Genomic DNA, 56,663 nt, shown 5'->3' with positions numbered 1-56,663 from the left:
TGCTGGTCATTACGGCCGCGGCCAAGCACGATCTCGCCGGTGCGGCAAGGCGACTCGAGCGGTTCACCGCGGACCTCGACGCGGGACGGATCCCCGACGAGGACCTCTGAGTGGTTCGAGACAACCGAATCCGTTGCGGCACAAGGGTGATAAGCCCGTTTCGTGTTTGATTTGCGGTATATATCTGCCTAACGTGCGAAAAAGCTTGAACACTTTCGTTCTGGCGATGTCTCCGAAGGGGAAGACGTGAACAAGGCGCAGCTCGTAGAAGCGATTGCCGACAAGGTGGGTGGCCGCCAGCAGGCCGCCGAGGCTGTCGATCATGTCCTGGACGCCATCGTCCGCGCGGTCGTCGCGGGCGAGCGGGTCTCGGTCACCGGTTTCGGGTCCTTCGAGAAGGTGGACCGTCCCGCCCGCTACGCCCGTAACCCCCAGACCGGCGAGCGTGTTCGGGTCAAGAAGACGTCCGTGCCGCGCTTCCGCGCCGGTCAGGGCTTCAAGGACCTGGTCAGCGGCTCGAAGAAGCTGCCGCGCGGTGGCGAGGTCTCGGTGAAGAAGGCGCCCAAGGGCAGCCTGTCCGGCCCGCCCCCCACCATCGCCAAGGCCGCCGGCAAGAAGGCCGCCGCCAAGAAGACCACGGCCGCCGCGGCGAAGAAGGCGACGGCGAAGAAGGCGACGGCCAAGAAGACGACGGCCACCGCGAAGAAGACCACGGCGAAGAAGGCGCCCGCCAAGAAGACCACGGCGACCGCCAAGACCACCGCGTCGAAGACCACCGCCAAGAAGACCGCGGCGAAGAAGGCTCCGGCGAAGAAGGTCACCGCGAAGAAGGCCCCGGCCAAGAAGTCGACGGCCCGCAAGACCACCGCGAAGAAGGCCTCCGCCCGCAAGGCGACGTCGTAAGGCCGACTGGGCATTCACGCGCCGGGCCGGGCTCCCCTCGGGAGCCCGGCCCGCGGCGTGTGCAAGGGCAGTTACAGGGTCTGCAGGGTCACGAGGGTGATCCGCAGGGCGTCCCCGGCGCCCTCGGTCTCGATCCGCACGCGCTGGCCGGGCCGCAACAGCCGCAGACCGCCCGCGTCGAACGCCGGGGCGTCGAAGGGTACGGGGGTCCCGTCGTCGAGCAGCACCTGTCCGCTGCGGGTCTCGGCGTCGTACGTGTACGCGGTGGCCTGCATGGCAGCAGCGTAGTGCCTCCGGCGGTTCGCCGCCCGGGCCGGTGTCCGTCGCCGGTTCGCCGCGAGTTGCCCGCCGGTGCCGGTGGTCTGTTCGTCCCGGCCGTGGGTGGTCGGGTGCGGGTGTGCGGTGGCCGGTCGCGCAGTTCCCCGCGCCCCTTTGGGGCGCTGTCAGGTGCCCGGGATGAGGAGTCCCGCCGAGATTGCCGCCGTGTGCGGGCCTACCCCGAGTGCCAGTGCCGCCCGCAGATCGTCCCCGGTGTCCACGTCCCGCCGTACCGAGTCGACGTCCGCGAGGTCGAGTTCCGCCGCTCCCGAGGCCCGGTGCCGGGCACGGGAATCCGTGCCGAACGCCGGCCGCAATTCGAGACCCGGTGCCGCGGTGAGCAAAGTCGTGCCGAGTGCCGCGGCATCCGCGAGAAAAGCGCGCGGGAATTCCCCCGCGGCCCGGAGGACCCGCGCCAGTTCCGGCGGCCGCAGCGCCGGCAGATCGGCGTTGAGGGTCGCGACCGGTGTGCGGGGGCGCATGTCCCGTACGACGGCCGCGCCGTGCGCCAGAGCGGCGTTCAGGCCGTCCGCGGGGGCATCCGGGACGATCCGCGCGCCCAGCGCCGCCAGCGCGCGTCCGGCCACCTCGTCGTCCGTGACGACCGCCACATCCGCCACGGCCCCGCAGGCCAGCGCGGCGGCCACGGTGTCCTGGGCGAACGCGAGGGCCAGTCCCGGGCGCACCCCGTCCGCCGCGGTGTCCGCGAGCCTGCTCTTGGCCCGCGTCAGGGGCTTCAGGGGGATGACCAAGGTCCACTGCACCGGCGTACCGTCCCTCTCTTGTCGCGCTCATTGTCACCCGGGGCAGCGGACGCCCAGCGTGTCGGGCGTACGGTGTTCTCGACAGACCGGCGCCCCGGGGCCACACTTGTGCGGCCCCCAGCCGGGGTGGCAGCCCTAGAGGAAGGTGTCCTTGTGCCCCGCCGCAGAATCGGCTTCTGGTACCGCTTCGCAGCGGTGCTCTGCAAACCGCCGCTGGTGGTTCTGATCAAGCGGGACTGGCGCGGAATGGAGCACATTCCGGCCGAGGGCGGATTTATCACCGTGGTGAACCACAATTCCCACGTGGACCCCTTCGCGTACGCGCACTATCAGTACAACACCGGACGGGTACCGCGATTCCTCGCGAAGAGCGGCCTTTTCAAGAAGGGATTCGTCGGTGCCGCCATGCGGGGCACCGGGCAGATCCCCGTCTACCGCGAGAGCACGGACGCGCTGAGCGCGTTCCGTGCCGCCATCGACGCCGTGGAGCGCGGCGAGTGCGTCGCCTTCTACCCCGAGGGCACCCTCACCCGCGACCCGAACGGCTGGCCCATGACGGGCAAGACCGGCGCGGCCCGGGTGGCGCTGCAGACCAAGTGCCCGGTCGTTCCCGTCGCCCAGTGGGGCGCCAACGAACTGCTGCCGCCGTACGCCAAGAAGCCGCACCTCTTCCCGCGCAAGACCCACCGCGTGCTGGCGGGCCCGCCGGTCGACCTGTCGCACTTCTACGACCGGGAGATGACCCCGGAGCTGCTGAAGGAGGCGACCGAGGTCCTCATGGCGGCCGTCACCCGCCTGCTGGAGGAGATCCGCGGCGAGCGGGCCCCCGAGACGCCCTACGACCCGCGCCGGGAACGGATCGAGCAGCGGCGCCGGACCCAGGCGCAGGCCGGCAGGGACAGGGAACGCTTCGAGGTGCAGAGCGGCGAGGAACAGGAGACCGGTTCGTGAGCAAGCCTGTCCGGGCGGCCGTCATGGGCACCGGCTCATGGGGCACCGCCTTCGGCATGGTCCTCGCCGACGCGGGCTGCGAGGTCACCCTGTGGGCCCGCCGCCCCGAGCTGGCCGAGGCGGTCAACTCCACGCGGACCAACCCCGACTACCTGCCCGGTGTCGAACTCCCGCGGAACCTGCGCGCCACCGCGGACGCCGCCGAGGCCCTCGGCGGCGCGGACTTCACCGTCCTCGCCGTGCCGTCCCAGACCCTGCGCGCCAACCTCGCCGAGTGGGTCCCGCTGCTCGCGCCCGGCACCGTCCTCGTCTCCCTGATGAAGGGCGTCGAACTCGGTTCCACCATGCGGATGAGCGAGGTGATCGACGACGTCGCCAAGGTCGGCGCCGACCGCATCGCGGTGGTCACCGGACCCAACCTGGCCCGGGAGATCGCCGCCCGCATGCCGGCCGCCGCCGTGGTCGCCTGCACCGACGAGACGGTCGCCCAGCGCCTCCAGGCCGCCTGCCACACGCCGTACTTCCGGCCCTACACCAACACCGACGTGGTGGGCTGCGAACTCGGCGGCGCGGTGAAGAACGTCATCGGCCTCGCGGTCGGCATCGCCGACGGCATGGGCCTCGGCGACAACGCCAAGGGCTCGCTCATCACCCGCGGGCTCGCCGAGACCACCCGGCTCGGCATGGCCCTCGGCGCCGACCCGCTGACCTTCTCCGGGCTCGCGGGCCTCGGCGACCTGGTGGCCACCTGCTCCTCGCCGCTGTCCCGCAACCACACCTTCGGCACCAACCTCGGCAAGGGCATGACGCTGCAGGAGACCATCGCGGTCACCAAGCAGACCGCCGAGGGCGTCAAGTCCTGCGAGTCGGTGGCGGATCTGGCCCGCCGGCACGGGGTGGAGATGCCCATCACGGAGACGGTCGTGGACATCGTGCACGAGGGCAAGCCTCCGGTGGTCGCCCTCAAGGAGCTGATGTCGCGCAGCGCGAAGCCCGAGCGACGCTGAGCGACCGCCCGAGCGACGCTGAGCGACCGCCCGGGCGACGCGGGGCCACGGGGGCACGGCGGGCGCTGACTCGGGGGATACCAACGGGTACTCTCAACGCGATATGAGCACCGAGAACCTCCCCCAGAGCCCTGAGCAGCCGTCGCGCAAGCCGCGCGTGGCCGTCGTGTTCGGCGGTCGCAGCTCCGAACACGGGATCTCCGCGGTCACCGCGGGCGCCGTCCTGAGCGCCATCGACCGGTCGAAGTACGACGTCCTGCCGATCGGCATCACCCGGGAGGGCCGCTGGGTGCTGACGGCCGACGAGCCGGAACGCATGGCCATCTCCGACCGCCGCACCCCCGAGGTCGCGGACCTGGCGGAGTCGCACGAGGGCGGCGTGGTGCTGCCCGTCGACCCCGGCAACCGCGAGGTCGTCTACAGCGAGCCCGGCTCCGTGCCCAAGGCGCTCGGCGAGGTCGACGTGGTCTTCCCGGTGCTGCACGGCCCCTACGGCGAGGACGGCACCCTGCAGGGCCTCCTGGAGCTGTCCGGGGTGCCCTACGTGGGCGCCGGTGTGCTCGCCTCGGCCGTCGGCCAGGACAAGGAGTACATGAAGCGGGTGTTCACCTCCTTCGGGCTCAAGGTCGGCCCGTACGTGGTGATCCGCCCCCGCGAGTGGGCCCAGGACCAGTCCGCCGCCCGCAAGAAGATCGTCGACTTCGCCGGGGAGCACGGCTGGCCGCTGTTCGTGAAGCCCGCCCGCGCGGGTTCCTCGATCGGCATCACCAAGGTCGACGACCTGTCCGGCCTGGACGAGGCGATCGCCGAGGCCCAGTCGCACGACCCGAAGATCCTGATCGAGGCGGCCGTCCGCGGCCGCGAGATCGAGTGCGGCGTCCTGGAGTTCGAGGACGGCCCCCGCGCCTCCGTGCCCGCCGAGATCCCGGCACCGGACACGCACGCGTACTACGACTTCGAGGCGAAGTACATCGACTCCACGCCCGGCATCGTCCCGGCGCCGCTCACCGACGAGGAGACCGCCGAGGTGCGCCGGCTCGCGGTCGAGGCGTTCGACGCGGCCTCCTGCGAGGGGCTGGTCCGCGCGGACTTCTTCCTCACCGAGGACGGCGAGTTCGTCATCAACGAGATCAACACCATGCCCGGCTTCACGCCGATCTCGATGTACCCGCAGATGTGGCAGGCCACCGGCGTGAGCTACCCCGAGCTGATCGACCGGCTGGTGCAGGCGGCGCTCAGCCGCCCGACCGGACTGCGCTGACCCGCGTCCTCACCGCATGGAGGCGATCCCCTCGGGGATCGCCTTCCTGACGGCGGCGGCGAGCTCCGTGAGGACCGACGTCCCCTCGTCCTGCGCGGACATCCCGTCGACCAGGCTCACCTGCACATACGCCGTCCGGCCTGCCGTGGTGAACCGCCAGGTGCCGTCGTTTTGCTTCTCCATCAGCCAGTCGACGCCGTTCACACCGCCGGCGACCGCGTCCGGGTCGCCCCCCTCGGCCACCTTGGGATCGATCATCTTCGGCGGCCGCACCACCCCGCAGCGCAGTATGATCGCCGGGTTTCCCCAGCCCGCCGTGTAGGCGGACCGGGGCTCGGGGTCGTTGCGGCTCCGTCCGTCGAGCTTCTGCGGCAGTACACGGTGCAGCTCCCGGCACACCCCGGCCGTCTTCGCGTCGGGACGGGGAACCGCCACCGCGGCGCTGTCGTCCGTTGTGGAGCAGCCCGCTGCCGCGATCAGCAGAGCCGGCGCGAGCAGGCCGAGGGGCCGGTGACGGAAGAAGTTCACCGGCCAAGGGTAGACGGGGGCTACAGGTGTACGACCGGACAGGTCAGGGTGCGGGTGATGCCGTCCACTTGCTGGACCTTCGCGACCACCATGCGACCCAGGTCGTCGACTGTGTCGGCCTGCGCGCGCACGATGACGTCGTAGGGCCCGGTGACGTCCTCGGCCTGGATCACTCCAGGGATCTTGCTGATGGTCTCGGCGACGGTCGACGCCTTGCCGACCTCCGTCTGGATCAGGATGTACGCCTGTACCACGGAACCTCCAGGGCGGCCACGAGGATCATGTGGGGAAAAGGAACGCCACGGTATCGCGTTGCCGCTCCCCGCGGGGAGACCTGCGGGAACCGGGCTTGCGCGCCAGGGTGCAGGCACGACGGAAGTTGACGGTCACCTCGACCGCGGCGACGGCCATTTCCGACCGCGCCGACGGTCACCTCGACCGTATCGGGGACACTGATGACGCGCGACCGGGCACGGCACGGCAGAGAAGGGGAGCCAAGGGAAATGAAGGGCACTGTTGGTGAGCTCGGGGAGTTCGGGCTCATCAGGGAGCTCACCTCCCGTCTCACCACCACCCCGGCGGTCCGGGTCGGCCCCGGCGACGACGCCGCGGTGGTCGCCGCGCCCGACCGCCGGGTCGTGGCGAGCACCGACATCCTGCTGGAGGGGCGGCACTTCCGCCGCGACTGGTCCACGGCCTACGACGTCGGCCGCAAGGCGGCCGCGCAGAACCTCGCGGACATCGCCGCGATGGGCGCCGTGCCGACCGCGCTGCTGCTCGGCCTGGTCGTCCCGGCCGAACTCCCGGTCACCTGGCCGAGCGAGCTGATGGACGGGCTGCGCGACGAGTGCCAGGTCGCGGGCGCCTCCGTGGTGGGCGGGGACGTCGTACGCGGCGACACGATCACGGTGTCGATCACCGCGCTCGGCGATCTGCGCAACCAGGAGCCGGTGACCCGCGCCGGTGCCCAGCCCGGCGACCTCGTGGCCGTCACGGGCTGGCTGGGCTGGTCCGCGGCCGGGTACGCGGTGCTCTCCCGCGGCTTCCGCTCGCCGCGCGCCTTCGTGGAGGCCCACCGGCGCCCCGAACCGCCGTACCACGCGGGCCCGGCCGCCGCCGCGCTCGGCGCGACCGCGATGTGCGACGTGAGCGACGGTCTCATCGCCGACCTCGGGCACATCGCCGAGGCCAGCAAGGTCCGTATCGACGTCCGGTCCGGCGCGATCGACATCCCGACGCAGATGAACGACATCGGGCAGGCCGTGGGCGTGGACCCGCTGCAGTGGGTGCTGACCGGGGGAGAGGACCACGCGATCGTGGCGACCTTCCCGTCGGACGCGAAGCTGCCCGCGCGCTGGAAGGTCATCGGCGAGGTCCTCAACCCCTCGGCGCTGCCCCAGGTGACGGTCGACGGGGCGCCCTGGACCAGCAAGGGCGGCTGGGACCACTTCGGAGACATGGAGTCATGAGCATCCCCAGGGTTCTCACGGTGGCCGGCTCGGACTCCGGCGGCGGCGCCGGGATCCAGGCCGACCTGAAGACCATGCTGGCGCTCGGCGTGCACGGGATGAGCGTGATCACCGCGGTGACCGCGCAGAACTCCGTCGGCGTGCAGGGCGCCTGGGAACTGCCCGTCGCCGCCGTACGGGCCCAGTACCACAGCGTCGTCGACGACATCGGCGTCCAGGCCGTGAAGACCGGCATGCTGGCCTCCGCGGAACTGGTCGAGGCGGTCGCCGAGTTGATCTCCGGCACGGACGCGCCGGCCGTGGTCGACCCGGTGGGCGTCTCCAAGCACGGCGATTCGCTGCTGGCCGCCTCCGCGCTGGACTCGGTGCGCACCAAGCTGCTGCCGGTGGCGACCGTGGCGACCCCGAACCTGGACGAGGTGATCCAACTCACCGGGGTGCGCGTCGAGTCGGAGGACGGTCTGCGCCGGGCCGCGGCGGCCGTCCTGGAGTACGGCCCGCGCTGGGTGCTGATCAAGGGCGGGCACCTGCCCGGGGACGCCGTGGATCTCCTGACGGACGGCTCGGCGGAGCACTGGCTGCGGTCCCCGCGCCACGACAACCGGCACACGCACGGCACGGGCTGCACGCTGGCCTCCGCGATCGCGTCCGGCCTGGCGAAGGGACTGCCGGTCCCGGAGGCCGCCCACGCGGCCAAGGAGTACGTCACCGGGGCGATCGCCGCCGGATTCGCCCTCGGGGCGGGCATCGGACCCGTGGACCACGGCTGGCGGTTCCGCGTGTGACGACGGTTCCCGGCCCCTACCGGGGGTCGGGACTCGGTTCGTGGAGGAGGAAGGGGCCCGGTGACATCACCGGGAACGGCAAAAAGCCGGCCCACCCGCAGGTGGACCGGCTCCGTGCAGCGAACCAAGCAGTGGCCGCGCGCTCAGCTGTAGCGTCAGCGCGAGACCTTGCCGGCCTTGATGCACGAGGTGCAAGCGTTCACGCGCTTCGGCGTCCCGCCGACCACGGTACGCACACGCTGGATGTTCGGGTTCCAGCGGCGGGGCGTACGGCGGTGCGAGTGCGAGATGTTGTTGCCGAAGCCCGGCCCCTTGCCGCAGACGTCGCAGTTGGCAGCCACGGGTCACTCCAAAGACTTCAGATGCACTTACGGTTGATCCCGGCATGCCGGGATCGAGATCATCAGACTTGAGACCTTGAATGGCGTTGCCAGGGGGAATGGCCCGATCGGATCGGGCAACCGGAGCAGCATACAACGACTGCGTCCGTACAACGAAACTACCATGGCAGCTCAGGGCCCCGCCCCCGGCCCTCTTCCGGTGAGGACCGGCCCGGGGTCTACGCTGCGTCCCACGTACGGCCGGCTCAGGGAGGCGCAGGTGCCGCAGGTGCCGCAGACATTCTTCGATGCTCTCGCGGTGCGCACCTGGTGCGGTCTGGCGCTCCGGGCACTCGGGCGGGCCCGTGAGGAGATCGACGCGATCAACGTCTATCCCGTGGCGGACGGCGACACCGGGACCAACCTCTATCTGACCCTGGAGTCCGCGACGACCGCCGTGGAGGCCGTCTTCGCCGGCCACGGGACGGGTGCCGAGGAGCCGTCCCTCGCGGACGCGGTGCGCGCGATGGCCCACGGGGCGCTCATCGGGGCCCGCGGCAACTCCGGGACGATCCTCGCGCAGCTGCTGCGGGGCATGGCCCAGGTGCTCGCCGACGACTCCCGGCCCGGATCCGCCGACCCCGACGGTACGGGGCTCAGGCTGGCCCTGCGGCGGGCCGCCGACTCCGCCCGGGAGGCCGTGGCCCATCCGGTCGAGGGCACCGTGCTGACGGTCGCCTCGGCCGCGGCCGACGCCGCCGAGGGCGCCGAGGGCGACTGCGGAACCGTCGCGCGGGCGGCGTACGAGGGTGCGCGGGCGGCCCTGGCCGCCACTCCCGGCCAGCTGGCCGTGCTGCGCAGGGCCGGGGTGGTCGACGCGGGCGGACGCGGACTGGTGACCGTGCTGGGGGCGCTCGTGGAGGCGTTCACCGGGGAGGCGGTGCGCGAGTCCCTGCACGCCGCCCAGGCCGCCTCGGACGCGCACGCGCGCGTGACGGGTGTGCCCGGGGGCGCCGCGGCCGGACCGTGGACCCGTGCGGAAGCGGCCGCCTCCGAAACCGCCGATGCCGCCTCCTGCGACGTCCCCGGGGAGGGCACGCGGGCCCGCGCGGCCGTCTCCGGACCCGCCGGCTGCGCCGACGGCGCCGAGCCGGGCGGTCCCGCCTTCGAGGTGATCTACCTGCTGGAGGCCGACGACGCGGCCGTGGCCCGGCTGCGCGCACGGCTCGACGCCCTCGGCGACTCCCTGGTCGTCGTCGGCGGCGACGGACTGTGGAACGTCCACGTGCACGTCGACGACGCGGGCGCCGCCGTGGAGGCGGGCGTCGAGGCCGGGCGGCCGTACCGGATCCGGATCACGCACTTCGGGCTCGGCGACGTCCACACCGGCGGGGAACGGCCGCCGCGCGAGCGCGTCCAGCGGGCCGTCGTCGCCGTCGTACCGGGCGAGGGCCTGGCCGGGCTGTACGCCGAGGCCGGCGCGACCACCGTCCTCGCCCGCCCCGGGGAACCGCCCGCCAGCGGGGAGCTGGTGCAGGCCCTGCGGCGCGCCCACGCGCGCGAGGTGGTCCTGCTCCCCAACGACGCCGAACTGCGCCACACGGCCGCCGCCGCGGCCGAGCAGGCCCGCACCGAGGGCATCCGGGTGGCCCTGATCCCCACCCGGTCCGCGGTCCAGGGCATCGCCGCGCTCGCCGTGCACGAGCCGGAGCGCCGGTTCGACGAGGACGTCGTCCAGATGACCTCGGCGGCGGGCGCCACCCGGTACGCCGAGGTCGTCGTCGCCGAACGCCAGTCCTGGACGACGGCCGGGATCTGCCAGGCCGGAGACGTCCTCGGCCTGATCGACGGCGACGTGGCGGTGATCGGACCGGACGTCACCGCCACCGCCGAGACCCTCCTGGACCGCATGCTCCAGGCCGGCGGCGAACTCGTCACCCTCGTCGTCGGCGACGAGGCCCCGCCAACCGTCGCGGGCCGCCTCCAGACCCGGGTGCGCGAGTCCTACCTCGCCGTGGACACCGTCGTGTACCCGGGCGGCCGGCAGGGCGCGCTGCTGCTCATCGGCGTGGAGTGAGCGGTCCGGCCCGCCCGCGCCCCGCTCACGCCCCGGCCCGCGCCGCCCGGAGTATCCGGTCCGCCTCCGCCCGCCGGGCCAGGACCGTCTCGTCCTCGTCAGCGGCGCCCTCGTAGGCCGCGAGCACACCACGCGCGCGTGCCGCCGCCCCGGCGGGCCGGCCCAGGTCGGCCTCCAGCCGCCCCGCGGCGAGCTCCGCCCCGGTACGGCCGTGCAGCCCGCCCGCGCCGAGCGTGCCGAACACCGCGACCGCTTCCTCCGTCCGTGCCAGCGCCGCCTCCAGCGCGGCCCGGACCACGTCGTCCGCCGCCTCCTCCTCGGCCTGCTCGGCCGCCCAGCGGGCCAGCAGGTCACCGAACTGGCGGTGGGTGTGGCCCAGTTCGTCCGTCAGCTGTTCCCGGGCCACCGGGTCGGCGGCGGCCGCCAGCGCCTCCTCGCACTCCCGTACCGCCTCCGCCATCAGCTCCCGCGCGCCCTCTGCCCCGGACGCACCGCGCAGCGCCAGCCAGCCGCGGGCGCGCAGCGACCGCACCAGGAAGTACGGGTTGTCCAGGGCGCGCCACAGCTCTCCCGCGCGCGTGTAGGCCTCGTCCGCCTCGTCCAGCAGACCGGCGCTGCCCAGGGACTCGGCGGCCAGATGCGCGAGGGTGGCGTGGTCCTGCTGCTCGGGCCAGTGCCGGGCGATGTCGGCGGCCCGCAGCCGGTGCTCGGCGGCCTCCCGGTGCTCGCCCAGCTCGCCCAGGCAGTCCCCGAGCCACCAGCGCGCCTGCACGACCACCCCGTCACCGTGCGTCCCCGGGTCCAGGTCGGCCAGCGCGGACTCCAGCACCTCGGCGGCCTCCGCGTACCGCCCCTGGCGCAGCAGGAAGCCGCCCAGCTGCTGCCGCGCCCAGGCGCCGAGCGTTCCGCTCTCGCCCGCCTCGTCGGCCCAGTGCGCGGCCTCCAGGGCGTGCTCCGCGGCCTCCACGGCCTCACCCCGGCCGCCGATCACCTCCGCGAGCTGCAGGTGCAGCTGCGCCCGCCCGACCGGCTCCACGTACGGCCCGCCGTGCTCCAGGGCCCCGCGCAGGGCCCGCTCGGCCCCGGCCAGGTCACCGGCCTGGTGGGCCAGGGCGGCGACCTGCACCTCGTACTCGACCGCGAACCAGGGCAGCCCCGCGGCCACGTACTCGTCGACCGCCCGCCGGAACAGCTCGGCCGCCCGGCCGGCGTCCCCGGCGTGTCCGGCCAGTTCGGCGAGCATCGCCCGGGCCTCGGCGGCCCGCGCCGCCAGCCGCACCTCGTCCCCGTCCCGCCCGTCGACGAGCGCCAGCACCTCGCGCACCGCCCGCTCGGCGGCCGTGAGCGCCGTCCCGGCGTCCGGTCCGGCGGGCTCCTCGTGCATCCGCCGCATCAGGATCCGGGCCCGGCTCATCACCACCGCGGCCGTCTGCCGCACCCCGGTGGCCCCGTCGGCGTAGAGCGCGAGCACCTCGTCGTACAGGCCCGCCACGACGGCCAGGGCCGCGTCGACCTCGCCGTGCAGCGCCCGGACGTAGGCCCCGCGCGCGCGTGCCGCCAGCGCCTCGCCGGGATCGCCCGCCTCCGCGTACAGCGAGGCCGCCCGCTCGAACGACTCGACGCCCTCGGGCCCGCCCGCCATCGCCTCGTGGTCGGCGATCTCCGCGCGGTCCCGCGGCTCCAGCTCCGCGTCCCGCGCCGCTTCCGCCACCGCCGCCCAGGCCCTCAGCGCGTGCGGCCGCAGGGTGTCCGACATCCGCCGCGCCTCGGCGAGCAGCACGGTCAGGTCGGCCGGCCCGTCGGCGTTCCCGGGAACCGGGGCTGCCGGCGCCGGCGCCGGGCGCACCGTACGCACACCCAGCGGAAGCCGCTCCACCAGCGGGCGCTGCGCCATGCGCGCGCGTGCCCGCTCGCCGACGTACGAGGTGCCGTTCCTGCGGTCGAACCGCTCGGCCAGCTCCGTCGCCTCCGCGCGCGCGTGCACGGCCAGCTCCCGCGCGGTCCAGGTCCGCCCGGCGGGGCCCGGCACCCGCTGCCCGCCCAGCCCCAGCTCGGCCAGCCGGTCCGCGAGCAGCGTCACCACGGCCATGAAGTCGAGCCGGCTGCGCGGATGACCGGTGTCCGTGAAGTACGCCGGCCGCTCGGCGAGCAGTTCGAGACCGCGTGCCTCGTTGCCGGTCAGCGCGCAGAACTCCACGTGGTCCGCGTAGGCGCCGCGCATGCTCTCCATGGGGCGCACCAGCCGGAAGCCCCGCAGATGGTTCGCCCGGGCCTCCTCCACCCGGCCGAGCCGCAGCAGCGGCTTCAGCGACGAGGCCAGGACCGTGTGCGGCTCGTGCGCGCAGCTGTACTCGCCCTCCAGCACCGGCCGCCACAGGCCGAGGGCCTCCGCGTCCCGGCCGGACTCCGCCTGCCAGACACCCTGCCCGTGCAGCTCGCACGCGTGGCAGTCGGCCATCGCGTCGCGGTCCGCGGCCAGCCACGCGGTGTACGCCCGCTCCGCCCGCGCCAGGTCGCCGACGTGCGCGGCCACGCTGAACTCGGCGCTGCGCACGGCCCGTTCGGAGTGCCCGGCGAGCCGGTAGCGGTGCTCCATCTCGCCGAGCCACTTCTCGACCGACACGAGCGGGACGTGCGGCTGGTCCAGCATGCCCGCCGACATCCACTTGAACACCCAGTGCAGCGAGTGCGCCTCGTACGCGTCGAAGTCCTCCGGCCGTTCGTCCCACATCCGCAGCAGCCGCGCGAACGGGACGAACATCTTGTCCTTCTCGGAGCTGTAGTTGTAGACCTTCAACTGGTGCCCGAGCGCCTCGATCACGGCGAGCGGCACCTCCAGCCGCTCCGCCTCGGCCAGCAGCAGCTCCGCGCGCGCGTTGCGGGCCGGACCCTCCGGCTGCTCGGAGTTCTCCGCCAGGGCCCGGCGCAGTGCGTCGAAGTCCGCGATCTCATCCATCAGCGGTCGCTCTCCCCGTGCGTGGCCCACTCCAGCAGGCCGATGAACGCCCGGTTGAGCAGCGCCGAGTCGGCCGGCCGCAGCGGACGCTGCGCCCTCAGCAGCGCCTGCCCGTACAGCGACTCGGTGGCGGTGCCGATCAGCTCCGGGTCCTTGATCGAACTGATCCGCCGGACCAGCGGGTTGAGATGGTTCAGCACCAGACGCGCGCGCGGGGCGCCGCCGCGCAGCGAGCCCAGGATGCCTGCCCACAGGTCGTCGGCCCGTTCCTCGGCCTCCGCCCGCGCCTGCTCGTGCCGCGCCGCCCGGTCGTCCAGGTGCAGGGCGGGCACGGACAGAGGGTGGAAGGCGCGCAGGACGACGTCGCAGCCCAGCGGATCGAGCTTCGCGCGCGCGGCCGCCAGGAAGCCCGACAGGGCCAGTTCCCCGGCCGGGTCCACGGCGTCCAGGTGCGCGGTCACGGTGTCCGCGTCCAGCTCGGCGACGACGGTCCCCGGCCGCACCCGCGGCAGCGCCTCGACCAGCTCGCTGTCGTAGGTGTAGCCGCCGTTGACGACCCCGACGCCCTGCGCGGAGGCGATCGGCGCGACCTGCCGGTACTCCTCGACGGTCCGCGTGAAGTGCACCACCGGGTGCCGTCGCGCGAACTCCTCCAGGGACAGCTGTCCGTCGGTCGTCTCGAACGGCAGCCACGGCAGCATCGTGCGCAGCATGTCGGCGTCGTGCCTGGCGAGGGACTTCACTCCCAGGTGGTGCACGGCGAGGAAGGCCGCGAGCCGCTCCGGGTCACCCGCGGCGAGCCCGGTCAGCCAGGACCGGATCCGCTCGCCGAGCGCGTCCCGCACGGCGGCGAGGGTCTCGTCCTCGTACAGCGACTCGCGCGAGGCGGTCGGCCGCAGGCTGTCGGTGTCCAGCACGCAGCGCACGAAGAACGCCCAGTCCGGCAGCAGCTGTTCGGCCCGCTCGGTGAGCAGCATGCCCTTCAGGTGCACCCGGTGCGTCGCCCGCTGGGCCGGGCTGACCGCCGACGGCAGCACGTACGCCACCCCGCGGACACCGGCCAGCGGCACGTCCAGGCCGATCGAGTCCAGCGGGGTGAACCCGAACAGCTCGTGGCAGTGCCGGGCCAGCGCCACCCGTCTCGTGGCGGGGCTCGGGTACGGGCGGTCCCAGGGCGCGGGCAGATCGGTGATCCGCTCCCCGTCCACCCGGACGTCGTACGGCAGCAGCGCGCCGAAGTCCCGGGCCAGGGTGAGGACCCGCTCGGGCGACAGCCACTCGGCGGCCCCCGCGCGCGGGGTCAGGTACACGGTCGTGCCGGGCTCGGGCCGTTCCGTGTGCGGCAGCGTGCGCACGGTGTACGACCCGTCGTCGCGGGCCGTCCACTCCACCGGCGGCGCCTCGGGCGCCCTGGCGCTGCGGCTGACCACGCGGATCCGCTCGGCGACCACGAAGCAGGCGAGCAGCCCGATGCCGAACTGGCCGAGGAAGTCGGACCGGGCCGCCTGCAGTCCCTCGGCCCGTTTGGAGCTGCGGCCGATGGTCGCCAGGAGGGCGTGCACGTCCGACTCGCTGAGCCCGACGCCGCTGTCCTCCACGCGCAGGCCGCCGTCCGCCGCGTGCAGCCGGACCAGCGCCGGGGCGTCCGGCTCCTCGGCCCGCCGGGCGGTGACGGCGTCCACGGCGTTCTGCAGCAGCTCCCGCAGGTAGACCTTGGGGCTGGAGTAGAGGTGGTGCGAGAGCAGGTCCACCAGGCCGCGCAGGTCGACCTGAAACGTATGAGGTTGGTGGGGTGACTGGGATGCCTGGGATGACTGTGAGGTCTGGGAGTCCATCGTCACTGCGCCGGAGGGGGGAGCGCGTTCGGCGCGGGGTCGGGCGGTCCCGGGTGGGCGGTGACCGCGAAGGATGGCCGGAGCGCGTCATCCTAGGCCCGGAACAGACCACCTGACCAGGGCTTTCCCGGATCTCTCCCGCGAAGCGGAGGCCCCGCGGGACGAAATCGCAGGGCAGCGTCTACGGCATTGTCAGTGCGGTGGTGTGCAATGGATCTCGTGCCCGCACTGGAAGAACCACTGAAACAACCCCTGAAGTCAGTGCTCGGCCCCGCCACCGCGAAGGTGATGGCCGAGCACCTCGGCCTGCACAGCGTCGGCGACCTCCTGCACCACTACCCGCGCAGATACGAGGAGCGGGGGCAGCTCACCCACCTCGCCGACCTCCCGATGGACGAGCACGTCACGGTGGTCGCCCAGGTCGCCGACGCCCGTCTGCACACCTTCGCCTCCGCCAAGGCCCCCCGGGGCAAGGGCCAGCGCCTGGAGGTCACGATCACCGACGGCAGCGGCCGGCTCCAGCTGGTGTTCTTCGGCCACGGCGTGCACAAGCCGCACAAGGAGCTGCTGCCGGGCACCCGCGCGATGTTCGCCGGCAAGGTCTCCGTCTTCAACCGCCGTCTCCAACTCGCCCATCCTGCTTACGAGTTGCTGCACGGCGACAGCGAGGAGACGGTCGAGACCTGGGCCGGCGCCCTCATCCCGATCTACCCGGCCACCGCCAAGCTGGAGTCCTGGAAGATCGGCAAGGCGGTCCAGACCGTGCTGCCCAGCGCCCAGGAGGCCCTGGACCCGCTCCCGGACACCCTCCGCGAGGGCCGCGGCCTGCTCCCGCTGCCCGAAGCCCTGCTCAAGATCCACCGGCCGCACACCAAGGCGGACATCGCCGGTGCCCGCGACCGCCTCAAGTGGGACGAGGCCTTCGTCCTCCAGGTCGCCCTGGCCCGCCGCCGCCACGCCGACACCCAGCTCCCCGCCGTACCCCGCACCCCCCGGCCGGACGGCATCCTCGCGGCCTTCGACGACCGCCTCCCCTTCACCCTCACCGAGGGCCAGCGGAAGGTCTCCAAGGAGATCTTCGACGACCTGGCCACCGACCACCCGATGCACCGGCTGCTCCAGGGGGAGGTGGGAAGCGGGAAGACCATGGTCGCCCTGCGGGCCATGCTCGCCGTGGTCGACGCCGGTGGCCAGGCGGCCATGCTCGCGCCCACCGAGGTGCTCGCCCAGCAGCACCACCGCTCGATCACCGAGATGATGGGCGAGCTGGCCGAGGGAGGCATGCTGGGCGGCGCCGAGCACGCCACCAAGGTGGTCCTGCTCACCGGCTCCATGGGCGCCGCCGCCCGCCGCCGCGCCCTGCTCGACCTGGCCACCGGCGAGGCCGGTCTGGTGGTCGGCACACACGCCCTCATCGAGGACAAGATCCAGTTCCACGACCTCGGCCTGGTCGTCGTCGACGAACAGCACCGCTTCGGCGTCGAACAGCGCGACGCCCTCCGGGGCAAGGGCAAGCAGCCCCCGCACCTGCTCGTCATGACGGCCACGCCCATCCCGCGCACGGTCGCCATGACGGTCTTCGGGGACCTGGAGACCTCCGTCCTCGACCAGCTCCCGGCCGGCCGGTCCCCGATCGCCAGCCACGTCGTGCCCGCCGCCGACAAGCCGCACTTCCTGGCCCGCGCCTGGGAGCGGGTCCGCGAGGAGGTCACGAACGGCCATCAGGCGTACGTCGTCTGCCCCCGTATCGGGGACGAGGAGGACGACCCCAAGAAGGCCGGGCGGAAGAAGTCCGCCGAGGACGAGGCGGAGAAGCGGCCCCCGCTCGCCGTCCTCGACGTCGCCGGCCGGCTGAACAGCGGTCCCCTCCAGGGCCTGCGGGTCGAGGTGCTGCACGGCCGAATGCACCCCGACGACAAGGACGCGGTGATGCGCCGCTTCGCCGCGGGCGAGACCGACGTCCTGGTCGCCACGACCGTCATCGAGGTGGGCGTCAACGTCCCCAACGCCACCGCCATGGTGATCATGGACGCCGACCGCTTCGGCGTCTCCCAGCTCCACCAGCTGCGCGGCCGGGTCGGCCGTGGCGCGGCGCCCGGCCTGTGCCTCCTGGTCAGCGAGATGCCCGAGGCGAGCGCGGCTCGCCAGCGCCTGAACGCCGTCGCCTCCACCCTCGACGGCTTCGAGCTCTCCCGCATCGACCTGGAACAGCGCCGCGAGGGCGACGTCCTCGGCCAGGCCCAGTCCGGCGCCCGCTCCAGCCTCCGGGTCCTCGCCGTCATCGAGGACGAGGAGGTCATCGCCGAGGCGCGGGAGGAGGCTGCGTCCCTCGTGGCGGCGGACCCCGAACTGGAGCGCCTTCCCGGCCTGCGCACGGCCCTGGCCGCCCTCCTGGACGAGGAGCGGGAGCAGTACCTGGAGAAGGGCTGACGCCGCAGTCGGCGGCGGCACCCGGGCAGCGGTACGCGAGCCGGACGACGAGGGTGCCGCCCTGGCGTACGGAGCCGGGGCGGGACGCGTGCGTTACGTCCGCCTGCCAGACTTACCCCGTACAGCCGCTGAAGCCGCCCATGACGAAGGACCCGAAATGACCCGCGTGATCGCCGGCGCAGCCGGTGGACGCCGGCTGGCCGTTCCGCCAGGCACCGGCACCCGGCCGACCTCGGACCGAGCGCGCGAGGGCCTCTTCTCCACCTGGCAGTCCCTGCTGGGCGGCCCCTTGGGCGGCGAGCGGGTCCTGGACCTCTACGCCGGTTCCGGAGCCGTGGGCCTGGAGGCCCTGTCCCGGGGCGCCGGCCACACCCTCCTGGTGGAGGCGGACGCACGCGCGGCCCGCATCGTCCGGGAGAACGTCCGAGCCCTCGGTCTGCCGGGCGCGGAGGTGCGGGCGGGCAAAGCGGAACAGATCATCAGAACCGCACCCCCGGCCGATCCGTACGACCTCGTCTTCCTCGATCCTCCGTACGCCGTCACCGACGACGATCTTCGGGAGATTCTGCTCACACTCCGCACGCAGGGCTGGCTCGCCGGGGAAGCCCTCGTCACCGTGGAGCGCAGCACCAGAGGCGGCGAATTCCACTGGCCGGACGGCTTCGAGGCGATCCGGTCCCGTCGCTACGGCGAGGGAACGTTTTGGTACGGTCGCGCCGCCTCTACGTGCGAAGACGCACGATGACCGGACCGGAGAGCGAGGGATCACAAGTGCGCCGCGCCGTCTGTCCCGGGTCGTTCGACCCGATCACCAACGGACACCTCGACATCATTGCCCGAGCCTCCCGTCTGTACGACGAGGTCTACGTGGCGGTGATGATCAACCAGTCCAAGAAGGGCCTGTTCGAGATCGAGGAGCGGATCGAGCTGATCCGCGAGGTCACCGCCGAGTACGGCAACGTCCGGGTCGAGGCCTTCCACGGCCTCCTCGTCGACTTCTGCAAGCAGCGCGACATCCCGGCCATCGTCAAGGGCCTGCGCGCGGTCAGCGACTTCGACTACGAGCTGCAGATGGCCCAGATGAACAACGGCCTCACGGGCGTCGAAACGCTGTTCGTGCCCACCAACCCCACCTACAGCTTCCTCTCCTCCTCCCTGGTCAAGGAGGTCGCGGCCTGGGGCGGGGACGTCTCCCACCTGGTGCCCGCCCAGATCCTGGACGCCCTGAACACGCGCCTGCGCAAGGACTGATGGGGCTACAGTCGTCCCGTCCGTCTCCAACCCGGCTGTAGAGAGTGGCGAGCACAGGTGGACGTGCAGAAGAAGCTCGACGAGATCGTCTCCGCGGTGGAAGGCGCCCGGGGCATGCCCATGTCGGCGTCCTGCGTGATCAACCGTGCCGAGCTGCTCGCGATGCTGGACGAGGTGCGCCAGGCCCTGCCCGGCTCCCTCGCCCAGGCACAGGAACTGATCGGCGGCCGTGAGCAGATGGTCGAGCAGGCCCGCGCCGAGGCCGACCGGATCATCTCCGACGCGCACGCCCACCGCGGCTCGCTGATCTCCGACACGGAGATCGCCCGCCGCTCCCAGACCGAGGCCGACCGGATCCTCGACGAGGCCCGCAAGGAGGCCGACGAGGTCCGCGCCGAGGCCGACGACTACGTCGACTCCAAGCTCGCCAACTTCGAGGTCGTCCTCACCAAGACGCTCGGCTCGGTCGGCCGCGGCCGCGAGAAGCTGCTCGGCACCGGCCCCGGCCTGGACGAGAACGGCTACGAGGACGAGGACGCCCCCGAGCGCAGCCAGGACCCGGAGACCCTGCGGCACAACGCCGACGCGTACGTCGACGTCAAGCTCGGCGCCTTCGAGGCGGTCCTCGCCAAGACCCTGGAGGCCGTCGGGCGGGGCCGGCAGAAGCTGCACGGCCGGATCGCCACGGACGACCTCGGCGCCCTCGCCGACGACACCACGACCTTCCAGCACTCCAGCGACGCCGACTACCTCGCCGACCTCGCGGCCCTCGCCGACACCCCGGCCGAGCGCCCCGCGCCGCGGCAGCCGGAGCCGTCGTACGAGCCGCAGCCGGCCTACGCCCCCACCCCCGGCTACGGTCCGGCGGGCGGCGACCCCGTCCCGCAGCAGCCGGACCCGTACGCCGGCTTCCCGCAGCAGCCGGACTACGCCCAGCAGCAGGACCCGTACGGCTACCAGCAGGCCGACCCCTACGCCTACCAGGGGTACGACGCCCAGCAGGCCGCCTACGACCCCCACCAGGGGCAGCAGCAGGCCCAGCAGCACTCCCAGCAGGGCTACGACCTCGACGAGGCCAGCCTCTTCGACACGAGCATGATCAGCGCGGAGCAGCTGAGGGCGTACGAGCAGGGCCGGGGCCTGCAGTAGCGGCCGGAGCGGTACCGGATTGGGCCCTGAGCGAAAGGTCCAGTATCCTGGCTCTTCGGTCGCGCGTATGTCCGCGATCACCGCTGCCCGGAACACCGTCGGGCGGCGTCCCCTCGAGTTCAGAAGATCGAAAGCAGGAATGGCCTCCAACGCCCGCCTCGACCACCGCAACCCCCTCGTGTTCGACACGCACGAGCTGGGCCGGCGTCCTGGCGCGCTGCAGCGCCTGACCCGCACGATCGACGCCCCGGCCGATCTCGGCATCCCGGGAGTCATCGGAGTGCCGCAGGGCGCCCCGGTGGAGCTCGAACTCCGACTCGAGTCGGTCATGGAAGGTGTGCTCGTCACAGGCACCGCCCGTGCACAGGCCGAGGGGGAGTGCGTAAGGTGTCTGGAGCCGGTCGGGCTGGAGCTCGAAACGGACTTCCAGGAGCTGTTCTCGTACCCTGACGCCGACGACCGGGGCCGCGTGATCGCGGAACCGGGCGACGACGCCGAGGACGACGAGGACAGGTTCTACCTCGAGGACGGCCTGTTCGACCTCGAACCTCTGCTGCGCGATGCGGTGGTGCTCGCACTGCCGATGCAGCCGGTGTGCCAGGAAGACTGCCCGGGCCTGTGCTCCGAGTGCGGAGTGCGGCTCGCGGACGACCCGGACCACCACCACGACGCCGTCGACATCCGTTGGGCGGCTTTGCAGGGACTCGCCGGTTCACCTGAAGACGGCGAGAAGGACGAGATGAGCGGCGCTGACGCGGAAGCGGGCGTCGACGAGAAGCAGGAGAAGTAGCCGTGGCTGTTCCGAAGCGGAAGATGTCGCGCAGCAACACGCGCCACCGCCGGTCGCAGTGGAAGGCTGCGGTCCCCACCCTGGTTGCGTGCGAGCGCTGCCACGAGCCCAAGCAGCAGCACATCGCGTGCCCGTCTTGCGGCACCTACAACAAGCGCCAGGTCCTCGAAGTCTGAGCGGGCTGGTGAGAGGCACTGTGTCCAGTCCCAAGAGGGCGGAAGACGCCAAGGCGGACGCACCCGCCAAGAAGAAGGTGGACAACCAGGCCTCGTCCCACACGCTTCTGGAAGGGCGGCTCGGCTATCAGCTCGAGTCCGCCCTTCTGGTGCGTGCGCTGACCCACCGTTCGTACGCGTACGAGAACGGCGGTCTGCCGACGAACGAGCGACTGGAGTTCCTCGGGGACTCCGTGCTCGGCCTCGTCGTCACGGACACGCTGTACCGCACCCACCCCGACCTGCCCGAAGGCCAGCTGGCCAAGCTGCGGGCCGCGGTGGTCAACTCGCGTGCGCTGGCGGAGGTCAGCCGTGGCCTCGACCTGGGCTCCTTCATCCGGCTCGGCCGTGGTGAAGAGGGCACGGGCGGCCGGGACAAGGCGTCCATTCTCGCCGACACCCTGGAAGCGGTGATCGGCGCGGTCTATCTCGACCAGGGCCTCGACGCGGCCTCGGAGCTGGTACACCGGCTCTTCGACCCGCTGATCGAGAAGTCCTCGAACCTCGGAGCCGGCCTGGACTGGAAGACCAGTCTCCAGGAGCTCACCGCGATCGAGGGGCTCGGCGTGCCCGAGTACCTGGTCTCGGAGACCGGTCCCGATCACGAGAAGACCTTTACTGCTGCTGCCCGCGTCGGAGGCGTCTCGTACGGCACCGGCACCGGCCGCAGCAAGAAGGAGGCGGAGCAGCAGGCCGCCGAGTCCGCCTGGCGGTCCATCCGGGCAGCCGCGGACGAGCGCGCCAAGGCGGCCGAAGAGGCCGCTGCGAAGGACGGCAACCCGTCGTCCGCCTCCGCCTGACGAAGAGAGCAGTATCCGGACGCCCGCCCCGCCGTTCCCGACGGGGCGGGCGTTCGGCTCATCCACCGCTGTGTACGGGGGTCCCGATGCCCGAGTTGCCCGAGGTCGAGGTGGTCCGGCGCGGTCTGGAGCGATGGGCCGCCCATCGCACCGTCGCCGAGGTCGAGGTGCTGCACCCGCGCGCCGTCCGCCGGCACGTGGCGGGCGCCGACGACTTCGCGCACCGGCTCAAGGGCAAGCACATCGGTACCCCCGGCCGTCGCGGCAAGTACCTGTGGCTGCCGCTGGAGGAGACGAACGAGTCCGTCCTCGCACACCTCGGCATGAGCGGCCAGCTGCTGGTGCAGCCGCACGAGGCGCCGGACGAGAAGCACCTGCGCATCCGGATCCGGTTCGCCGACTCCCTCGGCACGGAACTGCGCTTCGTCGACCAACGCACCTTCGGCGGACTGTCGTTGCACGAGAACACCCCCGACGGGCTGCCCGACGTCATCGCGCACATCGCCCGCGACCCCCTAGACGAGCTGTTCGACGAGGAAGCGTTCCGGCAGGCCCTGCGCCGCAAGCGCACGACCGTCAAACGGGCCCTGCTGGACCAGTCGTTGATCAGCGGGGTCGGCAACATCTACGCGGACGAGGCCCTCTGGCGCGCCCGCCTCCACTACGAGCGGCCGACGGCGAACCTCACCCGCCCGGTCGTCACCGAACTCCTGGGCCACGTACGGGACGTGATGAACGCGGCCCTCGCCGTCGGCGGCACCAGCTTCGACAGCCTGTACGTCAACGTCAACGGCGAGTCGGGCTACTTCGACCGCTCCCTGGACGCGTACGGCCGTGAGGGCCTGCCCTGCAAGCGGTGCGGCACCCCCATCCGCCGCCGGCCCTGGATGAACCGCTCCAGCTACTTCTGCCCGAAGTGTCAGAGGCCGCCGCGCGTCTCGTCGTAACGCGCACGGGACGCGAGCACGTCGTCCATCGCACCCTCCACGCAGTGGATGAGCGCCAGCAGGCGTTCGGCGACCTGGCGGCCCAGGGGGGTGAGTTCGTAGTCCACGCGGGGCGGGTTCGTCGGCTGCGCCTCGCGGTGCACCAGTCCGTCGCGCTCCAGCGCGTGCAGCGTCTGGGACAGCATCTTCTCGCTCACACCGTCGACGCGGCGGCGCAGCTCGTTGAAGCGCAGCGAGCCCTCGCACAGCGCGCCGAGCGTCAGTCCGCCCCAGCGGCCCGTGACGTGCTCCAGCGTGCCGCGTGACGGGCAGGCCTTGGCGAAGACGTTGTAGGCGAGGTCGTCGTGGTCCGGGGCGATGGCGGTCATATCGGCAAGGGTACGCGGGTACAGCGCCACCTGCCAGGTTGCACTAACTCCTGGATAGTGCTTTCCTTTGGTTATTGCTTTTGGCCTGCCCCTTCCAAGGAGTGTCATGTCCTACCCTGTCGTTTCCATCGCCTACCACTCCGGTTACGGCCACACCGCCGTCCTCGCCGAGGCCGTCCGTGCGGGCGCGGTGGACGCGGGTGCCGAGGTGCACCTGATCAAGGTCGACGACATCACCGACGAGCAGTGGGAGACGCTGGACCGCTCGGACGCGATCGTCTTCGGTTCGCCCACCTACATGGGCACCGCCTCCGGCGCCTTCCACGTCTTCGCCGAGGCGAGCTCGCGGCGCTGGTTCGGCCAGGACTGGAAGGACAAGCTGGCGGCCGGCTTCACGAACTCGGCCTCGAAGAGCGGCGACAAGCTGCACACCCTGCAGTTCTTCCAGACGCTCGCCGCCCAGCACGGCATGCACTGGGTCAACCTCGGCCTGCTGCCCGGCTGGAACAGCAGCACCGCCTCGGAGAACGACCTCAACCGCCTCGGCTTCTTCGCCGGCGCCGCCGCGCAGAGCAACAACGACCAGGGCCCCGAGGGCGTCCACAAGGCCGACATCGCCACGGCCGAGCACCTCGGCCGCCGCGTGGCGGAGACCGCGCTGCTGTTCGCGCGCGGGCGCGCCGCCGCATAGGACGGCTCCGGGCCCGGAATTCCGGGGTTCGGGATCGCCTGGGTGGTACGTTCCGTCGAACGGGTGTTACCTGGTGTGAGCGGAGATACCGGAGGGGTGTGGATATCTCGGGGTGAAGGAGGCCGACATATGCGCAGCAACCCGGTCATGCGAACCCTGGCAGCCGCCGTCCTCGCGGGCGGTGCCGTCGCCGGAACGGTCGCGGTCGCGAGCCCGGCGTCAGCCGCGGTGACCACGGACAGCGTCCGGTCGCTGTCACCAAGCGTCCAGACGCACGGCGGATGCCGCTTCGGCGCGGGCTTCAACCGCGGCTTCAACAACTGCGGCGGCTTCGGCACACTCGGAGCCACGGGGTTCTATCCGTTCGCCGGCTATCCCTACAGCAACGTCCCGGTGGTGATCATCATCCGCTGACGCGGCCCGCCAACGCCCACCGAGACGGAACCCCAAAGGGGCCGCCGCATCCCATGCGGCGGCCCCTTCTCGCTCTCCCGAGGGGCGTAGGCGCCGACTGCTCCCTCAGCGGGTCGTACGCTCATGGCCATGGTGATGACCTGGGCCGACTTCTGGGCGTGGATAGGCACTCTGGACGGCAGGGCCGACGAAGCCGGTTGTGGCCGTCTCGCCGCGGAACTGAGCAAGCGCCCGGTCTCCGACATCCAGGGCTTCGCCGAGCGCCTGGCGGAGGCTCTGTACCGTCTGGATCAAGAAAAGTTCGGCACTCTGCCGGTCGCCGACCTGACACTGCGGGACGGTGAACCCTTCCCGCAGTCCGCGGACAGCTTCCTGTACGCACGCTGCGCCGTGGTGGCCGCGGGTCGATCCGTCTGGGAGTCGGTGTTCTTCGACGTCGGCCGGTTCGCCCCGTACACCGCCTCCACGCACGACGGCGAGTTCCTGCTCTACGTGCCTGATCAGGCGTACGAGCTGGCGACGGGTCGGGAATGGGATCGGTCCACGCGCCACTGTGTCGAGACCTTCTCGAACCGGGACGGCTGGCCGCATCAACCGGCCTGAACGCCGGCAACACGGCACGGCCGGAGGCACTGTGGCACAGAGGTCTGGCGGTCTCGGACTAGAAGCCGAAGTCCTGCGTCCACCAGGGGCCGCCCTGGCCCATGTGGACGCCGACGCCGAGGGTCTTGTAGTCGCAGTTCAGGATGTTGGCGCGGTGGCCCGGGCTGTTCATCCAGGCCTCCATCACGGCCGCCGCCGACGCCTGGCCGCGAGCTATGTTCTCGCCGCCGAGGTCGGTGATGCCCGCCTTCGCGGCCCGGTCCCACGGGGTGGCGCCGTCCGGGTCGGTGTGGTCGAAGAAGTCCCGCGCGGCCATGTCGTCACTGAAGGCGCCGGCCAGTCGCGCCAACGAGGAGTTCGCCGCCAGGGCGCTGCACCCGACCTTCGCCCGCTCCTCGTTGACCAGTTTCAGCACCTCCGCCTCGGCGACGGCCTCCGTCGACACGGGGCCCGGTGCGGTGGAGGCACTGGGCGCCTTGGTCGCCGTACGCGACGGGGTGGTCTTCGGCCTCGACGGTGCGGGCCTTCCCGGATTCGTGCGCGACGGGGAGGTCTCTCGCGCCGGCTTCGAGGCGGAGGGCGACGAGGAAGAGGGAGAGGAAGGGGAAGAAGGGGAGGCAGAGGGGGACGACGAGGAAGCGGGGGCGGAGGGGGTGCGCGGCTGCGATCGCCCGTTCCCGCCCGCGGCCGAGCCGTCGCGGCTGTCGGCGCTGCCCGAGGTTCCCCCCTGCTCGCTGGCCGTGTTGCTGGGAGAGTCGGCCGCCTGTATTCGGTCACCGCCCGTGGTGTGCGTACCGCCACCGAGCCGGTAGTCCTGCAGACCCGGCACCACTCCGGTGGCCACGGCGACCGTGCCGAGGGCGACGGCCGCGGACACCCCGAGCAGCCCGGTGCGCACCGGCCGCGCGGCCTTCTTCCGGTGCCGGTGACCCGGCGCGCGGACACCGGCGGGGGTGAACCCGCCGCCCGCGGGGGCGGATCCGGCCGGGCCGTGGCCGTCGCCGTCGGCCGAGAACAGGTAGGCGTGAGCCCGGGCGTTCGTCTCGGCGTAGGCCTCCGGGTTGAGATAGGGAGCGATGCCCATCGGCGCCCGTCCGCCCGCGGACGAGCGCAGGGGATCGTCACCCCCCGGGGCGGAGTGCGTGTACGCGGTTCCCGGGGCGCGGCCCTCGGATGCGCGGCCGGCGGCGACGCGTCGGTGGCGTCCCATGTCCCTGCCCTCTTCCTCGTGCCCGCGGTCGACCGGTGCCGGCGTGCCGAGTGACCCCCTGGCCGACCAAACCCACTCGATCGAGTGAGTTTCATATGAGATGTATTGGGTGCGGACGCTACCGCATGCCCTTGGGGTGCGACGTGTGTCGAGCGACATCGGCCGGTTAGGTTGCACCCATGAGCGAGGATGTACGACTGGTCGCCTGGGTCCGCGGACGCGTGCAGGGTGTGGGTTTCCGCTGGTTCACGCGCGCCAAGGCGCTGGAGATCGGCGGCCTGAGTGGTTTTGCTCTCAATTTGGCCGACGGCCGGGTCCAGGTGGTCGCCGAGGGATCGAGGAACGGCTGCGAGGGTCTGCTCGACTGGCTCCAGGGTGACGACACGCCCGGACGCGTAGAAGGAGTCACCGAGATCTGGGACACACCCCGCGGCGGCTACGACGGCTTCGCCATCCGCTGAGCCGATTTCTGTACAGACCCGCAGGCCGGGGCGGGGTGAGCTGCCAACGGCACATGCGCGGAGCAGAAACGACCTGGTGGTTGCCAGATGCGACGTGGCGTGGCAGGCTCCGCTGGTACAGCTGATCGTCGGCTGGTCACCACGCCCTGAGGGCACCGGAAGAGTCGCAGCGCCGCCGTTTTCCCGGCCGCGCGCCCCGGTCCGCCCGCCAATACAGGGTGTGATCGTGTTGACCGTCAAACTTTTTGGTGAGACGCTGAAAGCCCCGCGCACCTTAGCTGTTTGGCATGAAGCAACAGCAGAGCAAGACCACGATGTGCCAAGCACCGCGGGTGCGATTCCCTCACGACCCACACCGCATCGGTCGGTCACTCAGTGTGGAGGACCATCCATCATGGCAAAGGCGCTTCTCGGTTACGTCGGCGGCTCCGACCCTCGACTCCTCGCCGAGATGCGACGGCTGCAGCAGCGCGTTCAGGACCTGGAGTCCGAGCTCGTACGGATCCAGGCGGAGAACGAAGAGCTGTCGGCTGCCGCCTCTCAGGACAGGATCATGGAGAGCATCGACGCACACCAGGCGGAGCCTGCGCTCACCTGATCACTGCATCGCTCCACGACAGCAGTCGCAGAAGATCGGGCTGCCCGTATCAACCGCTCAGTTGATCCGACGACCGCAACCCGGCCGTCAGAGTTGCAAGGGACGCTTCGGCGTCCCTTCTTTCTTTCCCCCGCGCATCCTTTCACCTTCTTTAACGTACGGTGTGCCCTGCATGTTCATGGGCGAAACCGCGCGGTTGCGAGGGTTCATGGAGTGAGATAGCGGCGCCCGGTAGAGTCCGGCGGCGTGCACCTCAAGGCCCTGACCCTCCGCGGGTTCAAGTCGTTCGCCTCGGCGACCACCCTCCGGTTCGAGCCGGGGATCACGTGCGTCGTCGGCCCGAACGGCTCGGGCAAGTCCAACGTCGTGGACGCGCTCAGCTGGGTCATGGGCGAACAGGGCGCCAAGTCCCTGCGCGGCGGCAAGATGGAGGACGTCATCTTCGCCGGCACCACCGGCCGCCCGCCGCTGGGCCGCGCCGAGGTGTCCCTGACCATCGACAACTCCGACGGGGCGCTGCCCATCGAGTACGCCGAGGTCACCATCACGCGGATCATGTTCCGCAACGGCGGCAGCGAGTACCAGATCAACGGTGACACCTGCCGGCTGCTCGACATCCAGGAACTCCTCTCCGACTCCGGCATCGGCCGCGAGATGCACGTCATCGTCGGCCAAGGCCAGCTCGACTCCGTGCTGCACGCCGACCCCATGGGCCGCCGCGCCTTCATCGAGGAGGCCGCCGGCGTCCTCAAGCACCGCAAGCGCAAGGAGAAGGCGCTCCGCAAGCTCGACGCGATGCAGGCCAACCTCGCGCGCGTGCAGGACCTCACCGACGAACTGCGCCGTCAGCTCAAACCCCTCGGACGCCAGGCGGCGGTGGCGAGAAGGGCCGCCGTCATCCAGGCGGATCTCCGCGACGCCCGGCTGCGCCTGCTCGCCGACGACCTCGTACGGCTGCGGCGAGCGCTCAAGGCCGAGATCGCCGACGAGGCCGCCCTGAAGGAGCGCAAGGAGAGCGCGGAACACGAGCTGAGGAAGGCTCTGCACCGCGAGTCCCTGCTGGAGGACGAGGTACGGCAGCTCACGCCCCGACTCCAGCGCGCCCAGCAGACCTGGTACGAGCTGTCCCAGCTGGCCGAACGGGTCCGCGGCACCGTCTCGCTGGCCGACGCCCGGGTGAAGAGCGCCACCTCCGCGCCCCCCGAGGAGCGGCGCGGCCGCGACCCCGAGGACCTGGAGCGCGAGGCCGCCCGCGTCCGCGAGCAGGAGGCGGAACTGGAAGCCGCCCTGGAGGCGGCCCAGCACGCCCTGGACGACACGGTCGCCCACCGCGCCGAACTGGAACGGGAGCTGGCCGTCGAGGAGCGCCGGCTCAAGGACGCGGCCCGCGCCATCGCCGACCGCCGTGAGGGACTGGCCCGGCTGTCCGGGCAGGTCAACGCGGCCCGCTCGCGCGCCGCCTCCGCCCAGGCCGAGATCGACCGGCTGGCCACGGCCCGGGACGAGGCCCAGGAGCGGGCCGTACGGGCGCAGGAGGAGTACGAGGCCCTGCAGACCGAGGTCGACGGCCTGGACGCCGGCGACGCGGACCTCGCCGAGCGGCACGAGGCGGCCAGGAGGCAGCTCGCCGAGGCCGAGGCGGCGCTCGGCGCGGCACGCGAGGCGGCCACCGCGGCGGAACGCGAACGCGCCGCGACCCGGGCCCGCCACGAGGCGCTGGCGCTCGGCCTGCGCCGCAAGGACGGCACCGGCATACTGCTCGGCGCCCGCGATCGCCTCACCGGCGTCCTCGGTCCGGCCGCCGAACTGCTGACCGTGACCCCCGGCCACGAGGTGGCCCTCGCCGCCGCCTTCGGCGCCGCGGCCGACGCCATCGCCGTGACGACCCCGGCCTCGGCGGCGGACGCGATCCGTCTGCTCCGCAAACAGGACGGCGGCCGGGCGGCCCTGCTGCTGGCGGGCGACCCGGAACCGCCCCACGGGGACGCGGGGAACGGCACGGCCGGCCATGACGACGGAGCGGCCGGCCGGCCGCCCGGCTCGGCGACCCCCGCCGCGCAGCTCGTGCGGGGCCCCGCCGAACTTCTGCCCGCCGTCCGCCGTCTGCTGCGCGGCATCGTCGTCGTCGCCACCCTGGAGGACGCCGAGGAGCTGGTCTACGCCCACCCGGAGCTGACCGCGGTGACCGCCGAAGGCGATCTGCTCGGCGCCCACTTCGCGCACGGCGGCTCGGCCGGCGCGCCCAGCCTGCTGGAGGTGCAGGCCTCCGTGGACGAGGCCGCCGCCGAGCTCGCCGAGCTGGCGGTGCGGTGCGAGGCGCTGGCCGAGGAGCAGGAGGCGGCGGCCGAGCGGCGGACGCGGGCGGCGGCCCTCGTCGACGAGGTGGGGGAGCGGCGCCGGGCCGCCGACCGGGAGAAGTCGGCCGTGGCCCAGCAGCTCGGCAGGCTCGCCGGACAGGCGCGTGGCGCGGCCGGTGAGGCCGAGCGGTCCGCGGCCGCGGCCGCGCGGGCGCAGGAGGCGCTGGACAAGGCCGTGCGGGACGCCGAGGAACTGGCCGAGCGGCTGGCCGTGGCCGAGGAGATGCCGGTCGACGACGAGCCGGACACCTCGGCGCGGGACCGGCTCGCCGCCGACGGCGCCAATGCCCGGCAGACCGAGATGGAGGCCCGGCTCCAGGTCCGTACCCACGAGGAGCGGGTCAAGGGGCTCTCGGGCCGGGCCGACTCGCTGGACCGGGCCGCCCGCGCCGAACGCGAGGCACGCGCGCGTGCCGAGCAGCGCCGGGCCCGGCTGCGGCACGAGGCGGCCGTGGCGGAGGCCGTCGCCTCCGGCGCCCGGCAGCTGCTGGCGCACGTCGAGGTGTCGCTGGCCCGTGCCGAGCGGGAACGCGCCGTGGCCGAGGCCGCCAAGGCGCGGCGGGAGCAGGAGCTGACCGTCGCCCGCACGACCGGCCGCGAACTGAAGTCCGAGCTCGACAAACTGACGGACTCGGTGCACCGCGGGGAGGTCCTCGGCGCCGAGAAGCGGCTGCGCATGGAGCAGCTGGAGACCAAGGCGCTGGAGGAACTGGGTGTCGAACCGGCCGGCCTGGTGTCGGAGTACGGGCCGGACCAGCCCGTGCCGCCCTCACCCCCCGCCGACGGCGAGCAGCTGCCCGACGACCCCGAGCACCCCCGCAACCAGCCCCGGCCCTTCGTGCGCGCCGAGCAGGAGAAGCGGCTGAAGGCCGCGGAGCGCGCGTACCAGCAGCTGGGCAAGGTCAATCCGCTGGCGCTGGAGGAGTTCGCGGCGCTGGAGGAGCGGCACAAGTTCCTCAGCGAGCAGCTGGAGGACCTGAAGAAGACCCGCGCCGACCTGCTCCAGGTGGTGAAGGAGGTCGACGAGCGCGTCGAGCAGGTGTTCACGGAGGCCTACCGGGACACGGCCCGCGAGTTCGAGGGCGTCTTCGGCCGGCTGTTCCCGGGCGGCGAGGGACGGCTCGTCCTGACCGACCCCGACAACATGCTCACCACGGGCGTGGACGTCGAGGCGCGCCCGCCGGGCAAGAAGGTCAAGCGGCTCTCCCTGCTTTCGGGTGGTGAACGCTCGCTGACGGCCGTGGCGCTGCTGGTGTCGATCTTCAAGGCCCGGCCCAGCCCCTTCTACGTCATGGACGAGGTCGAGGCCGCGCTCGACGACACCAACCTGCAGCGGCTGATCCGGATCATGCAGGAGCTGCAGGAGGCCTCGCAGCTCATCGTGATCACGCACCAGAAACGCACGATGGAGGTCGCCGACGCGCTCTACGGCGTCTCGATGCAGGGCGACGGCGTGTCCAAGGTGATCTCCCAGCGGCTGCGCTGAGCCGCCTTTTTCAAGATCGACTCACTCCATGTTCACTAATTGAACACGGAACCCTCAGGCGCGTCTCGGAACTCACAGCAACCCGACTATTGACTTCGAAACTTGAAGGCATAGTCTCTGCAACGTTGCTTTTACCTTCAGGTGTCAGTGGTGTGAAGTTGTGCCCCACTGGATACCAGGGAGGGATCACCCCACCCCGGCAGCGTTGCCGCGGCCCGAGGAGTCTTTCGTGACCAGCACTGCGCAGGCACCACAGCCAGGAGCCAACACGGCTCATCCCGAACATCTCGGGCACGTCATCTTCATCGCGGCGGCTGCCGCCATGGGCGGTTTCCTGTTCGGCTACGACAGCTCCGTCATCAACGGCGCCGTCGAGGCCATCAGGGACCGCTACGACATCGGCTCGGCGGCCCTCGCGCAGGTCATCGCGATCGCCCTGATCGGCTGTGCCATCGGCGCCGCCACGGCCGGCCGCATAGCCGACCGCATCGGCCGCATCCGCTGCATGCAGATCGCCGCGGTCCTCTTCACCATCAGCGCCGTCGGCTCCGCGCTGCCGTTCGCCCTGTGGGACCTCGCCTTCTGGCGCATCATCGGCGGCTTCGCCATCGGCATGGCCTCGGTCATCGGCCCCGCCTACATCGCCGAGGTCGCCCCGCCCGCGTACCGCGGCCGTCTCGGTTCCTTCCAGCAGGCCGCGATCGTGGTCGGCATCGCCGTCTCCCAGCTCGTCAACTGGGCCATCCTGAACGCGGCGGGCGGCAACCAGCGCGGCACGCTGATGGGCCTCGAGGCCTGGCAGGTCATGCTCGGCGTCATGGTGGTCCCGGCGGTCCTGTACGGTCTGCTCTCCTTCGCGATCCCCGAGTCGCCGCGCTTCCTGATCGAGGTCGGCCGCAAGGAGCGCGCCCGTGAGGTGCTCAAGGAGGTCGAGGGCGACAAGATCGACCTGGACGCCCGCGTAGCCGAGATCGAGCGCGCCATGAAGCGCGAGCACAAGTCGACCTTCAAGGACCTGCTCGGCGGCTCCGTCTTCTTCAAGCCGATCGTCTGGGTCGGTATCGGCCTGTCGGTCTTCCAGCAGTTCGTCGGCATCAACGTCGCGTTCTACTACTCCTCGACGCTGTGGCAGTCGGTCGGCGTCGACCCGACGGAGTCGTTCTTCTACTCCTTCACGACGTCGATCATCAACATCGTCGGTACCGTGATCGCGATGATCTTCGTCGACCGCATCGGCCGCAAGCCGCTCGCCCTCATCGGCTCGGTCGGCATGGTCATCGGTCTCGGCCTCGAGGCCTGGGCGTTCTCCTACAACCTGGTCGACGGCAAGCTCCCGGCCACGCAGGGCTGGGTCGCCCTGATCGCCGCCCACATCTTCGTCCTCTTCTTCGCCCTGTCCTGGGGCGTGGTGGTCTGGGTCTTCCTCGGCGAGATGTTCCCGAACCGGATCCGTGCCGCCGCCCTCGGCGTCGCCGCCTCCGCGCAGTGGATCGCCAACTGGGCCATCACCGCGAGCTTCCCGTCGCTGGCCGACTGGAACCTCTCCGGCACGTACGTGATCTACACGATCTTCGCCGCGCTCTCCATCCCGTTCGTCCTCAAGTTCGTCAAGGAGACGAAGGGCAAGGCGCTGGAGGAGATGGGCTGACCGGCCCCCCGTACTCGGGGAGAAGGGCCAAGTCCCCGCTGCCCCTCTCCTCGTACCGTCCGCCGCCCCCGATCCCGGCCACCGCCCGGATCGGGGGCGGCGGTGTCGCATCACTGGCGCGTGCCGGGTCCGCCCGGACCGCTTCTGGCGTGCCGACGCTCCCACCGGGGACGCGACCGTCCGGGCCCCTGCTCGCGAACGGAGGAGCGGTGCCGCCGCCCACGGGCCCGCAAGGGGCCGCGCCACCTGCCCTGCCCGCGCCCGGTCCGGTGGCGGCGCCTCCAACGCCACGGACACGGAGCCGCGACGCTCCGACTGGGTCTTCGTGGCGTGGTCGGGCGCCCAGCGCACCCAAGCCGTTCAGGACGCCGGCGAACGCCGCCCTCACGGTCGTCCGCCCGCACCGCCCGCCGGACTCGCCTTGTTCCGGACCGGCCGCAGCCTCTCCTCCACCGATCGCGGAGCTCCGCCGATCACGGAGCTTTGCCGATCACGGAGCGGAGCCGCGGCGCGCCGGTCGCGCCCCCGCCTTGCGACCCGGCCCGCAGCGCCCCCGGACCCCCCGAGCCCTCCGCGGCCCTATTCCGGCCGTACCTCTCGGCCCCGCTTCGGCCCGGTCCCCCAGCCGGGCAGCCGAGCCGGGACCCGGGACGCGGGGGCCGCCAGCGCCCCCGCACGCCTCACCCCTCCAGCGCCGGGATCACCCGCTCCGCGAACAGGCGCAGGCTTCGCCAGCCCTCCTCCAGGGGCATGCCGCCCGCCAGCGGGTGGAGGACCAGGCTGTCCAGGCGCTGGGCGACGCACTCCTGCGGGGTGAGGATCCGGTACACACCCTCCGCGCGCAGTTCCTTGACCGAGGTCGCCGCGGACCTCACCGCCGAGCGGATCTGGTCCGACTGCCAGGAGGCGTACGTCCGGGCCTCGTGCAGGAAGTGCTCGCCGTACTCGGCCCACGCCCGGTCCGGGTCCTCGGCGAGGTGGAGGAGAGGGGTCTCGGCGGCCGGCATCATCGTCCAGCCCTCGGTGCCGTACGCGGTGAGCTGCTCCTTGTAGTACGCCTCCAGCTCCGGCAGGTGCGCGCTCGGGAAGAACGGCAGGCCCAGCCGGGCGGCACGGCGGGCGGCGGCCCTGGAGGAGCCCCCGACCAGCAGCAGCGGATGCGGATCGGTGAACGGACGAGGAGTGACCCGCACCCGGCGGCCCCGGTACGCGAACTCCGCGCCCGACCACGCCTTCAGCAGCGTCTCCAGCAGCTCGTCCTGGAGCCGGCCGCGCCGTTTCCAGTCGACGCCGAACAGCTCGTACTCCTCGGGCCGGTAGCCGATCCCGGCCACGGTCACCAGGCGGCCGCCGCTGAGCAGGTCCAGTACGGCGATGTCCTCGGCCAGCCGCAGCGGGTCGTGCAGTGGGCCGATCACCGCCGACACCGTCACCGCGATCCGGCGGGTGGCCCCGAACACCGCGCCCGCGAAGGTGAACGGCGACGGCAGCCAGTTGTTGCCCGCGCCGTGGTGCTCCTCGGTCTGCACGGTGGTGATCCCGTGCTCGTCCGCGTACGCGGCCATCTCCAGGGCGGTCCGGTACCGGGCGGCGAGGGAGGCGGGCGTGGCGCCGGGCTCGACGAGATTGAAACGTACGACCGTGACGGGCATGCGAAGTCCCCCTCCGGTGCGAAGAGCGGTGGAGGGGGACGGTAGCTGACGAAGCGTCAGATTGCTATGACGAGGAAGGCGGACTCGTGGACGACCCGCGCGGGCACAGGGCGGCCGCTCCGGCCGGCGCCGGTCAGACGCCCGCGGTCACGGGCTCCTCGGCCGGCTCCCCGGTCCGTGCCGGGGTGGTCACGGCCGGCTTCGGCAGGGCGAGGTACAGCAGGCCCGAGATCACGATCGTGGCGACCCAGCCGAGGCCGTACTCGCCGATGACGTTGTTCTTCGCGAGCGGGCCGGTGAACCAGTCCGAGGTGGTGAACATCAGACCCGAGACCAGGCCGATCGCCCACGCGGCCACGGCCGCGGGGGAGAAGCCGCCCCGGTACCAGTAGGCGCTCGCGCGGGTGGTGTCGGCCATCGCGCGGGCGTCGTACTCCGTGCGGCGCAGCATGTCCGCGCCGAAGACGCCCACCCAGGCGGAGAAGGCGACCGCCAGCAGGGACAGGAAGGCGATGAACGAGCCCATGAAGCTCGTCGCCACCAGCATCAGCACCCCGCCGAAGATCAGCGAGATCACGGCGTTGACCGAGACCGCCCAGTGGCGCGGCACCTTGAAGCCGAGGGTCTGCGCGGTGAACCCGGCCGAGTACATCGACATCGAGTTGATCAGCAGCATGCCGATCAGCGCGATGCACAGGTACGGCACCGCGATCCACGTCGGCAGGATCTCGCCGAGGAAGGACACCGGGTCGCTCGCCGACGCCAGATCCGGCGTGGACACCGCCATGACCGCGCCCATCAGCACCATCGGCAGGACGACGACACCCGCGCCGCCCACCGCCGTGCCCACGATCGCCTTCGACGAGGCCGTGCGCGGCAGGTAGCGGGTGAAGTCCGGCGCGGACGGGATCCAGCTGACACCGCCGGCGGCGATCATGCCGATGCCGGTGATCACCGCGGCCGTCGAGCCGGCGCTGTGGTCCATGACCTTCGACCAGTCGGTGTTCGCCACCAGGTAGCCGAGGACGAGCACCGAGAACACGCCGAACAGATAGGTGGCGTACTTGTTGCACTTCTGCACGGCGTTGATGCCGAGTCCCGAGATCGCGAAGGTCGCGACGACGAACACCAGCAGCGTGACCATGTCCAGCACGCTGTTCGCCCGGATGCCGAACAGGATGTCCAGGATGGTGAGCATCGCGTAGGCGCCGGTCACCGCGTTGATCGTCTCCCAGCCCCAGCGGGCCACCCAGATCAGCGAACCCGGCAGCAGGTTGCCGCGCTGTCCGAAGACGGCGCGCGAGAGCGCCATGCCGGGCGCTCCGCCCCGCTTGCCCGCGATGCCGATCAGCCCGACCAGGCCGTACGACACGATCGGCGCGGACACCGCGACGACGAGGGCCTGCCAGATGTTCAGGTGGTACGCCACGACGAGGCTCGCGCCCATCGTCAGCAGCAGCACGCTGATGTTCGCACCGACCCAGGTGGGGAACAGCTCACGGGTCTTCGCGGTGCGCTCGTGGTCGGGGACCTGTTCGATGCCTCGGGTCTCGAGAGCGCCTTCGGTCTCGACTGTTTTGCTCATGAAAGACGGTGCCCAGACGTGGGGGGACAGGGACTAGGGGACTCTACGCGCGTCAACAGCGCCGTCACCATCGTACTTTGATCCCACTCCTCGCCATACGTGGCGTTTGTCTCTCGGAGGAAGCCACAAACGAGGGCCTGCGGTTACCCATGGCTGATACTGGACGGGTTATGGAAACCATCATCCTTGCTGTAGTCATCGCCGTGGTCGTGCTCGGCGCGCTCGGCGGGCTGATCGTGGGCAGCCGGCGCCGGAAGCCGCTGCCACCGCCGCCCCCGAAGACGCCCGACATCACCGCGCCCCCGGCCGAGCCGCACGTCGGCGACGAGGCCGAGACGCCGCGCGACGAACCGCGCCGGACGATCGAGGAGGTGGATCTCCCCGGCGGCCCCGCACCGGTCGTCGTAGAGGAGCCTCCCGCCGGCCCCGAACTCGAGGTCCCGCAGCTCGAGATCCCGGAGCCCACCGCCGGTCGGCTGGTCCGCCTGCGCGCCCGCCTGTCCCGTTCCCAGACCGCCCTCGGCAAGGGTCTGCTCACGCTGCTCTCGCGCGAGCACCTGGACGACGACACCTGGGAGGAGATCGAGGACACCCTGCTCACCGCCGACGTCGGTGTGCAGCCCACCCAGGAACTGGTCGACAGCCTGCGCGAGCGGGTGAAGGTGCTCGGCACCCGCACCCCGGTGGAGCTGCGCGGCCTGCTCCGCGAGGAGCTGCTCAAGCTGGTCGGCACCGACGTCGACCGCACGGTGAGGACCGAGCCCGAGGACCGCAAGCCGGGCATCGTGATGGTCGTCGGCGTCAACGGCACCGGCAAGACCACCACCACCGGCAAGCTCGCCCGCGTGCTCGTGGCCGACGGCCGCACGGTCGTGCTCGGCGCAGCCGACACCTTCCGCGCCGCCGCCGCCGACCAGCTCCAGACCTGGGGCGAGCGCGTCGGCGCCCACACCGTGCGCGGGCCGGAGGCGGGCGACCCCGCCTCCGTCGCCTTCGACGCGGTGAAGGAGGGCAAGGAGATGGGGGTCGACGTGGTCCTCATCGACACCGCCGGCCGGCTGCACACCAAGACCGGTCTCATGGACGAGCTGGGCAAGGTCAAGCGCGTCGTGGAGAAGCACGCGCCGCTGGACGAGGTGCTGCTGGTCCTCGACGCCACCACCGGCCAGAACGGCCTGGTGCAGGCGCGGGTCTTCGCCGAGGTCGTGGACATCACCGGCATCGTGCTGACCAAGCTGGACGGCACGGCCAAGGGCGGCATCGTCGTCGCCGTCCAGCGCGAGCTGGGCGTCCCGGTCAAGCTGATCGGGCTCGGCGAGGGCGCGGACGACCTCGCGCCGTTCGAGCCGGAGGCGTTCGTGGACGCCCTGATCGGCGACTGACACCGGCTGCCGATCGCCCGCGGAGCACTCCGGGTAGCTCCGGGCCACCTCCGGATCGCCGGAGACGACCGGCCGGACACGGCCGCAACGCGGGTTCCGGATGCGGTCCCGGACACTGCAAGAAGCGCCCGCCCCCGAGGTGCAGTCGGGGACGGGCGCTTCGCTCTGTCCGGGGCGCTACGCCCGTGCGCGCGACCGGTGCGCCACGTACGCCAGGGTGCCCAGCAGCAGCCGGGCCGCCGGCGGCCGGGTCGCCGAGTCCAGCGCGGGCGGCCGCAGCCAGCGCACCGGACCCAGGCCCCCGCGGTCGGAGGGCGGCGCGGTGATGTGGGAGCCCGGGCCGAGGCCGCGCAGGTCCAGCGCTGAAGGATCGTCCCAGCCCATGCGGTACAGCAGCCGGGGGAGCCCGGCGGCGGCGCCGGGGGCGACGAAGAAGTGGGCGCGGCCGTCGGGGGTGGCGGTCACCGGGCCGAGGGGGAGGCCCATGCGTTCCAGGCGGACCAGGGCGCGGCGCCCGGCGGCCTCGGAGACCTCGATGACGTCGAACGCCTGGCCGACCGGCAGCATCACCGCGGCGCCCGGGAACTCGGACCAGGTCTTGGTCACCTCGTCCAGCGTGGCCCCGGCCGGTACCTGCGGGGCGAAGTCCAGCGGATGCGCGCCGGGCGCCGGGCAGCCGGTGCGCCCGCACGAGCAGACGCCCGCCGCGGCACGTGCGCCGGGGACCGCGTCCCAGCCCCACAGCCCGGTGAACTCGGCGACGGCGGTGCACTCCGACGAACGGCCGCGCCGACGTGTGCCGGAACGGATCTCGCGAATGCCGCCGATCGTGAAGCCCATGCCCCCTCCAACGGGTCCTGCGCGCCGGTGGTTACGACACGGAACGAGACGGAAGCGGAACGTAACGCTACGGCTCCGCCTGCCCTCGGTCCCGTGAGGCCAAGGCGGCGCATCGGAGCGCTTCGGGTGGCGCGCCGGTGACCATGCGCCCCCGGGTGCATCACTCCGCCGACTTCCAGTCGTCCTATGTCAAGTGAATCGCGCCTGGGCGACCGTGAGTTCATTCGAAGGGGTGGCGAATGGTGGCGTTTCAGGGATCCACGTGGCTGAGCCGGTGATCGTAGGATTACGGTGAGTGTGCGAGTCCAGGAGGCATATGCATCAGTGGGTATGCCGGAGGCGAGTCGTCATCTCGTTCGAAGGGTGAGAACCGGCGGACGGGAAGCCGTATTTACCGGCATTCTGATAGGGCTTGGCGCACTCGGCGACAAGTGGTCTCAGGGATGGGGGCGTTCCAGTGGGCGGCAACGGCGGTAGCGGTGCGAACGCTGACAAGCGCCCCAACGAGCTGCTCGGCTCGTGGTTCGTGCGCAGCGGCTGGTCCAAGGGCGAGCTGGCCCGCCAAGTGAACCGCCGGGCACGCCAGTTGGGTGCCAACCACATCTCCACCGACACCTCGCGCGTACGGCGCTGGCTGGACGGGGAGAATCCGCGCGAGCCGATCCCGCGGATCCTCTCGGAGCTGTTCTCCGAGCGCTTCGGCTGCGTGGTCTCCATCGAGGACCTCGGCCTGCGTGCCGCCCGCCAGTCACCCTCCGCGTCCGGCGTCGACCTGCCGTGGACCGGCCCGCAGACCGTCGCCCTGCTCAGCGAGTTCTCGCGCAGCGACCTGATGCTGGCCCGCCGGGGCTTCCTCGGCACCTCGCTGGCGCTGTCCGCGGGCCCCTCGCTCATCGAGCCCATGCAGCGCTGGCTCGTGCCCACCCCGGGCTCCGCGACCCCGCCCGAGCCGGAGAGCGGCCTCGACGCCCGCAGGCCGGGCCGGCTGTCCAAGCCCGAGCTGGACCTGCTGGAGTCCACGACGCGGATGTTCCGCCAGTGGGACGCCCAGTGCGGTGGCGGCCTGCGCCGCAAGGCGGTCGTCGGCCAGCTGCACGAGGTCACCGACCTCCTCCAGGAACCCCAGCCCGAGGCCACCACCCGCAAGCTCTTCAAGGTCGCCGCCGAACTCGCCGAACTCGCCGGCTGGATGTCGTACGACGTGGGTCTCCAGCCCACCGCGCAGAAGTACTTCGTCCTCGCCCTGCACGCGGCCAAGGAGGCCGGCGACAAGCCGCTCGGCTCGTACGTCCTGTCCAGCATGAGCCGCCAGATGATCCACCTCGGCCGGCCCGACGACGCCCTGGAGCTCATCCACCTCGCCCAGTACGGCAGTCGCGACTGCGCCAGTCCGCGCACCCAGTCGATGCTGTATGCGATGGAGGCCCGCGCCTACGCCAACATGGGCCAGCCCGGCAAGACCAAGCGTGCCGTCCGCATGGCCGAGGACACCTTCGCCGAGGCCGACGAGTGGGACGAGCCGGACCCCGACTGGATCCGCTTCTTCTCCGAGGCCGAGCTGTACGGCGAGAACTCCCACTCCTTCCGCGACCTCGCCTATGTCGCCGGCCGCAGCCCCACCTACGCGTCCCTCGCCGAGCCGCTCATGCAGCGTGCGGTGGACCTGTTCGCCAAGGACAGCGAGCACCAGCGGTCGTACGCGCTCAACCTGATCGGCATGGCGACCGTGCACCTGCTCCAGCGGGAGCCCGAGCGCAGCACGGACTATGCCTCGCGGGCCATGGCGATCGCCAAGAAGGTCCGCTCGGAGCGGGTGAACACACGCATCCGCAAGACGGTCGACACGGCCGTGCGCGACCACGGCGACCTCACCGCCGTCGTCGACCTCGGCGACCAGCTCGCCGTCGATCTGCCCGAGACCGCCGAGGCGGTCTGACCCACCCCGGATCCCCCGAGCCCCGGCCGCGGCCGGTCCTCCCGAACTGCCCGACTCGGCTCCCCCATGCCAGGTCATCGAGAGGCCGCCCGCGGCCGGCCTGTCTCCTCCCGCATGCCTGCCGGAGAAGGTTGCGTCACGATAACGATGGCGCGGCCGGGTCTCCCGCACTTCACCGACGCGTAACACGCACGGCGTCTTCGTCACCCCGGCGAAACAACGAGGGGCCTCCACCGAAACCGCGCTGCGCCAGTCTCATGGCGCATAACCGGCCCACCCCTCACCCCGACCGGACCGCTCAGGCACCGCCCGCACGGGGCCGTACCAACCGACGAGGAGACGCCGATGGCACCGGCCATCACGCTTGCCGCGGAGGCACCCAAGCTTTCCTCCGCGAACACAGGCTTCATGCTCATCTGTTCCGCCCTAGTGCTGCTCATGACACCGGGCCTGGCCTTCTTCTACGGAGGCATGGTCCGCGTCAAGAGCACTCTCAACATGCTGATGATGAGCTTCATCAGCATGGGCATCGTCACCATTCTCTGGGTGCTCTACGGCTTCTCCCTCGCCTTCGGCACGAGCAACAGCCTCATCGGCTGGAACTCCGACTGGCTCGGTCTGAGCAACATCGGGCTGACGGAACTGTGGGACGGCTACACCATCCCGATCTTCGTCTTCATGGTCTTCCAGCTGATGTTCGCCATCATCACGCCGGCCCTGATAAGCGGTGCCCTCGCGGACCGCGTGAAGTTCTCGGCGTGGGCACTGTTCGTCGCCCTGTGGGTCACGATCGTCTACGTCCCGGTCGCCCACTGGGTCTGGGGCGCCGACGGCTGGGCCTACAAGCTCGGTGTGATCGACTTCGCCGGTGGTACGGCGGTCCACATCAACGCGGGTGCCGCGGCGCTCGGCGTGATCCTGGTGATCGGCAAGCGCGTCGGCTTCAAGAAGGACCCGATGCGCCCGCACAGCCTTCCACTGGTCATGCTCGGCGCGGGCCTGCTGTGGTTCGGCTGGTTCGGTTTCAACGCGGGCTCCTGGCTCGGCAACGACGACGGCGTGGGCGCGCTGATGTTCGTGAACACGCAGGTCGCGACGGCCGCGGCGATGCTGGCCTGGCTCGCCTACGAGAAGATCCGGCACGGCGCGTTCACCACGCTGGGCGCCGCCTCCGGCGCGGTCGCCGGCCTGGTCGCGATCACCCCGTCCGGCGGCGCGGTCTCCCCGCTCGGCGCGATCGCCGTCGGCGCCGTCGCCGGTGTCGCCTGCGCCGCCGCCGTGGGCCTGAAGTTCCGGTTCGGCTACGACGACTCCCTCGACGTCGTCGGCGTCCACATGGTCGGCGGCATCATCGGCTCTCTGCTCATCGGCTTCTTCGCCACCGGCAAGGGTCAGTCCGCCGCCACCGGTGTCTTCTACGGCGACCACTCCTTCACCCAGCTGTGGAAGCAGTGCGCCGGTGTCTTCGCGGTCCTCGCCTACTCCCTGATCGTCTCCGCCGTCCTCGCCTTCCTGCTCGACCGGACCATCGGGATGCGGGTCTCCGAGGACGAGGAGGTCTCCGGCATCGACCAGGCCGAGCACGCCGAGACCGCGTACGACTTCAGCGGCGCCGGCGGCGGTGTCCTCGGCTCCGCCGCAGCCGCTTCGGCCCTCGCCGCCACGCAGAACAAGAAGGTGGACGCATGAAGCTCATCACCGCCGTGGTCAAGCCCCACCGGCTGGACGAGATCAAGGAGGCCCTCCAGGCGTTCGGCGTCCAGGGGCTGACGGTCACCGAGGCCAGCGGCTACGGTCGGCAGCGGGGCCACACCGAGGTCTACCGCGGTGCCGAGTACACCGTCGACCTGGTCCCCAAGATCCGCATCGAGGTCCTGGCCGAGGACGACGACGCCGACCAGCTGATCGAGGTCGTCGTCAAGGCCGCCCGCACCGGCAAGATCGGTGACGGCAAGGTCTGGTCCGTGCCGGTCGACGCGGCCGTACGGGTCCGCACGGGCGAGCGCGGCCCGGACGCGCTCTGACACGGCGGTAGGGCTCTGACACAGCACAAGGACGGGAGTCGCCGGGTGACGGGTACGGATGTGCGGACAGAAGCGGAAGACTCGGGACCCGGCGGCTACGCGGCGGCCCGGCTGCGCCTCCTCACCGAGGGGGCGCGGTCCGGGCCGCCGCGCCGTGCCGCCCTCGCGGAACTGACCGACGACTGGCTCAGCGGCCTGTTCACGGCGGCGATCGGCGGCTTCCGGGGCGCCTCCCTCGTCGCCGTGGGCGGCTACGGGCGCGGTGAGCTGTCCCCGCGCAGCGACCTCGACCTGCTGCTGCTCCACGACGGCTCCGACCCGGGCGCGGTCGCCGCCCTCGCCGACCGCCTCTGGTACCCCGTCTGGGACCTCGGCCTCGCCCTGGACCACTCCGTGCGCACCCCGGCGGAGGCCCGGAAGACGGCCGCGGACGACCTGAAGGTCCAGCTGGGCCTGCTGGACGCCCGCCATCTCGTGGGCGACCTCGGGCTCACCGCGGGTCTGCGCACCGCCGTCCTCGCCGACTGGCGGAACCAGGCCCCCAAGCGCCTCCCCGAGCTCCAGGCGCTCTGCGCCGAGCGGGCCGAGCGCCAGGGCGAGCTGCAGTACCTGCTGGAGCCCGACCTCAAGGAGGCCCGCGGCGGACTCCGCGACGCCACCGCACTGCGCGCCGTGGCCGCCTCCTGGCTCGCCGACGCGCCCCGCGAAGGGCTCGCGGACGCCCGTCGGCGGCTGCTCGACGTGCGCGACGCCCTCCACCTGGCCACCGGCCGCGCCACCGACCGGCTCGCCCTCCAGGAGCAGGACCAGGTCGCGGCCGAGCTGGGCCTGCTGGACGCCGACACGCTGCTGCGGCAGGTCTACGAGGCGGCGCGGATCGTGTCGTACGCCAGCGACGTCACCTGGCGCGAAGTGGGGCGCGTCCTGCGCTCGCGTGCCGTCCGGCCGCGCCTGCGCGCCATGCTCGGCGGCGGCAAGCCGGTCGCCGAGCGCTCCCCGCTCGCCGAGGGCGTCGTCGAGCAGGACGGCGAGGTGGTGCTCGCCCGCGCCGCCCGGCCCGAACGCGACCCCGTGCTGCCCCTGCGCGCCGCGGCCGCGGCCGCCCAGGCCGGTCTCCCGCTGTCCCTGCACGCCGTACGGCGCATGGCCACCACCGCACGCCCCCTGCCCACGCCCTGGCCCGCCGAGGCCCGCGAGCAGCTGGTGACCCTCCTGGGATCCGGCCGTCCGACGGTCGAGGTCTGGGAGGCGCTGGAGGCCGAAGGGCTGATCACGCGCATCCTGCCGGACTGGGAGCGGGTCCGCTGCCGCCCGCAGCGCAACGCCGTCCACGTCTGGACGGTCGACCGGCACCTGATCGAGACGGCGGTCCGCGCCTCCGAGCTGACCCGCCGGGTCAGCCGCCCCGACCTGCTCCTGGTCGCCGCCCTGCTGCACGACATCGGCAAGGGCTGGCCCGGCGACCACTCGCTGGCGGGCGAGATCATCGCCAGGGACGTGGCCGCCCGGATCGGCTTCGACCGCGCCGACGTGGGTGTCCTCGCCGCCCTCGTACGCCACCACCTCCTGCTGATCGAGACCGCCACCCGGCGCGATCTGGACGACCCGGCCACCCTCCGCTCGGTCGCCGACGCGGTCGGTACCCAGAGCACCCTGGAACTGCTGCACGCCCTGACGGAGGCCGACGCGCTCGCGACCGGACCGGCCGCCTGGACGTCCTGGCGCGGCTCGCTCGTCGCCGACCTGGTCGGACGCGTCGCGGCCGTCCTCGCCGGGGACGCCGCGGAGGAACCCGAGCCCGCCGCGCCCACGGCCGAGCAGGAACGCCTCGCCGTCGAGGCCCACCGCACCGGCGGCCCGGTCCTCGCCCTGCGCGCGCAGCCCGAACCGGTCACCGGCGAGGAGCCCTCCGGTGAGCCGGAACCCCTCGGCGTCGAACTGCTCATCGCCGTGCCCGACCAGCCCGGGGTGCTGCCCGCGGTCGCCGGCGTCCTCGCCGTGCACCGCCTCACCGTCCGCACGGCGGAGCTGCGCACCCTGAGCCTGCCGGACGGCGTCGACGACGGCTCGGTGCTGCTGCTCAACTGGCGGGTGGCGGCCGAGTACGGCTCGCTGCCCCAAGCGGCCCGGCTGCGCGCCGACCTGGTCCGCGCCCTGGACGGCTCCCTGGACATCGCCGGGCGCCTCGCCGAACGGGACGCCGCCTACCCGCGCCGGCGCGGCTGGAGCGCCCCGCCACCGAGGGTGACGGTGGCCCCGGCGGCCTCCCACCTCGCCACCGTGATCGAGGTCCGCGCCCAGGACGCCCCCGGACTGCTGCACCGGATCGGCTCCGCCCTGGAGAAGGCCGGGGTGCGGGTGCGCAGCATGCACGTCAGCACGCTCGGCTCGAACGCCGTCGACGCCTTCTACGTCACGTCCGGCACGGGTGCTCCGCTGCCCGCGCAGGACGCCGCGGCCACGGCCGGAGTGCTGGAGGAGACCCTGCGCGGGTGACCCTGCTCCGGTGGCTCCGGCTCCGGGATACCCTGGAGGGCGATTCCCTGAAGACCGTCACCGACCCCGAGGACCGCGAGCGCCGTGTTCGACACTCTCTCCGACCGCCTGTCAGCGACTTTCAAGAACCTGCGCGGCAAGGGACGGCTTTCCGAGGCGGACATCGACGCCACGGCACGCGAGATCCGCATCGCGCTCCTCGAGGCGGACGTGGCCCTGCCGGTCGTCCGCACGTTCATCAAGAACGTCAAGGAGCGCGCGCTCGGCGCCGAGGTCTCCCGGGCCCTGAACCCGGCCCAGCAGGTCCTCAAGATCGTCAACGACGAGCTCGTCACGATCCTAGGCGGGGAGACCCGCCGGCTGCGGTTCGCCAAGCAGCCGCCGACCGTGATCATGCTCGCGGGTCTGCAGGGTGCCGGTAAGACCACCCTCGCGGGCAAGCTCGGCCGCTGGCTGAAGGAGCAGGGCCACTCGCCCCTGCTGGTCGCCGCCGACCTCCAGCGCCCGAACGCCGTCAACCAGCTGAGTGTCGTCGCCGAGCGCGCCGGCGTCTCCGTCTACGCCCCCGAGCCGGGCAACGGCGTGGGCGACCCGGTCAAGGTCGCCAAGGACTCCATCGACCACGCGCGGTCCAAGGTCCACGACATCGTGATCGTGGACACCGCCGGCCGGCTCGGCATCGACCAGGAGATGATGCAGCAGGCCGCGGACATCCGCGACGCCGTCTCCCCGGACGAGATCCTCTTCGTCGTCGACGCGATGATCGGCCAGGACGCGGTCAACACCGCCGAGGCCTTCCGCGACGGCGTCGGCTTCGACGGCGTGGTCCTCTCCAAGCTCGACGGTGACGCCCGCGGTGGCGCGGCCCTGTCCATCCGGCAGATCACCGGCAAGCCGATCATGTTCGCCTCCAACGGCGAGAAGCTCGACGAGTTCGACGCGTTCCACCCGGACCGGATGGCCTCCCGCATCCTCGACATGGGTGACCTGCTCACCCTGATCGAGCAGGCGGAGAAGACCTTCAGCCAGGAAGAGGCCCAGAAGATGGCCTCCAAGCTGGCGTCCAAGAAGGGCCAGGACTTCACCCTCGACGACTTCCTGTCCCAGATGGAGCAGGTCCGCAAGATGGGCAGCATCAGCAAGCTGCTCGGCATGCTTCCCGGCATGGGTCAGATCAAGGACCAGATCAACAACCTGGACGAGCGGGAAGTCGACCGCGTGGGCGCGATCATCAAGTCGATGACCCCGGGCGAGCGCCAGGACCCGACGATCATCAACGGTTCGCGCCGCGCCCGTATCGCCAAGGGTTCCGGCGTCGACGTCAGCGCCGTCAAGGGCCTCGTCGAGCGGTTCTTCGAGGCCCGCAAGATGATGTCCCGCATGGCCCAGGGCGGCGGCATGCCGGGCATGCCCGGGATGCCGGGCATGGGCGGCGGGCCCGGCCGCAGCAAGAAGCAGCCGAAGAAGGCCAAGGGCAAGCAGCGCTCCGGCAACCCGATGAAGCGCAAGCAGCAGGAGCTGGAGGAGGCCCAGCGCCGCGAGGCCGCCGCGCAGGGCGGTGCCCTCGGCCTGCCGCAGCAGGGCGCCCAGGACTTCGAGCTGCCGGACGAGTTCAAGAAGTTCATGGGCTGAGTCCCGTGCGTACGTCCGCCGAGGGCGCTCCCTTCCGGAAGGGAGCGCCCTCAGCGCATGCCGAGGCCCGCCGCGTGTCGTAACGTCCAGATATGAGCAATGCGGCGCCACCCCGCAAAGCCCCTGACCAGCCGTGGCGAGCCGAGGGCACACCGGACGAGCCGCCCCGGCGCGGCGGATGGCGGGGCGGCCGATGGTGGGGACTCTTCGCCACCGCGGTGATGGTGTTCGTACTGGCCTACGTCGGACTGAACTACCTGGGCCAGGGCAATGAGCCGACGATCTCCTACACGGAGTTCAGCAAGGAGGTCGGCGCCGGAAACGTCGCCGAGATCTACTCCAAGGGCGACGCGATCCAGGGCCGGCTCAGGAGCCCCCGCGCCAACCCCGAGGGTGGCGGCGACTACAAGGAGTTCCGGACCCAGCGGCCCGCCTTCGCGGACGACAAGCTGTGGCAGAGCCTGAGCAGCCACGGCGTCACGGTGACCGCGCGACCGGTCGTGCAGGAGCGCAGCTACCTGTCCAACCTGCTGCTGTCGCTCATCCCCATCGTGATCCTGGCCGCGGTGTGGATCTTCTTCGCCCGGCGGCTCCGCGCGGGCATGGGCGGGGCGGGCGGCATGTTCGGCCGCAAGCCACCGCCGAAGCCGGTCGAGCTGCGGCCCGGCACCGGGCGTACGACGTTCGCGGACGTGGCGGGCATCGACGAGGTCAAGGGCGAACTGGACGACGTCGTCGACTTCCTCAAGTACCCGGACACCTACCGCCGGATGGGCGCGAAGCTGCCGCGCGGCGTCCTGCTCGCGGGTTCGCCCGGAACCGGCAAGACCCTGCTGGCCCGGGCGGTCGCGGGGGAGGCGGGAGTGCCGTTCTTCTCCGCCTCGGCGTCCGAGTTCATCGAGATGATCGTCGGCGTCGGCGCCTCCCGGGTCCGCGAACTGTTCGGCGAGGCGCGCAAGGTGGCACCCTCCATCATCTTCATCGACGAGATCGACACCATCGGACGGGTGCGCGGCGGCGGTGCCTCGGTGAGCGGCCACGACGAGCGCGAGCAGACGCTGAACCAGATCCTCACCGAGATGGACGGCTTCTCGGGGTGGGAGGGCGTCATCGTCATCGCAGCGACCAACCGGGCCGACATCCTGGACCCGGCGCTGACCCGGCCCGGCCGCTTCGACCGGGTGGTCAGCGTGGCCCCGCCGGACCGCGGGGGGCGCGAGGCGATCCTCGCGATCCACACCCGGGAGATGCCGCTCGACCCCGATGTGGACCTCACCCAGCTGGCGCGCGTGACCCCCGGCATGACGGGTGCGGATCTGGCCAATCTCGCCAACGAGGCCGCACTGCTCGCGGTCAAGCGCAAGCAGGAGCGGGTGACCCGGGCGGACCTGTCCGAGGCCCTGGAGAAGGTCCAGCTCGGCGCCGAGCGGACCCTCGTCATGCCCGAGGAGGACCGCCGGCGCACCGCCTACCACGAGAGCGGCCACGCCCTCCTCGGCATGCTCCAGCCCGGCGCGGACCCCGTCCGCAAGATCACCATCGTGCCGCGCGGGCGGGCGCTCGGCGTGACCATGTCCACGCCCGAGGTCGAGCGGTACGCGCACTCGGAGGAGTACCTGCGCGGCCGCATCATCGGCGCCCTGGGCGGCATGGCGGCCGAGGAGGTCGTCTACGGAGTCGTCACCACCGGCGCGGAGAACGACCTCGAACAGGTCACCAACATCGCGCGCGGAATGGTGGCCCGCTGGGGCATGAGCGAACGCGTCGGCCGGCTCTCCGCCCTCCCCAGCGACGCCCAACAGGCGTACGGACTGTCGGCCGCGCCGCAGACCCTGGACGTGATCGACGCGGAGATGCGGCGCATCACGGACGCCTGCTACGAGGAGGCGCTGCACAAACTCCGCGACCACCGCGGCCAGTTGGACGCCCTCGCCCAGGCACTCCTGGAGAACGAGACGCTGGAGGAGGCGGACGCGTACCGGATCGCCGGAATCACCCGCCTGCCCAAGAACGGCGAGACGTAGTCCATGGATGTCAGCACCTTCTACGCCCTGTTCTCCGCCACCTGCTTCACCCTGGTCGGCCTCTGGTGGAACGTCGTCCAGAGCCACACCGAGTGGATGCGTGAACCGGCCCTGCGCCGTGTCGTCGGCGGGATCTACCTGTCGTTCCTGCTGCCCGCCCTGATGGGCCTGTTCGCCCAGGTCGGCGGCGCCCAGCAGCCGCAGATCTGGCGGGTGGCGTTCATCGCCCTCGCCGTGGTCGGCTGCGGCTGCACCCTGCGGCTGCTGGCCCGCGCCCGCGGCGACCGCTTCGTCACCTGGCAGCAGGCCGGTGCCGCCCTGATGTACGCCCTGATCGCCGTCGTCGGCGCCTTCCCGGAACTGGCCCGGCCGCTGGGGCTGACCCCCATCCAGGCCGAGGCCCTCATGCTGATCGTCCTCGTCGTCCTGGGACACGCCCTGGTCTGGCGGTTCATGGCGGGGGCGGGCCGCCCGGCCGAGGACGCGCCCGCGGCCTAGGGCACCCGGGCCACGAGGTAGCGGAAGACGTTCGGCATCCACACGGTCCCGTCCTGCCGCCGGTACGGATGCAGCGCTTCCGTCAGCTCCTTGTCGACCTGCTTGGCGTCCGTCGCCGCGATCGCCGCGTCGAACAGGCCGGTCGACAGCAGCCCGCGTACGGCGCTGTCCAGGCCGGCGTACCCGAACGGGCAGGAGACCCGCCCCGAGCCGTCCGGCTTCAGCCCCGCCCGCTGGGCGACCTCCTCCAGGTCGTCCCGGCGGGCCTGCCGCCAGCTGTGCGCGCCGCGCAGCGGATCCGCCGGCTTCGTCGCCACCCGCAGCACGGAGGAGGTGGCGCAGCGCTCCGGCGGACCCCAGCCCACCAGCACCACCGCGGCACCCCGGCGGGCCGTCGGCAGCGCGTCCGCCAGCTGCTCGCCGAGCCCCTCGGAGTCACCCGCCAGACAGCCGATCGGCTCGAAGACGGTCACCACGTCGAAACCGGCCGTCTCCGTGCCGGCCACGTCCGCGCCCACGGCGGCGAGCAGTCTCGGAGCCGTACGCGCGCGCGTGCCGCCGTTCTCGCCGCGCCCCGCGTCCCCGCCGCGCGCCGCCTCCGGCAGCAGACGTTCGCGGGCGAGGGCGAGCCGCTCCGGCGAGGTGTCCACGCCGGTCACCGCCGCCCCTCGGGAGGCCGCCATCAGCAGCGCGAGCCCGGAGCCGCAGCGCAGGCCCAGCAGCCGGGTCGCCGGGCCCACTTCGAGCCGCTCGTGGACCGCCTCGTAGAGCGGGACCAGCATCCGTTCCTGGATCTCCGACCAGTCACGCGCGCGTGCCCACGGGTCCACGCGGGATGTGGAATCCGCGTGCGACCGGTGCTGCCGCACGAGCGTAGGTGTCATAGGTAAGCGCCCCAATCCGCCGACAAGTCGCCGCTGTGCCCGGTTGCGTGGCCCCCGTGCCGTGCGCGCGCACTTCCCACGTATGCCAGGTAACTCCCGGCTCGCGGCCCCGTCCAGGGGTCGTAGGGCCCGGCTTGCCGTCCGGGGGCGAGTGTGGCGAGATTTCACATCCCGGCAACCCGGGTGACCGTACGGTGTCCGCCCCGAGGTACGGGCCGGTGCCGGGGGGTTCGGACGCGCGCGGTAACGTCACGGCCGTCACAGACGCTGAACAGGACGAGGCACCGCCGGCAGAGCGGCCGAAACACGTCTTGCGCAGCCGCCGGCCGGTGTCGCACTCGCGTACTACACGCCGGTCGTATCACTCACTACGCACCAGCTTGTTACGAGCTGTGAGGCTTCTCCGCAGATCAGCGCACCCGCCCTCGTCAGCACGCATCAGCGGCAACTGACGGGTACGTGCAAATTATTTGGGATGGCCCGGAATCGGAACACAGCGGCACCCCCGCTCGTTGTCATTACGTGAGCACGACACAGACACCACCTGTTCTCGCCGCAGAGCTGGCGCAGGCGTGGGCCGACATTCAGCGGTACCACCCCGAGCTGCCGGACCTTGCCGCGCCAGAGTCCCTGATCGGGGAGTCGTCGTCCGCGTGCGGTCACGAGCTCTCCTTCGAGCGACTGCTCCACGAGGCAGTCCACGGCATCGCCGCAGCCCGCGGGATCCGCGACACCTCCCGGGCCGGCCGCTACCACAACCGCCGTTTCCTCGCGATCGCCGAGGAGCTGGGCCTCGACCACCCCGAGGAGCCGCACCCGAGCAGCGGCTTCTCCCTGGTCACGCTCAACCCCGAGGCGAAGCGGCGCTACCGCCCGACGATGGAGCGGCTCCAGCGCGCGCTGAGGCTCCATACGGCGGCCACCTCCTCCGACACCTCCCGCACGTTCCGCGGTCCGGCCGCCCGGCACGGCTCCTCCGGGGGCGGCGTCCGCGTCAAGGCGGTCTGCGACTGCGGGCGCAACGTCCGGGTGGTCCCGTCGGTCCTGGCCCAGGCCCCGATCGTCTGCGGCGGCTGCGGCAAGCCGTTCCGGATCCCGGAGGTCGTGGGAGCGGCGTAACCGCCGGCCACGCGTACCGGCATCTCGTGGGTGCCGGTGGGGCCGAGCGATCGGGGTGCTGCTGCGCAGACAGCCGCACCTCGTGGCGCCGAGCGGCGCACCCGACGTACCTCACCTCCGCGCCGGGTGCCCCTCCGGCATGCCCGGGCGCCCGGAACCACCTCGGCCGAGAGCGGTCCGCCGGGTGTGGCACAATGGCTAGCTGTACTCGACAGTCGCACAGGACCCCTCTCTCCTCCGGCTGACGCGTCCATCGGGCATTCGGGTACCGCAACCCCACGCGGCAACCTGCCGTGCCCAACCACGTCAAAATCAGGAGAGTCCACTCCCGTGGCAGTCAAGATCAAGCTGAAGCGTCTGGGCAAGATCCGTTCGCCTCACTACCGCATCGTCGTCGCCGACTCCCGCACCCGCCGTGACGGCCGTGCGATCGAGGAGATCGGCAAGTACCACCCGACCTACAACCCGTCGGTCATCGAGGTGGACGCCGACCGTGTGGCGTACTGGCTGGGTGTCGGCGCGCAGCCGACCGAGCCCGTCCTCGCCATCCTGAAGAAGACCGGCGACTGGCAGAAGTTCAAGGGCGAGCCCGCTCCGGCGCCGCTGCTCGTCGCTGAGCCGAAGGCCACGCGTCCGTCGTTCGAGGCTCTCGGCGGTGACGACGAGGGCAAGGGTGAGGCGATCACCCAGAAGAAGAAGGCTGAGAAGAAGGACGAGGCCGCTGCCGAGTCCGAGTCGACCGAGGCCTGAGCAGCATGCTCGAAGAGGCGCTTGAGCACCTCGTGAAGGGCATCGTCGACAACCCTGACGATGTGCAGGTCGCCTCGCGCAACCTGCGCCGCGGGCGCGTGCTGGAGGTCCGGGTGCACCCCGACGACCTCGGCAAGGTGATCGGCCGCAACGGCCGCACCGCGCGTGCTCTGCGTACCGTCGTGGGCGCCATCGGCGGTCGCGGTGTCCGCGTCGACCTCGTCGACGTGGACCACGTCCGCTGACGCTTCATCGCAACCGGCTCGGGCCGGGGAGGGCCACTGGGCCGTCCCCGGCCCGCAGTCGTATGACAGGAGAGCAAGCACAGTGCAGCTGGTAGTCGCACGGATCGGCCGTGCCCATGGCATCAAGGGCGAGGTCACCGTCGAGGTGCGTACCGACGAGCCCGAACTCAGGCTCGCGCCCGGCGCCGTACTCGCCACCGACCCCGCGTCCACGGGGCCGCTCACCATCGAGACGGGCCGGGTGCACAGCGGCCGGCTGCTCCTGCGCTTCGAGGGCGTACGCGACCGCACCGGCGCCGAGGCCCTGCGCAACACCCTCCTGATCGCCGAGATCGACCCCGAGGAACTCCCCGAGGGCGAGGACGAGTACTACGACCACCAGCTGATGGACCTCGACGTGGTCACCGAGGACGGCACCGCGATCGGCCGGATCACCGAGATCTCGCACCTGCCGTCCCAGGACCTGTTCATCGTGGAGCGCCCGGACGGCACCGAGGTGATGATCCCGTTCGTGGAGGAGATCGTCGCCGAGATCGACCTGGAGGCGCAGAGGGCCGTCATCACGCCTCCGCCGGGCCTGATCGACGACCGCGCCGAGATCGACTCCTCCCGGGACGAGGACGAGTCCTGATGCGCCTCGACGTCGTCACGATCTTCCCCGAGTACCTGGAGCCCCTGAACGTCTCCCTCGTCGGCAAGGCACGCGCGCGCGGCCGGCTCGACGTGCACGTGCACGACCTGCGGTCCTGGACGTACGACCGGCACAACACCGTCGACGACACGCCCTACGGCGGCGGCCCCGGCATGGTCATGAAGACCGAGCCCTGGGGCGACGCCCTGGACGCGGTCCTCGCCGACGGCTACGAGGCCGGCGGCCGGGCCCCCGCGCTGATCGTGCCCACCCCGAGCGGCCGTCCCTTCACCCAGGAACTGGCCGTGGAACTCTCCGAGCGCCCCTGGCTGATCTTCACCCCGGCCCGCTACGAGGGCATCGACCGGCGTGTGATGGACGAGTACGCGACCCGCATGCCCGTGTACGAGGTCTCCATCGGCGACTACGTCCTCGCCGGCGGTGAGGCGGCCGTCCTGGTCGTCACCGAGGCCGTCGCCCGGCTGCTGCCCGGCGTCCTCGGTAACGCCGAGTCCCACCGGGACGACTCCTTCGCGCCCGGCGCGATGGCGAACCTCCTGGAGGGCCCCGTCCACACCAAGCCGCCCGTCTGGCGCGGTCGCGGCATCCCCGACGTGCTGCTCAGCGGCCACCACGGGAAGATCGCCCGCTGGCGCAGGGACGAGGCGCTGCGGCGCACCACGGCCAACCGGCCCGACCTGATCGAGCACTGCGAGCCCAAGGCCTTCGACAAGAAGGACCGCGAGATGCTCTCCATCCTCGGCTGGGAACCGGACCCCGAGGGCGAGCGGTACGGCCGATTTTGGCGCCGGGCCGGGGGCGTGGAAGAATAGACCGCTGTTGTGCGTCCGTCCGGTGTGCGCCCCTGCCACAGGGGGACACGACGCCCGCCCCGACCCGCACGGCAGTCTCCTGTACATCTATCTCCCGTTGATGACCTGTGGCATCAGCGAAGAAAGCAGACGAAATGTCTCACCTGCTCGACTCCGTCGACGCGTCGTCGCTGCGCAGCGACATCCCGGGCTTCCGTCCGGGTGACACCGTCAACGTCCACGTGCGCGTCATCGAGGGCAACCGCTCCCGTGTGCAGCAGTTCAAGGGCGTTGTCATCCGCCGCCAGGGCGCCGGTGTCCGCGAGACCTTCACGGTCCGCAAGGTCTCGTTCTCCGTCGGCGTCGAGCGCACCTTCCCGGTGCACACCCCGATCGTCGAGAAGATCGAGCTCGTCACCCGTGGTGACGTGCGCCGCGCCAAGCTGTACTACCTCCGTGACCTGCGCGGCAAGGCCGCGAAGATCAAGGAGAAGCGCGAGAACTGAGCGCTTCCCCGGCGTCACAGCGGGGCCGGATAACATCTGGCTCCGATGGACACCGAAGCTCAGCAGACGGAACGCGACCGCCCCTCCCACCCCGGTACTCCGGGGCCGGAGGGCCGGTCGCGTTTCGCGTTGCCGTCGCGGATCACCGCGTGGCTGCCGGGGGGACGTATCACCGTCACCGTCTTCGCCTGCCTGGCGTTCGTCCTGCTGCTGAACACCTTCGTGGCGCAGCCGTTCGAGATTCCCAGCGGATCCATGGAGCGGGGTTTGAGGATCGGGGACCGCGTTCTCGTAAACAAGTTGGCGTACCGTTTCGGTGCCCAGCCGCGCCGCGGCGACGTGATTGTGTTCGACGGCACCGGGTATTTCGGTGACGCGGACTACGTCAAACGCGTTGTCGGGGTGGGGGGAGACCACGTGGTCTGCTGCGACAAGGAGGGCAGGATCGAGGTGAACGGCCGGTCGGTCGACGAGTCGTCGTTCCTCTATCCAGGGAACAGCGCCTCCAGCGTTCCCTTCGACATCGCCGTGCCCGCGGGCCGCCTCTTCGTCCTCGGCGACCACCGCAGCCGCTCCAGCGACTCCCGCGACCACCTGGGCTCGCCCGGCGGCGGCATGATCCCCGTGGACGACGTCATCGGCCGCGCCGACTGGATCGTCTGGCCGTACGGCCACTGGGCGCACCTGAGGCGTCCGCCGGCCTACGCGCGCGTGCCCGCGGCCCCGGCGGAGGGCGCCCATGGGTAACCGCGGCAAACCGCGCGGGGTGCCCGCGACGCCCGCCGAGAACCTGCTGCCCACCGGGATCCGCCGCACCGGCTCGTCCGGGGGCGGTGGCCGCACGCGCGCGGAGCGCCGCAAACTGCAGCGCAAGGTCAAACGCAAGCGCCGTCGTTCGGCCGTTCGGGAGATCCCCCTTCTGGTCGGTGTCGCGGTCCTCATCGCGCTCGTCCTGAAGACCTTCCTCGTCCAGGCGTTCGTGATCCCGTCCGGCTCCATGGAACAGACGATCCGGATCGGCGACCGCGTGCTGGTCGACAAGTTCACCCCCTGGTTCGGCTCCAAGCCGCAGCGCGGGGACGTCGTCGTCTTCCACGACCCGGGCGGCTGGCTCGCGGACGAACAGACCACCAAGAAGAACGACCCCATCGTCGTCAAGCAGTTCAAGGAAGGCCTCACCTTCATCGGCCTGCTGCCCTCCGACAACGAGAAGGACCTGATCAAGCGGGTCATCGGGGTCGGTGGCGACCACGTCAAGTGCTGCGACGCCCAGGGCCGCCTCACCGTCAACGGCGTACCGCTGACCGAGGGCGACTACATCTATCCGGGGGACGCCCCCTCCGCCACCCCCTTCGACATCACCGTGCCCAAGGGCCGGCTGTGGGTGATGGGCGACCACCGGGGCAACTCCGCCGACTCCCGCTTCCACCAGGACACGCCGTACGGCGGCACGGTCTCCGAGGACTCGGTGGTCGGCCGGGCCATGGCCATCGGCTGGCCGATCGGCCACTGGACGCGCCTTCAGGAACCTAAAACCTTCGCAAGCGTCGCCGACTCCGTGTCGGGGGCGACCGCCGGTACCCGGCAGTCGCATAGGGTTGCCTCAGAGAACCAGAACGGATCGACCCGGCTCCCGAGCCCTGCGGAACTCCCGCTCGTTATGGGAGTGGTGGGCCTGCACCGTATCCGGCGCGGGCGGCGGCACAGAGTGAGGAGTTGGCGTGGGGGATGTGGCGGTTGGCGCACGTTCGGGACACGACGGCGAAGAGCACCGCGGGCACCCCGTGGAGGCGAACGGTCCCGTGCCGAACGGCGCCATGACCCCCAGGAATGACCCGGCCGCCGGTGACGACGGCGCGCCGGCGGACGAGCCCCGCACCGAGGACGCGGGGACGGGCGAGACCACGCACCGCCCGGCGAAGCAGCGCTCCTTCTGGAAGGAGCTGCCGATCCTGGTGGTCATCGCGCTGGTGCTGGCACTGCTGATCAAGACGTTCCTGGTGCAGGCGTTCTCGATCCCGTCCGACTCGATGCAGAACACCCTCCAGCAGGGTGACCGCGTCCTGGTCGACAAGCTCACCCCCTGGTTCGGCTCCGAGCCCGAGCGCGGCGAGGTCGTCGTCTTCCACGACCCGGACAACTGGCTGGCCGGCGAGCCGGCGCCCAACCCGAACGCCGTGCAGAAGGTGCTCAGCTGGATCGGCCTGATGCCGTCCGCCGAGGAGAAGGACCTGATCAAGCGCGTGATCGGCGTCGGCGGCGACACGGTCCAGTGCAAGGGCACCGGCCCGCTGGTGGTCAACGGCAAGGCACTGAACGAGCCGTACGTCTACCCCGGCAACACGCCGTGCACCGACGACGACCTGGGCGGCCAGTTCAAGGTGAAGGTGCCCAAGGGCTACCTCTGGGTGATGGGCGACCACCGCCAGAACTCCCGCGACTCCCGCTACAACCAGTCCGACAAGCACCACGGCATGGTCCCCGTCGACGAGGTCGTCGGCCGTGCCATCGTCAAGGCCTGGCCGATCAACCGCTGGGGCACCCTGCCGATCCCGGACACCTTCGACCAGCCCGGGCTCGACGAGCAGTCCTCCGCCTCCGCCTCCCTGACGGTGGCCCCTCAGGGCGTGGCCCTCGTCGCGGTGCTGCCGGTGGCGGTGTGGCGGCGCCGGCGCTCGGACCGGCCGGAGTCCAAGGCCCTCCCGACGAGGTCCGCCGGGCGGCACTGACCCCGCCCCGGCCGGGCGGACCCGCCCGGCCGGCCCTCCCTCCGGCCTCACGCGCCGCCTGCCCGGCGGTGGAAACAGGGGGCTGACCTCGCCCGGTACCGCCGGGTAGGGTGCGGGTCCATGGGTGGCGAGAGCACGACGCGTACGGCCCCGCACGGCGGCGGCACAACCACGGCACGGGCCGGCGGCGGCAGAATCGGGCAGAGACTGTCCGGACTGGCCGTGGCGCTCGGCCTGGTGCTGTTCCTCGGCGGATTCGCCTGGGCGGCGGTCACCTACCGCCCGTACACCGTGCCGACCAGCTCCATGACCCCGACCATCGACGC

The 56,663-nt window shown here is 71.8% G+C and carries 54 protein-coding genes (2 of these 54 cut by a window edge); 41 read left to right on the top strand and 13 right to left on the bottom strand.

What is annotated here, in order from left to right; all coding sequences use genetic code 11:
• Positions 1-110: the 3' portion of a hypothetical protein gene (locus ACF08B_RS27930; protein ID WP_392319919.1), read on the top strand. 121 nt of this gene lie to the left of the window's left edge; only the last 110 of its 231 coding nucleotides appear in the window; its start codon lies beyond the left edge, outside the window; the stop codon is at positions 108-110.
• A gap of 136 nt (positions 111-246) precedes the next feature.
• Complete coding sequence (locus ACF08B_RS27925; protein WP_392319918.1) at positions 247-903, top strand: HU family DNA-binding protein; 657 nt, start codon at positions 247-249, stop codon at positions 901-903.
• Between the two features lie 71 nt (positions 904-974).
• On the opposite strand, the gene ACF08B_RS27920 is transcribed toward ACF08B_RS27925, so the two are convergent.
• Both ACF08B_RS27920 and cofC read right to left on the bottom strand, forming a co-directional pair.
• On the bottom strand, positions 975-1,178 hold the full coding sequence (locus ACF08B_RS27920) for a hypothetical protein (protein WP_392319917.1): 204 nt from the start codon (positions 1,176-1,178) through the stop codon (positions 975-977).
• Positions 1,179-1,346: 168 nt separating this feature from the next.
• Positions 1,347-1,985, bottom strand: coding sequence for a 2-phospho-L-lactate guanylyltransferase (gene cofC / locus ACF08B_RS27915; RefSeq protein ID WP_392319916.1), 639 nt, complete (start codon positions 1,983-1,985; stop codon positions 1,347-1,349).
• 153 nt (positions 1,986-2,138) lie between these two features.
• Here cofC and ACF08B_RS27910 point away from each other — a divergent pair, with 153 nt between their 5' ends.
• The 3 genes from ACF08B_RS27910 (at position 2,139) to ACF08B_RS27900 (ending at position 5,204) form a co-directional block, all read left to right on the top strand.
• Positions 2,139-2,936: a lysophospholipid acyltransferase family protein gene (locus tag ACF08B_RS27910; protein ID WP_392319915.1), complete on the top strand. Its 798-nt coding sequence runs from the start codon at positions 2,139-2,141 to the stop codon at positions 2,934-2,936.
• Positions 2,933-3,943: an NAD(P)H-dependent glycerol-3-phosphate dehydrogenase gene (locus tag ACF08B_RS27905; RefSeq protein WP_392319914.1), complete on the top strand. Its 1,011-nt coding sequence runs from the start codon at positions 2,933-2,935 to the stop codon at positions 3,941-3,943. Before ACF08B_RS27910 ends, ACF08B_RS27905 begins: the two co-directional genes overlap by 4 nt.
• A 103-nt stretch (positions 3,944-4,046) precedes the next feature.
• Positions 4,047-5,204, top strand: coding sequence for a D-alanine--D-alanine ligase family protein (locus ACF08B_RS27900; protein ID WP_392319913.1), 1,158 nt, complete (start codon positions 4,047-4,049; stop codon positions 5,202-5,204).
• Between the two features lie 9 nt (positions 5,205-5,213).
• Here ACF08B_RS27900 and ACF08B_RS27895 read toward each other — a convergent pair whose 3' ends face one another.
• Positions 5,214-5,732, bottom strand: coding sequence for a DUF3515 domain-containing protein (locus ACF08B_RS27895; protein WP_392319912.1), 519 nt, complete (start codon positions 5,730-5,732; stop codon positions 5,214-5,216).
• A 20-nt stretch (positions 5,733-5,752) separates the two neighbouring features.
• Positions 5,753-5,986 (bottom strand): Lrp/AsnC family transcriptional regulator, encoded by a 234-nt coding sequence (locus tag ACF08B_RS27890; protein ID WP_003997603.1) that lies wholly within the window; start codon positions 5,984-5,986, stop codon positions 5,753-5,755.
• A 249-nt stretch (positions 5,987-6,235) separates the two neighbouring features.
• Between ACF08B_RS27890 and ACF08B_RS27885 the strand changes: the two genes are divergently transcribed.
• Entirely contained in the window at positions 6,236-7,201 is a 966-nt protein-coding gene (locus ACF08B_RS27885; RefSeq protein WP_073889890.1) for a thiamine-phosphate kinase, read from the top strand.
• Complete coding sequence (thiD, locus tag ACF08B_RS27880) at positions 7,198-7,986, top strand: bifunctional hydroxymethylpyrimidine kinase/phosphomethylpyrimidine kinase (protein ID WP_392319911.1); 789 nt, start codon at positions 7,198-7,200, stop codon at positions 7,984-7,986. The genes ACF08B_RS27885 and thiD overlap by 4 nt, the downstream gene beginning before the upstream one ends.
• Before the next feature lie 155 nt (positions 7,987-8,141).
• Here thiD and rpmB read toward each other — a convergent pair whose 3' ends face one another.
• Entirely contained in the window at positions 8,142-8,327 is a 186-nt protein-coding gene (gene rpmB / locus ACF08B_RS27875) for a 50S ribosomal protein L28 (protein WP_004924906.1), read from the bottom strand.
• 259 nt (positions 8,328-8,586) lie between these two features.
• Between rpmB and ACF08B_RS27870 the strand changes: the two genes are divergently transcribed.
• Positions 8,587-10,383 carry a DAK2 domain-containing protein gene (locus ACF08B_RS27870; protein WP_392319910.1) on the top strand — a complete coding sequence of 599 codons (1,797 nt, stop codon included), beginning with the start codon at positions 8,587-8,589 and terminating at the stop codon, positions 10,381-10,383.
• Positions 10,384-10,408: 25 nt separating this feature from the next.
• On the opposite strand, the gene ACF08B_RS27865 is transcribed toward ACF08B_RS27870, so the two are convergent.
• On the bottom strand, positions 10,409-13,339 hold the full coding sequence (locus ACF08B_RS27865; RefSeq protein ID WP_392319909.1) for a tetratricopeptide repeat protein: 2,931 nt from the start codon (positions 13,337-13,339) through the stop codon (positions 10,409-10,411).
• Positions 13,339-15,174, bottom strand: coding sequence for an HSP90 family protein (locus ACF08B_RS27860; RefSeq protein WP_392319908.1), 1,836 nt, complete (start codon positions 15,172-15,174; stop codon positions 13,339-13,341). The genes ACF08B_RS27865 and ACF08B_RS27860 overlap by 1 nt, the downstream gene beginning before the upstream one ends.
• 210 nt (positions 15,175-15,384) lie before the next feature.
• Between ACF08B_RS27860 and recG the strand changes: the two genes are divergently transcribed.
• From recG to mutM, 8 genes are all read left to right on the top strand, one after another.
• Positions 15,385-17,604 carry an ATP-dependent DNA helicase RecG gene (recG, locus tag ACF08B_RS27855; protein ID WP_392319907.1) on the top strand — a complete coding sequence of 740 codons (2,220 nt, stop codon included), beginning with the start codon at positions 15,385-15,387 and terminating at the stop codon, positions 17,602-17,604.
• A 157-nt stretch (positions 17,605-17,761) separates the two neighbouring features.
• Positions 17,762-18,349 (top strand): 16S rRNA (guanine(966)-N(2))-methyltransferase RsmD, encoded by a 588-nt coding sequence (gene rsmD, locus ACF08B_RS27850; protein ID WP_392319906.1) that lies wholly within the window; start codon positions 17,762-17,764, stop codon positions 18,347-18,349.
• 26 nt (positions 18,350-18,375) lie between these two features.
• Positions 18,376-18,855: a pantetheine-phosphate adenylyltransferase gene (coaD, locus tag ACF08B_RS27845; RefSeq protein ID WP_073889907.1), complete on the top strand. Its 480-nt coding sequence runs from the start codon at positions 18,376-18,378 to the stop codon at positions 18,853-18,855.
• A gap of 57 nt (positions 18,856-18,912) precedes the next feature.
• Positions 18,913-20,004: a cell division initiation protein gene (locus ACF08B_RS27840; protein WP_392319905.1), complete on the top strand. Its 1,092-nt coding sequence runs from the start codon at positions 18,913-18,915 to the stop codon at positions 20,002-20,004.
• A 139-nt stretch (positions 20,005-20,143) separates the two neighbouring features.
• Positions 20,144-20,794: a YceD family protein gene (locus tag ACF08B_RS27835; RefSeq protein WP_392320038.1), complete on the top strand. Its 651-nt coding sequence runs from the start codon at positions 20,144-20,146 to the stop codon at positions 20,792-20,794.
• 2 nt (positions 20,795-20,796) lie between these two features.
• On the top strand, positions 20,797-20,970 hold the full coding sequence (gene rpmF / locus ACF08B_RS27830) for a 50S ribosomal protein L32 (protein WP_003951102.1): 174 nt from the start codon (positions 20,797-20,799) through the stop codon (positions 20,968-20,970).
• 8 nt (positions 20,971-20,978) lie between these two features.
• Positions 20,979-21,809, top strand: a complete 831-nt coding sequence (rnc, locus tag ACF08B_RS27825; protein WP_392319904.1) for a ribonuclease III — start codon at positions 20,979-20,981, stop codon at positions 21,807-21,809.
• An 86-nt stretch (positions 21,810-21,895) separates the two neighbouring features.
• Positions 21,896-22,756: a bifunctional DNA-formamidopyrimidine glycosylase/DNA-(apurinic or apyrimidinic site) lyase gene (mutM, locus tag ACF08B_RS27820; protein WP_392319903.1), complete on the top strand. Its 861-nt coding sequence runs from the start codon at positions 21,896-21,898 to the stop codon at positions 22,754-22,756.
• Here the strand turns inward: mutM and ACF08B_RS27815 are convergent.
• A complete protein-coding gene (locus tag ACF08B_RS27815) occupies positions 22,729-23,124 on the bottom strand; it encodes a winged helix-turn-helix transcriptional regulator (protein WP_392319902.1) in 396 nt (131 codons plus the stop codon). The genes mutM and ACF08B_RS27815 overlap by 28 nt on opposite strands.
• Positions 23,125-23,230: 106 nt before the next feature.
• Between ACF08B_RS27815 and ACF08B_RS27810 the strand changes: the two genes are divergently transcribed.
• The 3 genes from ACF08B_RS27810 (at position 23,231) to ACF08B_RS27800 (ending at position 24,832) form a co-directional block, all read left to right on the top strand.
• Complete coding sequence (locus ACF08B_RS27810) at positions 23,231-23,815, top strand: flavodoxin family protein (RefSeq protein ID WP_392319901.1); 585 nt, start codon at positions 23,231-23,233, stop codon at positions 23,813-23,815.
• Between the two features lie 129 nt (positions 23,816-23,944).
• Positions 23,945-24,229, top strand: a complete 285-nt coding sequence (locus tag ACF08B_RS27805; RefSeq protein ID WP_392319900.1) for a hypothetical protein — start codon at positions 23,945-23,947, stop codon at positions 24,227-24,229.
• A gap of 129 nt (positions 24,230-24,358) precedes the next feature.
• On the top strand, positions 24,359-24,832 hold the full coding sequence (locus tag ACF08B_RS27800; RefSeq protein WP_392319899.1) for a DUF4240 domain-containing protein: 474 nt from the start codon (positions 24,359-24,361) through the stop codon (positions 24,830-24,832).
• Positions 24,833-24,890: 58 nt separating this feature from the next.
• Here the strand turns inward: ACF08B_RS27800 and ACF08B_RS27795 are convergent, their stop codons facing one another.
• Positions 24,891-26,042, bottom strand: a complete 1,152-nt coding sequence (locus ACF08B_RS27795) for a CAP domain-containing protein (RefSeq protein ID WP_392319898.1) — start codon at positions 26,040-26,042, stop codon at positions 24,891-24,893.
• Positions 26,043-26,221: 179 nt separating this feature from the next.
• Here ACF08B_RS27795 and ACF08B_RS27790 point away from each other — a divergent pair, with 179 nt between their 5' ends.
• From ACF08B_RS27790 to ACF08B_RS27775, 4 genes are all read left to right on the top strand, one after another.
• Positions 26,222-26,503 (top strand): acylphosphatase, encoded by a 282-nt coding sequence (locus tag ACF08B_RS27790; protein ID WP_093697654.1) that lies wholly within the window; start codon positions 26,222-26,224, stop codon positions 26,501-26,503.
• A gap of 394 nt (positions 26,504-26,897) precedes the next feature.
• Positions 26,898-27,101 carry a hypothetical protein gene (locus ACF08B_RS27785; protein ID WP_392319897.1) on the top strand — a complete coding sequence of 68 codons (204 nt, stop codon included), beginning with the start codon at positions 26,898-26,900 and terminating at the stop codon, positions 27,099-27,101.
• A gap of 246 nt (positions 27,102-27,347) precedes the next feature.
• Entirely contained in the window at positions 27,348-30,944 is a 3,597-nt protein-coding gene (gene smc / locus ACF08B_RS27780) for a chromosome segregation protein SMC (protein WP_392319896.1), read from the top strand.
• A gap of 229 nt (positions 30,945-31,173) precedes the next feature.
• On the top strand, positions 31,174-32,592 hold the full coding sequence (locus ACF08B_RS27775; RefSeq protein ID WP_392319895.1) for a sugar porter family MFS transporter: 1,419 nt from the start codon (positions 31,174-31,176) through the stop codon (positions 32,590-32,592).
• A 680-nt stretch (positions 32,593-33,272) separates the two neighbouring features.
• On the opposite strand, the gene ACF08B_RS27770 is transcribed toward ACF08B_RS27775, so the two are convergent.
• Positions 33,273-34,244: an LLM class flavin-dependent oxidoreductase gene (locus ACF08B_RS27770; protein ID WP_392319894.1), complete on the bottom strand. Its 972-nt coding sequence runs from the start codon at positions 34,242-34,244 to the stop codon at positions 33,273-33,275.
• A 133-nt stretch (positions 34,245-34,377) separates the two neighbouring features.
• A complete protein-coding gene (locus ACF08B_RS27765) occupies positions 34,378-35,829 on the bottom strand; it encodes a cytosine permease (protein ID WP_392319893.1) in 1,452 nt (483 codons plus the stop codon).
• A 170-nt stretch (positions 35,830-35,999) separates the two neighbouring features.
• Between ACF08B_RS27765 and ftsY the strand changes: the two genes are divergently transcribed.
• A complete protein-coding gene (gene ftsY, locus ACF08B_RS27760; protein WP_093474364.1) occupies positions 36,000-37,211 on the top strand; it encodes a signal recognition particle-docking protein FtsY in 1,212 nt (403 codons plus the stop codon).
• A 177-nt stretch (positions 37,212-37,388) separates the two neighbouring features.
• On the opposite strand, the gene ACF08B_RS27755 is transcribed toward ftsY, so the two are convergent.
• The gene (locus ACF08B_RS27755; RefSeq protein ID WP_073889935.1) at positions 37,389-38,051 is read right to left on the bottom strand and encodes a bifunctional DNA primase/polymerase; all 663 of its coding nucleotides are present in this window, start codon (positions 38,049-38,051) and stop codon (positions 37,389-37,391) included.
• Positions 38,052-38,508: 457 nt separating this feature from the next.
• Between ACF08B_RS27755 and ACF08B_RS27750 the strand changes: the two genes are divergently transcribed.
• The 7 genes from ACF08B_RS27750 (at position 38,509) to ACF08B_RS27720 (ending at position 48,661) form a co-directional block, all read left to right on the top strand.
• A complete protein-coding gene (locus ACF08B_RS27750) occupies positions 38,509-39,987 on the top strand; it encodes a hypothetical protein (protein WP_093474361.1) in 1,479 nt (492 codons plus the stop codon).
• Between the two features lie 345 nt (positions 39,988-40,332).
• On the top strand, positions 40,333-41,676 hold the full coding sequence (locus ACF08B_RS27745; RefSeq protein WP_392319892.1) for an ammonium transporter: 1,344 nt from the start codon (positions 40,333-40,335) through the stop codon (positions 41,674-41,676).
• Entirely contained in the window at positions 41,673-42,011 is a 339-nt protein-coding gene (locus tag ACF08B_RS27740) for a P-II family nitrogen regulator (protein ID WP_392319891.1), read from the top strand. The genes ACF08B_RS27745 and ACF08B_RS27740 overlap by 4 nt, the downstream gene beginning before the upstream one ends.
• A gap of 45 nt (positions 42,012-42,056) precedes the next feature.
• Positions 42,057-44,507 (top strand): [protein-PII] uridylyltransferase, encoded by a 2,451-nt coding sequence (locus ACF08B_RS27735; RefSeq protein ID WP_392319890.1) that lies wholly within the window; start codon positions 42,057-42,059, stop codon positions 44,505-44,507.
• 84 nt (positions 44,508-44,591) lie between these two features.
• Entirely contained in the window at positions 44,592-46,139 is a 1,548-nt protein-coding gene (gene ffh / locus ACF08B_RS27730) for a signal recognition particle protein (RefSeq protein WP_093474357.1), read from the top strand.
• A gap of 92 nt (positions 46,140-46,231) precedes the next feature.
• Positions 46,232-48,163 (top strand): ATP-dependent zinc metalloprotease FtsH, encoded by a 1,932-nt coding sequence (ftsH, locus tag ACF08B_RS27725; RefSeq protein WP_392319889.1) that lies wholly within the window; start codon positions 46,232-46,234, stop codon positions 48,161-48,163.
• A 3-nt stretch (positions 48,164-48,166) separates the two neighbouring features.
• Positions 48,167-48,661 carry a hypothetical protein gene (locus ACF08B_RS27720; RefSeq protein ID WP_392319888.1) on the top strand — a complete coding sequence of 165 codons (495 nt, stop codon included), beginning with the start codon at positions 48,167-48,169 and terminating at the stop codon, positions 48,659-48,661.
• Here ACF08B_RS27720 and ACF08B_RS27715 read toward each other — a convergent pair.
• Entirely contained in the window at positions 48,658-49,545 is an 888-nt protein-coding gene (locus ACF08B_RS27715) for a class I SAM-dependent methyltransferase (RefSeq protein WP_392319887.1), read from the bottom strand. The two genes, ACF08B_RS27720 and ACF08B_RS27715, sit on opposite strands and share 4 nt — an antisense overlap.
• A 522-nt stretch (positions 49,546-50,067) precedes the next feature.
• Here ACF08B_RS27715 and ACF08B_RS27710 point away from each other — a divergent pair.
• From ACF08B_RS27710 to lepB (ACF08B_RS27665), 10 genes are all read left to right on the top strand, one after another.
• Positions 50,068-50,664: a hypothetical protein gene (locus ACF08B_RS27710; protein ID WP_392319886.1), complete on the top strand. Its 597-nt coding sequence runs from the start codon at positions 50,068-50,070 to the stop codon at positions 50,662-50,664.
• A 330-nt stretch (positions 50,665-50,994) separates the two neighbouring features.
• Positions 50,995-51,414: a 30S ribosomal protein S16 gene (gene rpsP, locus ACF08B_RS27705; protein ID WP_020942484.1), complete on the top strand. Its 420-nt coding sequence runs from the start codon at positions 50,995-50,997 to the stop codon at positions 51,412-51,414.
• Between the two features lie 5 nt (positions 51,415-51,419).
• Entirely contained in the window at positions 51,420-51,659 is a 240-nt protein-coding gene (locus tag ACF08B_RS27700; RefSeq protein WP_003973401.1) for an RNA-binding protein, read from the top strand.
• 82 nt (positions 51,660-51,741) lie between these two features.
• Positions 51,742-52,290, top strand: coding sequence for a ribosome maturation factor RimM (rimM, locus tag ACF08B_RS27695; RefSeq protein WP_392319885.1), 549 nt, complete (start codon positions 51,742-51,744; stop codon positions 52,288-52,290).
• On the top strand, positions 52,290-53,123 hold the full coding sequence (trmD, locus tag ACF08B_RS27690; protein WP_392319884.1) for a tRNA (guanosine(37)-N1)-methyltransferase TrmD: 834 nt from the start codon (positions 52,290-52,292) through the stop codon (positions 53,121-53,123). The genes rimM and trmD overlap by 1 nt, the downstream gene beginning before the upstream one ends.
• A gap of 134 nt (positions 53,124-53,257) precedes the next feature.
• Complete coding sequence (gene rplS / locus ACF08B_RS27685) at positions 53,258-53,608, top strand: 50S ribosomal protein L19 (protein WP_392319883.1); 351 nt, start codon at positions 53,258-53,260, stop codon at positions 53,606-53,608.
• 45 nt (positions 53,609-53,653) lie between these two features.
• Entirely contained in the window at positions 53,654-54,355 is a 702-nt protein-coding gene (lepB, locus tag ACF08B_RS27680) for a signal peptidase I (protein ID WP_392319882.1), read from the top strand.
• Positions 54,348-55,442 (top strand): signal peptidase I, encoded by a 1,095-nt coding sequence (gene lepB, locus ACF08B_RS27675; protein ID WP_392319881.1) that lies wholly within the window; start codon positions 54,348-54,350, stop codon positions 55,440-55,442. Before lepB (ACF08B_RS27680) ends, lepB (ACF08B_RS27675) begins: the two co-directional genes overlap by 8 nt.
• Positions 55,330-56,337 (top strand): signal peptidase I, encoded by a 1,008-nt coding sequence (gene lepB / locus ACF08B_RS27670; RefSeq protein ID WP_392319880.1) that lies wholly within the window; start codon positions 55,330-55,332, stop codon positions 56,335-56,337. Before lepB (ACF08B_RS27675) ends, lepB (ACF08B_RS27670) begins: the two co-directional genes overlap by 113 nt.
• A 120-nt stretch (positions 56,338-56,457) precedes the next feature.
• Positions 56,458-56,663: the 5' end (the start) of a signal peptidase I gene (lepB, locus tag ACF08B_RS27665; protein ID WP_392319879.1), read on the top strand. 577 nt of this gene lie beyond the right edge of the window; only the first 206 of its 783 coding nucleotides appear in the window; it begins with the start codon at positions 56,458-56,460; its stop codon lies off the right edge, out of view.

The sequence above is a fragment of the Streptomyces sp. NPDC015139 genome (assembly GCF_043079785.1).
In the GTDB taxonomy this organism is placed as follows: Bacteria; Actinomycetota; Actinomycetes; order Streptomycetales; family Streptomycetaceae; genus Streptomyces; species Streptomyces albidocamelliae.
The sequence above is the reverse complement of the archived record's forward strand: the minus strand, read 5'-3'. Positions and strand labels throughout refer to the sequence as shown.

Bases quoted from the DNA above. Each gene is read 5' to 3' on its own strand.
- ACF08B_RS27765 (WP_392319893.1), bottom strand. From the start codon at position 35,829: ATGAGCAAAACAGTCGAGACCGAAGGCGCTCTCGAGACCCGAGGCATC.
- ACF08B_RS27770 (WP_392319894.1), bottom strand. From the start codon at position 34,244: ATGCCCGTCACGGTCGTACGTTTCAATCTCGTCGAGCCCGGCGCCACG.
- thiD (WP_392319911.1), top strand. From the start codon at position 7,198: ATGAGCATCCCCAGGGTTCTCACGGTGGCCGGCTCGGACTCCGGCGGC.
- ACF08B_RS27860 (WP_392319908.1), bottom strand. From the start codon at position 15,174: ATGGACTCCCAGACCTCACAGTCATCCCAGGCATCCCAGTCACCCCAC.
- ACF08B_RS27785 (WP_392319897.1), top strand. From the start codon at position 26,898: ATGGCAAAGGCGCTTCTCGGTTACGTCGGCGGCTCCGACCCTCGACTC.
- trmD (WP_392319884.1), top strand. From the start codon at position 52,290: ATGCGCCTCGACGTCGTCACGATCTTCCCCGAGTACCTGGAGCCCCTG.
- ACF08B_RS27900 (WP_392319913.1), top strand. From the start codon at position 4,047: ATGAGCACCGAGAACCTCCCCCAGAGCCCTGAGCAGCCGTCGCGCAAG.
- lepB (WP_392319881.1), top strand. From the start codon at position 54,348: ATGGGTAACCGCGGCAAACCGCGCGGGGTGCCCGCGACGCCCGCCGAG.
- ACF08B_RS27920 (WP_392319917.1), bottom strand. From the start codon at position 1,178: ATGCAGGCCACCGCGTACACGTACGACGCCGAGACCCGCAGCGGACAG.
- rplS (WP_392319883.1), top strand. From the start codon at position 53,258: ATGTCTCACCTGCTCGACTCCGTCGACGCGTCGTCGCTGCGCAGCGAC.
- mutM (WP_392319903.1), top strand. From the start codon at position 21,896: ATGCCCGAGTTGCCCGAGGTCGAGGTGGTCCGGCGCGGTCTGGAGCGA.
- ftsY (WP_093474364.1), top strand. From the start codon at position 36,000: ATGGAAACCATCATCCTTGCTGTAGTCATCGCCGTGGTCGTGCTCGGC.
- ACF08B_RS27865 (WP_392319909.1), bottom strand. From the start codon at position 13,339: ATGGATGAGATCGCGGACTTCGACGCACTGCGCCGGGCCCTGGCGGAG.
- ACF08B_RS27755 (WP_073889935.1), bottom strand. From the start codon at position 38,051: ATGGGCTTCACGATCGGCGGCATTCGCGAGATCCGTTCCGGCACACGT.
- ACF08B_RS27815 (WP_392319902.1), bottom strand. From the start codon at position 23,124: ATGACCGCCATCGCCCCGGACCACGACGACCTCGCCTACAACGTCTTC.
- ACF08B_RS27795 (WP_392319898.1), bottom strand. From the start codon at position 26,042: ATGGGACGCCACCGACGCGTCGCCGCCGGCCGCGCATCCGAGGGCCGC.
- ACF08B_RS27805 (WP_392319900.1), top strand. From the start codon at position 23,945: ATGCGCAGCAACCCGGTCATGCGAACCCTGGCAGCCGCCGTCCTCGCG.
- ACF08B_RS27745 (WP_392319892.1), top strand. From the start codon at position 40,333: ATGGCACCGGCCATCACGCTTGCCGCGGAGGCACCCAAGCTTTCCTCC.
- ACF08B_RS27835 (WP_392320038.1), top strand. From the start codon at position 20,144: ATGGCCTCCAACGCCCGCCTCGACCACCGCAACCCCCTCGTGTTCGAC.
- ftsH (WP_392319889.1), top strand. From the start codon at position 46,232: ATGAGCAATGCGGCGCCACCCCGCAAAGCCCCTGACCAGCCGTGGCGA.
- ACF08B_RS27700 (WP_003973401.1), top strand. From the start codon at position 51,420: ATGCTCGAAGAGGCGCTTGAGCACCTCGTGAAGGGCATCGTCGACAAC.
- ACF08B_RS27740 (WP_392319891.1), top strand. From the start codon at position 41,673: ATGAAGCTCATCACCGCCGTGGTCAAGCCCCACCGGCTGGACGAGATC.
- lepB (WP_392319882.1), top strand. From the start codon at position 53,654: ATGGACACCGAAGCTCAGCAGACGGAACGCGACCGCCCCTCCCACCCC.
- ACF08B_RS27800 (WP_392319899.1), top strand. From the start codon at position 24,359: ATGGTGATGACCTGGGCCGACTTCTGGGCGTGGATAGGCACTCTGGAC.
- ACF08B_RS27810 (WP_392319901.1), top strand. From the start codon at position 23,231: ATGTCCTACCCTGTCGTTTCCATCGCCTACCACTCCGGTTACGGCCAC.
- ACF08B_RS27885 (WP_073889890.1), top strand. From the start codon at position 6,236: ATGAAGGGCACTGTTGGTGAGCTCGGGGAGTTCGGGCTCATCAGGGAG.
- ACF08B_RS27715 (WP_392319887.1), bottom strand. From the start codon at position 49,545: ATGACACCTACGCTCGTGCGGCAGCACCGGTCGCACGCGGATTCCACA.
- recG (WP_392319907.1), top strand. From the start codon at position 15,385: ATGGATCTCGTGCCCGCACTGGAAGAACCACTGAAACAACCCCTGAAG.
- rsmD (WP_392319906.1), top strand. From the start codon at position 17,762: ATGACCCGCGTGATCGCCGGCGCAGCCGGTGGACGCCGGCTGGCCGTT.
- ACF08B_RS27720 (WP_392319888.1), top strand. From the start codon at position 48,167: ATGGATGTCAGCACCTTCTACGCCCTGTTCTCCGCCACCTGCTTCACC.
- ACF08B_RS27790 (WP_093697654.1), top strand. From the start codon at position 26,222: ATGAGCGAGGATGTACGACTGGTCGCCTGGGTCCGCGGACGCGTGCAG.